Origin of the sequence: Veillonella parvula DSM 2008 (assembly GCF_000024945.1) — a bacterium.
In the GTDB taxonomy this organism is placed as follows: Bacteria; Bacillota; Negativicutes; order Veillonellales; family Veillonellaceae; genus Veillonella; species Veillonella parvula.
This window is the reverse complement of the sequence record NC_013520.1, coordinates 456030-513700: the sequence shown is the minus strand read 5'-3', so window position 1 is coordinate 513700 and position 57671 is coordinate 456030. Positions and strand designations below refer to the sequence as shown.

The window sequence follows — 57671 nt, the reverse complement described above, 5'->3', positions numbered from 1 at the left end:
ACGTATCACCAAGTTCGACATCCTTTGTAAAATACAATGTCACGGTGCCTACAGTATCTTGATGATTGAAAAGATTTTTACTCTCTAATCTGTGACGAACCAATTCACTTGTTTCAAAAGCAGGATCAATGAACTGAATACGACACGATGTTAGTTCCTCTAGTAAAGGTTGTACAAATGGAAAATGAGTACAACCCAAAACAACAACCTCAATTTCTCGAGATAATAAAGGTTCTAAATAATCCTTGCATACTTCACGAACAAAGTAATCATCTAAATGACCTTGTTCAATAAGCCCCGCCAACTCTGGACAAGGTTGTTCCCAAACAAAAACCTCGTGATCAACTTCTAAAGCCACATGCTTATGAATATGACTATTTACAGTGGCCACGGTCGCCATAATACCGATAGTCTTGCTTTTACTTTTATTAATAGCTGTTTTTACACCTTGTGATACACCAATAACTGGCACAGATACAAGTTCACGTACCGCATCAAGAGCCACAACGGTGAAGGTGTTACAAGCAATCACCATCAACTTAACAGGCTGCTTTTCTAGCGTCTCCGCAATACGGCACGCTAAATAAGTGATTTCATCATCACTGCGATTACCTACAGGATTATTCGCATTATCACCGATATAGATAAAATCTTCGTTAGGAAATTGTTCTTGTAATACCTTTAACACAGATAGTCCGCCTACACCAGAGTCAAATACACCGATAGGCAATTGTTGTACATTACTCATGCGGCATCTCCTCAACAGCTGCTAACATAGGCAGATAGAAAGTATCGTCTAATCGCACAATTTTTCCTGTTAATTTTGACATAAAGGCGTTCTTAGTTTCCCCCGTAGCAAGTATTGCACCATCACTAGCACGGCGCATGCGATAGCGAAACACCATTTGAGCCCTCGTCATCTTAACCAAATACGTTTCGATGTGAAGTTCATCATCGAAATTCGCAGGTTCTTTATAATTGCAAGATACATTCATGATGGGAAATACAATATCCTCATTCATCATATCCCACAAAGTGACACCGATCTTACGAAGGAATTCAATGCGCGCCATTTCAAACCATCTAAAATGATTACTATGGTGAGCAATCCCCATCATATCAGTTTCATAAAATCGTACATTTACTGAAGCAATATGCATAAATTCTGTCCTTTTTAAATAGTATACAATTTTTATTCTATATCTATTACTTTAGTGTGTCAAATAAATAAAGGCAGTTCAATCACTGTGGATCAAACTGCCTAAAATGGTAAAAGTTAGCGACTGCTACCAAATGGAAAGAATTTTTTTGCCTCTTCTTGATGACTCGTTTTGATATAACGATTCGCAATCTTAAAGGCTAATCCGAGTACTGCCACATCATCTACCCAACCTAATACAGCAATCGTATCCGGTACAATATCAATAGGTAATACCAAATATCCTAAGGCACCTGCAATGACCGCTTTTACATATTTGGGAGTGTCCTTGTCGCGAAAACAAAGGAACAAGGTTACTGCTTGTTGTACAAAGGCAAGTTTCTTACCATATCGACCAAGAAACCCTAAAAATCTTGATTCGCTAAAATACTTACCATATTTAATAATCTTAAATGGATTCATAGTAATAATAATCCTTCAGCGTTTATTTACGCAAACCGCCAATTTTATCTTTCGCTGTGTTAACAGTGTTTGTAGCAACATCTTTTGCTGTCTCTACAGCATCAGAAGCTTTAGTTTTTGCAGTTTCTACTGCTACCTGTGCAGAAGCTTTTGCCACTTCTACACCACCTTTTGCGAATTCTTTAGCTACTTCAATACCTTCTTTAGCAGAATCAAGTTTTTCTTTCGCTGCATCAGAAACCTTTGCTACAACTTCTGCTGCGTTATCATGAATTTGATATTTTGTTTCATTATTCCATTTATTGATGGCAGGTGTTACTTTTTCTTCGTAAACTTGCTTTAAAGATTCTTTAGCAAGACCTGTTTCATTAGCAATCCCAGCCCATACGTCACGTTGACCTTGAGTGAATGGAATACTAGCACTTGCATCACGAACGATTTCAGAAGCAATAGCTTTACCATTTTCAAGGAATTCAGCAACCATCGGTTTGTAACGTTCGATATCAGAAGGCATACCATCTTGAATCCAAATATTTGCAATTTTACCAATAGCATAAGTTAAACCGATAGCTACAGGAACGCGAACAGCTTTAATTGGAATTAGAAGGGATACTGCAGCTGTACCTACAGCTGTGCTAAGACCACCTACTAAACCAACTACAGCACCAGCTTGCAATTCTACGTCATAAAGATGAGCAATACGAGTTACCATGTACGTAGCATTGGCGCACAAAGCGACACTGCTGAATTTAGAGGATAATGCCAATGCTGCCGCACGACCTGCCCCCCAGAAAATAAATTGTTCAACTTGATAGTCACGATCTTGAGATCCATCCATAAGTGGCTCAAGTATTACGCCATTATATTCTGCCATAAGTATTCTCCTTTGTTGTGAACCAACTATAGGTCTTATTATTAGTATTATTATACCATTCTATTGATAGAAGTGAAATGAATTTTTCTAATTATCCATATATAACAGCTTCTAATATTTTCTATATTACCAACTTGTGAGTCCACCATCGATTGTCCATGCTGCACCGGTCACAAAAGAAGCCTTATTACTCAACAAAAATACAATTACTTCGCCAATTTCATGGGGCTTAGCAATGCGACCTAGTGGGTAATGTTGGCCCATTTCAGCCTTTGCAGCTGCCGCATCTTGATTGGCATTAGCAATCTGTTTGTCCACTAATGATGTATCTACATCACCAGGACACACACAGTTTACACGAACACTGTGAGGTGCCATTTCAAGGGATAGAGATTTTGTAAAGCTCACTACAGCCCCCTTTGATGCACCATATACAGAACACGCTACATTACCTTGTAAACCTGCATCACTAGCAATTGTTACAATACTGCCCTTTGATGATCGTAAATAAGGAAGCGCCGCTTGACATAAAAACACAGTACCTTTTACATTAGTCCCAAACATTTCATCAAAAGCTGCCTCTGTAACATCAGCTAGCAACTCTTCTTCATAGTAGCCTGCAGCTGTTACAAGAGCAGACACCCCACTAAACAAATCTACTGTTTCTTTCACAATTCGCTGACAATCCTCAATTTTAGATACATCACCTTGAATATATTGTACCTTAGATGAATAACGACGTAGCTTAGTTTTAGCCTTTTGACCAACTTTTTCATTTCGACCATTGATGACTACACACCAACCTTCTTTGAGTAAAAGCTTTGCCGTAGCAAATCCAATACCCGATGTACCACCACTGATCAATGCCACTTGTACATCACTTTTATGAGGCATACCTTGCCCTCCTATAAAGTTGAAACATAGTCATAGACTAATTTCAACAACATAACTGTCGTTACCGACAAGAATACAACTCGCACCAAAGATGAGCCTTTTACAATGGCGAGGTGCGATCCTACATAAGCGCCAATAATTTGACCCACTCCTGCAGCCAGACCATACATAATATTCACGTGCCCTAAATATAAAAATACCAATAAAGACGCCAAATTACTAGTAAAATTTAATATTTTTGCGTTAGCAGAAGCATGCAAGAAATCAAAACCTGTAAAGATAAAACCCATAATCAAAAACGTACCTGTACCAGGTCCTATAAAGCCATCATATATACCGATACCAAGAGCAAAAGCCATGCAAATATATAGCGCTTTTCCTGCTACCTGAGATGTACGATTGATTTCACCCCAGTCTTTTTTGAACACCACAAAAAGTGTTACACAAACAAGTAATATGATGATAATAGGCTTTACATACAACGGAGGTAAAGAAACAACCGCCAATGTACCAAGCATAGACCCCACAAAGGTAAAAGGCAATAATTTACGAACTAGAGAGAAATCAACCATGTAATTTCTCAAAAATGTAATGGATGCGCTACCAGCTCCAAAGATACTAGATAATTTATTACTGCCCAGAGCCACACTAGGTGGAAGATTTGTTAATAACATGGCAGGTACAGAGATAAGGCCTCCACCGCCCACAATGGAGTCTACAAAGCCAGCAAATGCACCAGCTACGGCAAGTAAAATGAGTATAAGGATATCGAATGGTAAACCTGTTACCGCAATGAGCCACTCCATAATAAACCTCCTACAGATAGCACATCAACGGTCGCCAAAGGCCACCGTTGTCATGCTAGTTTATTTTATTTTGCGCCTAGACGATCGAGAGCCAATGTATAACCATCCGCACCATATACTAAACAGCGCTTTACACGACTAATCGTCGCAGTACTCGCACCTGTTTCTTCTACAATTTTCTCATAGCTATCCCCTGCACGAAGCATTTTTGCTACCTGCAAACGTTGAGATAATGCTTTTAATTCGTTAATCGTACAGATATCTTCGAAAAATGCATAGCATTCCTCTGTATTTTCAAGCGTTAAAATGGCGGTGAACAATTCGTCATTTTGTTGACTTCTCAATTTTTCATTGATACTCATAGGATCCTCCTACTTCTTATTCATCGCTTTAGACCAAGCATCACCAATCATTTGTACAACTTGTACCAATACAATCAAGATGATGATTGTAGCGATCATGATATCGGCTTGGAAACGTTGGTAACCATATCGGATAGCAATATCCCCAAGGCCACCGCCGCCGATAGCACCTGCCATCGCAGAGTAACCGATGAGGTTGACGATAAGAACCGTTACATTGTCAATAATTGTTGGCAATGCTTCTGGTAATAATACTTTCCAAATGATTTGTAATGGGCTTGCCCCCATGGATTGAGCCGCCTCGATAACGCCAAAATTGATGTCCTTAATAGACGTTTCTACTAGGCGTGCCAAAAACGGAATTGCAGCAATGGTCAACGGCACACATGCTGCAGTTGTACCGATGGATGTACCTACCACCATGCGAGTAAATGGAATGATGGCAACCATCAAGATGATGAAAGGTACGGAACGAGTGGCATTCACAATTGCACCTAACACTTTATTTAGTGCTACGTTTTCCAAGATATGCCCTTTAGAAGTAACAACCAAAACAACACCAAGAGGAATACCTAATAACATTGCCATTACCGTAGAAATTATCGTCATTTGCAATGTATCAAGGGTACCAGTTATGAGTAGATTAATGATTTGCTCTGACATAACCGATCACCTCGCTTTCAATTGGTAACGTTTTGATGTAGTCCAAACCTTCTTGTGCATTTTCTGGGTCACCATTCAAGATAACGATGAGGCGACCAACGCTCGTATTTTGGATGTAATCAATGCCACCAAAAAGGATGCTTACATCTAAATTAAAGCGTCTTACAAGACCTGCTACTACAGGCTCATCTGTTGCTTGTCCTGTAAATTTGAGACGAACTAATGGCGCGGTTCCTGCAATCCATTGATCATGCAACTCTAGATGTTCCAATGCTTCTGGAGGTAAGTTTTCACTCACTACAGAGCTAATAAACTCTTTTGTCGTATTTTCGCGAGGATGTGTGAATACTTCAACCGTGCTACCTTCTTCGAGTATTACACCGCCTTCAATAACTGCCACGCGATCACAGATTTCACGAATAACATGCATCTCATGTGTAATGAGCACAATAGTGAGCCCCATCTTTTCGTTAATATCTTTCAACAATTTCAAAATAGAATCTGTTGTTTGAGGATCAAGGGCAGATGTGGCTTCATCACAAAGGAGAACCTTTGGATTTGAGGCCAATGCACGAGCGATACCAACACGTTGCTTTTGACCACCAGATAATTGAGATGGATAGTTGTTCATACGCTCTGTAAGACCTACAATATCAAGGATCGGCTCGATGCGCTCCTTGATTTCAGCCTTGCTCATACCTTGTAATTCCAACGGAAATGCTACATTGTCATACACTGTGCGAGAGGACAAGAGGTTAAAATGTTGGAAAATCATACCGATATCTTTGCGTGCTTTGCGCAAAGCTGATTTACTAAGTGTGGTTAAGTCTGTACCATTTACGATAACAGAGCCAGATGTAGGTGCTTCGAGCATATTGATGCAACGAATCAAGGTGGATTTACCGGCACCGGATTGGCCGATAATGCCAAAGATTTCGCCTTCTTTCACATTTAGGCTAATATCTTTCAACGCTTCCACACGAGTAGCACCTTCATAAACTTTACTAATGTGTTCTAATTGTATCAAAATAATTTCCTTTCTTAAGGTAAATGTGTATCATTTGATGAAAGCAACTTATCTATCAAGGTAGCCCTTCTTCCATCAATTTTTCTAGTGCTTCGCGTAGACGAAGTGTAATGGCACCTGGTTTACCACCAGATACTAAATTTCTGTCTAGCTTAGTAATTGGGATGACACCACCAATTGTATCGGTAAAGAATAATTCATCCGCATCATCTACAAAATTACGATCGAATTCTTTCTCAATAATGGTAATACCTAAAGATGGTGCTACACGCGTTAAGATCATTTGGCGCGTAATACCTTTTAAGATATGATTATCCGCTGGATGCGTGTACAAGATACCATCCTTAACAGCAAACACATTAGATGTGGCGCCTTCTGTACAAATGCCATCACGGAACAAGATTGCTGTATAAGCAAATTTCTTTTCTGCTTTTGTTTGTGCCAAGATATTCGGGATCAAGTTTGTAGTCTTAATATCTACATGATCCCAACGTTCATCAGGTAAAGCTATCGCTTTTACACCTTCACCCAATTTATTGACTTCATCTAAATCCAAGGTACGGATAGACATAAGCATTTGTGGTTCTAATTTGGAGCGATCATAAGCATGGTGACGTGGTGCTACACCACGAGAGATTTGTAAATAAATATAGCCCTCTTTGATTTCACTTTGCTCGATCAAAATTTCGTGCAATTCTGTCAAATCATCAGGGGTCATTTTTACAGGGATATCCATTTCACGCATAGAGCGATACAAACGATCTTGGTGGTAAGACAAAGCGAAGCAACGGCCTTTTACGACGCGAACAACTTCATATACAGAGTCACCAAACAAATAGCCACGGTCATCAATACTGATAACTTTGGCACCTGGTTCAACGAATTCACCGTTAAAATATGTTAATTCTTGCATAGGAGCACCTCTTTTTCTTTTCGTTACTCTATCAAGTGATAATCATCATGGACTTATTATAACACAATTACTTTCAAATTTTCACACTTTACTTTGTGAAAGATATTAATTAGATATACAAAAATCCGCTAGGATACCATAGTTAAAAACTATATCCTAGCGGATGAATTGTATTTATATTATTGTAACTCTAAATTAAGGATGCAGAACTAGCTAGCACTATGAACGGCATGAAAGTACTAATACCAATTAAGACTCTCCAAAAACAATAGTTTTCATCCTATACTAGTGCCCCAGTACAAATTTACGAATAGACTTAGGTAAGTAATTGAAACCTACTGTAGTCAAATAGGATAATGCCAACGCCATGGCATACATAACGAGAACATTGGCCACCGTGTACAAGAAATTGTATTTAACCATCACAGCAGATATGATTAACAGCCAGAACGGATGTGTTAAATAAATGCCATAGGACTTATCCCCTATCTCAGACCAAATGGATTCCATAGTCACATTCATAGGTAGTGTTTGGAATAGGAATAAACTAAACATCGTTCCCAAACCAGTATAAAGAACACCCATCGGACTCATTTGATGTACCGTATAAATTGCTTCTAGCACCGAGTAATGCCATACGTCCATGACATAGTAATAGGATCCAAGCATCAATAATACAGATCCTACCGCACTAGCACCTAAAAGATAACGATAGCGCCACATGTATTCGCAGACGGTTTCATATCGTTCAGCACATACGGCACCTAAAAGGAAAATCCACACATAATGAATAACCCAATAGTTGAGTCGCATATCAAAAAGATATTTAAGAACTGGCTGATTGCTTAGATTTTCTGTTACCCAACGGCCAAGCATGTAAGACGAAACATAATCGATACCAACTTGGATGACAAATAGTAACACCAGCCAAAATATAGGCCGTTTTAAGATAACTTTCACCATGGCCCGCCATAATGGCATCATCACGTAGAACCATAGCAAAATTACCATAAAGTATAGATGATACATAGAGGTACCAAAGAGTAGATTTATCGCCAACGGCCCTGGATGTAAATTGCCAAGGTTATGAGCTGTCACCCCTGTATATAGCAGGTAAAAGATGGACCACGTAATATATGGAAATAGCACCACCTGAATGCGGCGGTGCATAAATTCCTTATATGAGAATGGTCCCTCTACCGAGGTATGATAAAACAATCCAAATGCAGAGAGAAAGAAAAACGCAGGCACTCCAAAGCGAGAAAGAATTTCTAACACGCTGATGAGTTCTAAATTTACAAAAGGATTTTGCAATGCGTAAGATCCTACATGAATGCCGATAACACCGAGCATACAGAGGCCTCGCATATAAGTAATTTCCGGTAAAAACGCTTTTTTCATAGCCATTGCCTATTCACTATTGACCAGGTGCCACTGCAGGTGTCGGTACCACACGTGGACCTTGAGACTCTGTAGCTGGTTGTTTAACTACAGGAGGGGTAGATGTAGGTGTTTGAGGCGTTGCAGCTTTTTCAGGTTGTGCGGCTTGTGCTGGTACAGCCTGACCATTTGCTTTAGCAGCCGCTTCTGCCTTAGCCTTAGCTTCTGCTTCAGCCTTAGCTTTTGCTTCAGCTTCTCGTTTCAAGCGTAATTCTTTTTCAAGTGGTACCACTGGTTTGTCATAAACAGTGATATCCGTTTCAAATAGACGTCCCCATGGGAATGTAGCTTTTACTGTACGAGGATTGATTTTAAGGTATTTTTCAGCGAAATCTTGAATGCGTTCACCTAAGTAACTTTCAAGACGTTCATTTAATTCACCAGAGTAACGAACATTGTCTGTTCTGATAGAATCTTGCATACGATAAATATCTTTACGAATATTTGCTTGATATGCCCAGTTATCCAAATATTGTTGCGTCAACATATCACGATGACCTTCTGGACTCATAGATTTAAGCAATAATCCTTGAGCAATAGCGTAACCTACTGTGTTACTTGCTGTATTCCAACCATTATACGCACCGATTTTGTACAACAAATCTCGTTTATACATAGCGGATACCAATGTATTATCTGCACCATTATTGAAAGCAATATCTGCAACGCTTACGTTCACACCAGAGTCAACAGCTTGTTGAATGCGATCTACGAAAGCATTTGTAGAGTTGGAGATCATTGGGAAGTTTTCGAAGTTTTCAGACTCGCCTGTACTCGTAGTAAGAGGTGTATTAACAGCCAATAATACAGTTGGTTTACCTTGTGTCACCATCGTGCCACCTACAGCCTCAACGTGTTGAGCAATTGTTTTATCAATCGTTTGATCTTCGTAACCTGGCAATGTTTTACCTCCGCCACCGAGTGGATAAATTACGGAGAATGTAGGTTTTTCTGTGCTCACATCGGTACGGGAACGCGCCATCAACAAGAGACCAAGTTGGTCAGCACCAGGAAAGCTACCGTATTTTTCAACAGAAATATCCTTGGAATATTTGTTGAGGTAACGACCTTCTAGAGCGGATTGAGATAATTGAGATGTATCATCATGACCTAATGCAAAGTAGTCGAATACACCACTGCGAGTTTCATCAATCAACTCTTTGTTGATTTTCATATTTTTTTGACGGCGGTCAAACCAGTCTTGCAAGTATTCCACAGGAACAGAGGCTTGTAAGCTCATCAATTTTTGAGTTTCTTCTTGCGTTAAAGAGCCAGAATCTAATTTATCTTGTAATGCAGCAATTTGAAAGATTGTTGGGCCATATTCCGCATAGTAGGCCGGTTCAGTACCGCCACCACTCGCACGTGGGGAACGCATTACGGTGCCAAAGCCATAGATGCGTACATTTTTATTACGCGCTTTTAAACCTTCAATACGTTTCAAGCGATTTTGCAATGTGCTAAGTGGAATATTATGTTTACGAGAATCTACAAGACCTCCATAAATAAGAGTATCTGTACTTAATACCATAACATCAGCACGACCTGCATTTTGCTCTACCCAAGCCATAATTTGATCAGCTTGACCTTGGTACGTCTTACCAGAAATCAAGTGTTGAGGTGGTGTCAACACAGTCATACCCGCCTCACGAGCTGTATCGACTGTATATTGCAAACTTACAGGACGATCATCTTGAGGTACATATAATACGGTTTCTGCATCAATTTTGATGGATGTACCTGTAGCAATGGCTGTAACCATTAATGCTACTTTCAACCATTTATTTGTCATAAAGCAAATCTCCTTCTGTGTACACGAGTACTCTCGACTCGAAAATTAACTCTTATATAATACTCTTTTTTTCTGACACTTTTATGAAATACTTAATAGTATAATTATATCATTTACCTGTTATTTCTCAAATGCAGTGCCTTTAGCTTTAGCGCACTTTGGGTAAGCTCCAATTATATTTAATAGCTAGTAAACGGATAACTAGTACAACGGTAAACGCACCATATACAGCCTCTCCAACCCAGTTAGAAATAACCATTAAGTAATAAACGATGCCCCCAATAACACTAGGTAGAGCATACACATCTTCTTTCAAAACAGACGGAATCCGTTGAGCCAGCATATCTCGGATAATACCACCTCCAACGGCAGTAATAGTTCCTAATAAAACAATGAAAATTGGCAGCTCAGGATATAGTTTAAACCCTGCAGATGCTCCAGTTACTGTAAACGATGCTAGCCCCACAGCGTCGGCTAATAAATAGCTTGCTCGGCTACGAGGGCCCATAGCATGCTTGCGATAACGGCTGTTATAGATAATAAATACGATAATTGTTACGGAAATAACCACAGTTACATATACAATATTGCGTAACGAATTCGGCGGAAAATACCCCAAGAGAACATCACGCACAATTCCACCACCGATTGCCGTAGCCAGTGCCAATACAGCCATACCAAATATATCCATTCTCCGCGCCACCCCAACAAGTGCTCCGGAGATAGCAAAGGCAATAGTGCCAATCATATCAAATATATACCAAATAATATCCATAATACCCTCACACAATCTATTCGCATAACTTCGCACACTATGATAGACTTTATGTAAGATATTATACATTAAGAGGTATGAGAATGACAAAGAACATTACACCTATAGAGATTAAAAATATGGATGAGCGTAGCCGTGATGAATATTTTATGGGTTTTGCCCTAGAGGAGGCCCACAAAGCTTATGCTCTAGGAGAAATTCCTATCGGCGCCATTTTAGTTCAAAACAATACAATCATTTCACGCCACCATAATCGCCGCGAATTAGATCACGATGCAACGGCTCATGCAGAGGTGCTCGTCATCCGCGAAGCATGCGATGTACTCAAGCGCTGGCGGTTGACTGGTTGTACCCTGTATGTTACGATAGAGCCGTGTCCGATGTGCGCTGGAGCCATCATCAACAGTCGTATTGACCGTGTTGTATATGGTGCAAGTGATTACAAAGGAGGCGCTGTAGAGTCTCTTTTCAATGTACTCTCTCACCCTGGTTTAAATCATGAACCCGAATTAGCATCGGGGGTCCTTGGTGATGAATGTAGTCAAATCATGAAAGACTTTTTTAAAGAGCGCCGTAAAACACGGAGGAGTACCCAAGAGGCTGAAGGGTCCGCACTCGAAATGCGGTAGGTCGGGCAACCGGCGCGGGGGTTCAAATCCCTCCTCCTCTGCCATATAAAATATATAAAGCGCTAACCATGGTTAGCGCTTTTTTGCGAAGGGACCACTACTATGAAAAAATATTACCCTTATCTCATTACGGTGAGTCATATGATTAACGACTCCTGTCAAAGTGTATTACCTGCCCTCTTGCCATTATTTATCTACACTTATGGACTTAGTTTAGAGCAAGCAGGCTTTCTCATATTAGCCAATACAGCATTATCTTCATTGTTACAGCCATTATTAGGTTATGTCTCTGACAAGATCAATCAGCCACGGCTCATCGCCTTAGGTGTTCTGCTCTCTGCTTGTAGCACAGGTGCCATGGGTTTTGTAACCTCCTATGAAAGCTTACTTGTTTGTGCTACCTTAGCTGGTGTAGGCTCCTCTATCTTCCACCCTGAAGGAGCGAAAATCATGAATCGCCTCGGAGGTGGTAAAAAAGGTAAAGCCATGGGTACCTTCGCCATCGGTGGTAGCTCTGGTTTTGCCATCGGCCCACTCTTTGCGGGCTCTATTGCCTATACAGTAGGTCCTCATGGACTGGCAGCTTTCACCATAGTGGGTCTTATCATCTCAACAGTTTTATTCGTCCTCATGCCGCGCATAGTCACTCAAGCACGCACTATCGACCAAGCGGTAGCTATGGAAAACCCTACACTAGTGGCAAAGCCGCTAAAAAATTACTGGAAATACTTTGGTATCTTGTTTATTATCATCCTAAGCCAATCAGTAAACTTCCGCGTTATCAATGCATTTATTCCTATCTTCTGGACTCGTGAACTCGGCACTAGCCCAGAGCAAGGTAGCTTTGCATTAACCATATTCTTTAGTATCGGTATCTTCATGACATATATTGGCGGTCTATTAGGTGACAAATATGGTCCCATCAAAATCATTAGACTATCCCTATTGATTTGGTTGCCAGCTATGTTCCTATTAACAGAAGTGCCTACCTTCTCCCCTGTTATCATGATGCCTATAGCCTATATGTTACTACTCATGATTGGCGCTGCTAAAGCTCTTAGCTACAGCCCCGTTATCGTACTAGGCCAAACCTACCTTGCTAAAAGCATCGGCTTTGCGTCCGGTATTACCCTCGGGGTGAGCCAAACTATCGGCGGTATCATCGCACCTGTAGTAGGTAACCTTGCGGATACCTATTCTTTACCTGCCGCTATGATGACACTCGTACCATTCCTAGTAGTGGGTCTTGGGGCTTCATTGATACTTAAAGATCCTAAAAAATTACAATAAACAAAAAAAGAACCCTTCACGTGAACTGTACCCCAAAAATTGGACACAATTTTTGAAGGTACAGACCAACGAAGGGTTCTTTTTATATTCAGCTAACCACGTCACTTGCAGTTTAGTGTTTTAGCATTTCATTCAATATAACTACGTCCGTTTCTTTCATACCTTGTGCCACAGCACCAATACTGCGGATAGTTTCATCAACGGAGTATGCTACAAGGCCATCGCCTTTTTGGTAGTTTTTGTCAAGGCGAGCTTGTTTATATCCCATAAAGGCGCCATCAAGGGAAATTGCAATTTTACCTGCACAGGATGGTTTCGCACCATCACATACGATACCAGATAGACTTGCAAGACCATTTACAAGGGTATTCTCAATGATATCTTTACTATCACCTTTCAAAAAGGCTATGCCTGCTACGCTTACCACACCGGCAGATACAACGCCACAGTATGCAGACAATTTACCAATACCAGATTTAACGTAAAGAGTTAGCAAGTTAGCAAAGACGAGAGCGCGATACAATTCATCTTCACTTTTACCAAGTTCCTCGGCAGTCGTAATGATTGGTACAGACACGGTTAAACCTTGATTACCAGAGCCAGAGCAGATAACGACAGGCAATGGACAACCACTCATACGCGCATCAGAGCCAGCTGCGGCACGAGCCTTACATTTCGTTTCGAGAGATGGATTTTCTTCATCTAACAATAACAATTGTCCAATATTAGATCCATAATCATTGGATAGACCTTCCTTAGAAATTGCAGTATTATACTCAACTTGCTGTTTAATTTGAGGTAGGATACCAGAAATATCACCTGTTAAAGCAAATTCGTAAATGCTATCGAAGGTCATGGCATATTCTGTTTTAGCCGCTTTCTTGATTTCATTGACTGTTTCAGAGACAATCTCGCCATCTACTGATACATAGGTTACATTCGTATGGTCATTTTCAATGCGAACAACCGCTGTATGTTCATCTGTTTCTGCAGTGATTTCTATATATAGATTATCTACGCCTTCAGCAAGTGAAACGGTACAGAAGTTAGCATCAAGCAATGTACCAAGCCATTTGCGATCTTCGTCTGTAGCAGATTCCAACACCTCAAGTTCACGCTCTGGATGACCTACAATAGCACCCAGTGTAGCGGCCGCCGTTAGTCCTTTTCGCCCCCCAGAATTTGGAATGACTACAGATTTTACATTTTTAATAATATTCGCGCTGCATCTTGCGTGAATGCGGTTAGGAAATTCATCTAAAACAGAGACTGCCTTCGCAGCCGCATAAGCCAATGCAATTGGCTCAGTACAACCGAAGGCAGGACGCATCTCTGACTGTAACAAAGAAATATAATTCATCTTATACTTCCGCAATAATTTCCACTTCCACCAAAGCACCTAATGGAAGGTCTTTTACGGCTACGCAAGAACGAGCTGGTTTAGAAGTGAAATATTTAGCATACACTTCGTTGAATGCTTTGAAGTCAGCGATATCAGCCAAGAAGCAAGTTGTTTTAATAACTTCGGAGAAGTCTGAACCTGCTTCAGCCAATACAGCATCAATGTTTTTACATACTTGTTCAGTTTGCTCTACGATGCCACCATCAACAATAGAACCAGTTGCAGGATTGAGTGGAATTTGACCAGAAGCGAATAACAAACCGCCTACTACTTTAGCTTGAGAGTAAGGACCTACTGCTGCTGGTGCTTTTTCTGTGAAAATTGTTTTCATGATAATTCTCCTTTTATAAATAAATATAAATTAATATGACTATGTTTAAGGCGCAAAACTCATTTTATTTCCTCGATATATATGACTTACCTCAATATATCACATATTACATAAAAATACGTATATAACCTATTATTTAATTGATTTAAATGCATTATCAAATATTGGTTTGAAATAATCACGTTGTACATCAGTTGTTATACCTACATACAACACCGGTTTTCCTGGCTTCAACACAAATGCAGCATTTGCATAGAGTGGAGTTTGTACATTTCCATCTGCATATAACAAGCGAGAGCTTGCAGCATACGTTTGATATTTTGTGCCAGCCACCGGATGTACTTGTTCTGCATTTTCTACGGTTAGAGTTCTAAGTGTCTTAGGCATAATCGTTGCTTTTTGGGGATCACGACTAGACACATTAATAGGTCCATTCAAAGGAACTACTGTTGTGCTAGTAGGAATCTGTTTATTTATTGTTCCTAATAAAAGTTGCTCTGTTACAGGATCAATTTGACCTTTATCAAGAGCGGTCATAGCAGCTATAAACATAGGGTCATTAGCCTTTTCTTTAGCCACTTGTTGCGCTATTTGTTTAACATCTACAGCTACTACGAATGCATCTTTTTGACCAGTTTTATCTGCCCCTTGTAATTGGTATACATCAAAATTAGTACCAAAATTTTGGAAAAATTCTTTAGCCATCATATTGGTCATCGTAGATTTTGAAGGATTCTGTTGCATTTGTTTCTCTACAAAATCACGAGTATTTGTTTTAGACGCAGAAACAATATTTACATTATTAGGTACTACCATAGAGCCCCCAATAGTTTGTACATCCTTGGCAAAACTAATACTTGATACAGTTCCTAATAAGCATGCAGTACAAGCCAATACTTTCAAAGATTTCATATTATTTACCTCCCTTGAGAGATTGTGTTTGATACATATGATTCAATTCATTAGTCCAATAATCATGACTAGAGTCGTCAGACATTAAAAGCTGTAAAGATACACCCTTATCTGTAGGAACAGCATATCCAATTAAGGAGTAAGTGTTTCTAAAGCCATCATAGCTAAGACCACCTCGCAAATCACCAGTCACAGCCGTACCATAGCGCGTTTGAACAGGTTTATACGCTACATGAGTTGCATCGACACGCAATTGTTTCGTCATAAACTCTACATAGGAAATGAACTCTTGTTTATCCTTTGTAGATGTTTTCTTATCTGTAGCAAGCATTTTATCAACAGCACCCATAATTTGAGCAGGTATTTTATCATTTATCGTCTTCAAATCTTTTGATAACTTAGCACCTTCAACCGTGTTGCTTTTTAAGCCTTGTAATTGTTGTTGAGCCGTTTCTTTAGAGTAAGATTCCACATGTTTAGAGATGGAGTGCTTTAATGCAGCCTTTTCCGCATCTGATCCCTTCTCTAAAATAGTTTTATTCATACCTATAACTTGATCAATAGCATTTTTAGAATAGTTAATAACAATTAAACTACCTGTATGATGACCTTGTTTATCAGTACCTTGCAATTGATAGAAGGAGTAACCATCAAGAAAATCCCCCTTCACTGGTTCAACAGCTACACCAGTCTGTGCTTTCACAACATTATTAATAGTATCAACAGCAGATTTATTTGCTACTTTGAGAAATTTATCTTGTTCTTGATTACGCAATCTTGCATCAGTAGAAATGTGCATAACTTCTACAGCTTTCACAGTTGGGGAGGTACTGCCGTACATACCATAACCTAAATCAACCGTATCAGCACATGCCACTGCCCCCATACCCACAGTTAAACAGGTAGCACAAGCCAATGTCATCATCTTTTTATTGAGAGTTCTCATAAGACACCTCACCTTTTTAACAATACACTATGTATAGATTGTTAGATAATCTGTGCAGTATATATTAAGAGTTTAAAAGATAATCTATACTGCATATATAAATTATTATACTATAACGACATATATAACTGTATAGTATAATTTACAAGCTTATCTTTCTGCTATACAATACATAAATAGACATGTAAAGATGATATATGTATGAGAAATGGAAAGGAGTGCACACTCGGTGTGCTTTTAATATGATACAAGAATTAATTTTCCTCACCAGGCCTCGCACATTAGCTGCTGCATTAGGGCCTACCATTTTAGGTGCTGCTTTTAGTTATTATGCATTTGGCGCTACTCAGGGTACAGGTCTTGCCATTTTCCATACAGTGCTCATATTTTTAGCTGTTGTAACAGCCCAAATTGTAGCAAATTTATGGAATGAATATAAAGACTTTAAATCTGGACTCGATGCTGGTCAAAAGGTAGGTAATGCTGGTTCTATCACGCGTGGCGCTATAACACCAGAACTCATTATAACAATGATTAAAGTACTCATGTTTGTACCCATTATCATTGGTCTTTATTTATCTGCTACTATAACTTGGTATTACATCCCTATAGGCTTCTTATGTATTCTAATTAGTTTCCTTTACTCTGGCGGTCCAAAACCAATTTCTCGAACACCCTTTGGAGAAATTTCCTCTGGTATCGCTATGGGTTTTGCCATCGTACTCATTACAGGCTATGCCTGGACACGAGAATTATCCTTAGCTCTGTTAATTCCTGCAATTCCATCTACATTGTTAGTTGGTTCCATCATGTTGACGAATAATATCCGAGATATTAGAAATGATGAAAACCATGGACGTCACACATTGCCAATCGTGCTTGGTCGTGAAAGAGCGCTCAGCTTAATGAGTATCTCATATATTTTCAATTTTATTTGGATCATTGCTTGGATTATAATAGGCCATATGACATGGTTCGCCTTATTAGCATTCCTTGCGGCACCACTAGCTTTCAAAACAATTCATACATTATCTACCAATACAGATGAGTTCCAATTAGATAAGGCTATGGGCACTACCGCTGGGGCAGCCATGATTTATCAACTAATGTGGGCGATTGGACTTATTATGGGGAAATTATTTTAAAAAATGAACATACTTATATTATAGGTTCTCCATAGTTTTTAGTTATGGAGAACCTATAATAATTCCTTCTTGATAGATAGGAAATTATTTAGTACTATAGATTTAATATTTTATATGTAATTATTGTATAAGGAGTGTGTGTAATGAGAAAATTTTTAGCATTAGCAGCTACTGTAATCCTTGGCGGTGCTTTATTAATCGCAGGCTGCGGTAACGACAACAAACAAGCTACTAGCGATGGTAAACAAGTATTAAAAATTGGTGCAACAGCAGTACCTCACGCAGAAATTTTGGAACAAGTTAAACCGATTTTAGCAAAAGATGGTATCGAATTAAAAATCACAGAATTCACTGATTACAACACACCTAACTTGGCTTTAGGGGACAAAGAAATTGATGCCAACTTCTTCCAACACGTACCTTACATGGAGGAATTCGCAAAAGCTCACAAACTTGACTTAGTATCTGTTGGTGGTGTTCACCTTGAGCCAATGGGTTTATACTCCCGTAAAATCAAAGATTTGAAAGATCTTCCAAAAGGCGCTAAAATCGCTATTCCTAATGACCCTACAAACGGTGGTCGTGCATTATTGTTGTTACAAAAGCAAGGTCTAATTACATTAAAAGACTCTACAAACATCTTATCTACCGTACAAGATATTACTGCGAACCCTAACGAATATCAATTCGTAGAATTAGAAGCAGCACAAGTACCTCGTTCCCTTGACGATGTAGCTTTAGCAGCTATCAACACTAACTTTGCATTAAACGCAGGTCTTAACCCTGGCAAAGATGCATTGGCGATTGAAACTAACGATTCCCCTTACGTTAATATCGTAACTGTACTTAAAGGTAATGAAAATGACCCTCGCATCAAAAAATTGATGGCTGCACTTCATAGCCCTGAAATTATCAAATTCATCCAAGAAAAATACCAAGGTGCTATTGTTCCTGCATTTTAAGGTATACTAAAAAGAGACCACATAGGTGGTCTCTTTTTTACATATTATCGGCCCTAAATCTAAAAGGTAATAGTCCTTCTAAATCAACAACTGTATAGTCCCCTCTTAAATTCGCCATTATAATACGAGGTATTTCAAATTCAGAAATCACCTGACGGCAAGCACCACATGGGGCACAGGGTCCTTCCGTATCAGCAACTACAGCAAGGGCTTTAAATTTTGTTTGCCCTTCTGATACGGCCTTAAATATAGCAGTTCGCTCCGCACAATTAGTTAATCCATAAGAAGCATTCTCTATATTACACCCCTCATAGATGCTCCCATCCTCGCAAAGAAGGGCTGCGCCCACGCCAAAATGTGAATAAGGACTATAGGTTTTATCGCGAGCCACAACAGCACGATTGATGAGCTTTTGAATATCCTTTTCTTTCATATTGCACTCCTCACTCTACAATATCAAGTATAGTATCCATTACTTTAGATGCAGTATCACCAATAGTAATAGCCGCCAAATAGGTCTGAGCCGCATTAGTGAATAAGCTTTCATCAGAAGCATATAGTGTGGCTATCCTTTCACCCATGCTAACGGCGTCCCCAGTTTTTTTGTGCATTACAATACCTGCACTATAATCGATAGGACCATCTTTAACCGTGCGACCTGCCCCTAGCATAACGGATGCAATGCCACATCGTTCTGTATTCATACGGGTAATATAACCATCTTGAGGCGATGTTACATCATAGGTAAACTTACCTATTGTTAATACACGGTCATCATCGATAACTCTGCTGTCTCCACCTTGGGCTTCAATCATTAAACGTAATCGCTCTAGGGCTGCGCCAGAATCTAGTGCTTGTTGCACACGATTAAGAGCAGTTTCGTAATCACACATATGGCTCAATACGAGCATATGAGCTGCCATGATAATACATTCATGCGTTAAATCCTCTGGACCATGACCTTTCAACGTATCAATAACCTCGCGAATCTCCAAAGCATTTCCAATAGCATGGCCTAACGGTCGATCCATATCCGTCAAAATAGCCTTAACTGAACGGCCATTTTCCTTTCCAATATCTACCATTGCTTTAGCCAATTCACGAGCATCCTCTATGTTTTTCATAAAGGCGCCACTACCAACCTTTACATCTAACAAAATTGCTTGTGCACCAGAAGCCAGTTTTTTGCTCATAACAGAGGATGCAATAAGAGGGATGCTATCAACAGTTCCCGTCACATCACGCAAAGCATATAGCTTTTTATCAGCAGGTGCAAGCCCTTCCGACTGACCTATAACAGCAAGACCGATTTTATTAACTTGATCGATAAAAGCATCTTGCTCTAAAGATACCTTTAAATTTGGAATAGATTCCATCTTATCAATAGTGCCGCCTGTATGACCAAGTCCACGTCCAGACATCTTAGCCACCTTGCCGCCACAAGCGGCTACGAGAGGCGCAATAATAAGTGTTGTCTTATCCCCTACACCACCTGTACTATGTTTATCTACGGTAATCCCATCAATATTCGACAAATCTACCATATTACCTGATTGAGCCATAGCCAAGGTCAAGGTTCCTAGTTCGCGAGCGTTCATACCATTAAAAACTATGGTCATCAAGAGCGCACTCACTTGGTAATCAGGGATTTCCCCCTTTACATAGCCATCTATGACAAAGCGGATTTCCTTATCTGATAACGGCAAGTTCGCCCTTTTCTTCAGAATAATATCATACATACGCATAGTTACACCGCCATTCTAAGAAACCACCTAAGCATAGCCTAGGTGGTTTTCTATTATACTTCTTCGTTCAAGTGATTCTTTAGCAACTCTACAGCTGCACTGGCTCCAATTCGGCTACAACCTTCTGCAATATAGGCTTTCATATCCGTAATAGAGCGAATACCACCAGCGGCCTTGATCTGTACATTAGGACCAATATGCTTTTTAAAGAGTCTAATATCTTCAAGGCTTGCACCGCCGCTACCAAATCCAGTAGATGTTTTAATATAGTCTGCACCACCATTTATAATACATTTGCAAAGCGCTACCTTTTCAGAATCTGTAAGATAACAAGTTTCGATAATAACTTTTAAAATCTTATCACTACAAGCTTTCTTAAGCGCCTCAATTTCGCTAGTTACTGCTTCAAAATCACCTTGCTTTACATCTCCAAGATTAATTACCATATCAATTTCAGAAGCGCCCTCTTCAATAGCCTGTTTCGTTTCGGCTACCTTTACCTCTGTTGTTTCATATCCTAAAGGAAAGCCGATAACGGTACATATGTTAAGTTCTGGATATGCTTCATGGGCGGATGCTACAAAGTCTGGAGGAATACAAACAGATGCAGTTTTATACCTTAAACCAGCTTCACAGACTTCTTTTATATCATCCCATGTAGCTGTAGGACGCAATAATGTATGATCTACATAAGCTAATAATTCTTTACCCAACATAGTACCTCTCCTTACTAAAAGAACGACATTTGCTCTGGTTCTGGCTCTTTATGTAATGCATCTTGAGCAGAGCGATTTTTATCATCAATGAATGGTTCTAACGGTACGCCTGTAATCTTTAATAAATCTGGTAAGCTATTAACGCCTTTCAACTTAGCAGCTTCTAATACAACCTTTGCACAAGTCTCCGCATCATCCAGTGCATAATGATGTTTAAACTCAACTCCAATGTATGCGGCCATTGTATTCAACTTATGATTAACTAAATCAGGCCATACAGCACGTGAAAGTTTAACTGTACATGCATAATCTAGTTCTGGCCAAGGGATTTTATAATAATCTAAAGTAGCACGCAATACGTTCATATCGAATTTCGCATTGTGAGCCACCATAATATTCCCTTTTAAATGGTTTTCATAAATGGCATTCCACAACTGATCAAAGGTCTTTTCATGAAGAACATCCTTCGGTTGGATACCATGAATTTCAATACATTCATCATCAAAACTCATAAATGGTGGTTTGATGAGACTATATGCCTTTTTAGTAATTTGTCCATCCTTTACGGTAATAACCGCCAAGGAGCACGCACTATTTTTAAATTTATTTGCTGTTTCAAAGTCTAATGCAACAAAATCTAACATAGGACTCCTTTCAAAATCTATATATAAGAATTATATTCATTTACTCTACTTATTATAGCATGAAATAGACTATAATCTACTGTTCAAAGGTGAACAATAATCACCTCATTCACACCGATTTTAATTGACAGATAGGCCCTCAGTATGTGAAAATTATTTAGATATGTATGTAGTATGGAGGTTGCAACATGGCAGATGACAGATTAATCGTTGCCCTTGACGTATCCACGATGGATGCAGTGAAAGAAATCGTATTATCCCTCGGTGATTCGGTTAGCTTTTACAAGGTCGGTATGGAGCTATTCTATGCCGAAGGAGCAAAAACAATTCATTTTTTACAGGAGCAAAACAAACAGGTATTTCTTGATTTAAAATTGCACGACATTCCAAATACCGTAGCCCATGGCGTTTCTTCTTTAACACGTCTCGGTGCTAGTTTAATTACTCTACATGGTCAAGGTGGTCCTGTCATGATGAAAGCTGCTGTTGAGGCAGCTCGTGAGAGTGGGGAGAAACTAGGCGTTGAGCGACCAAAATTATTAGCCATCACTGCTTTAACTAGTTTCGACGATGAATCTTGGACTGCTATCGGTGGTCAGCTACCGATTTCCGACCAAGTCATTCGCCTTGCAAAACTCGCTAAAGACTGTGGTATGGATGGTGTTGTATGTTCCGCATTAGAAGCTAAAATGATTCGAGAAGCATGTGGCGATGACTTCCTCATCGTTACCCCTGGTATTCGCCCTTCCTTTGCAACAACAGACGACCAAAAACGGGTTGCTACACCAGCTAGTGCTTTACAAGATGGAGCATCTCGCCTTGTTATTGGTCGACCTATTACACAAGCTGAAAACCCTCGTGAAGCGGTTCGTTTAATTATTGAAGAAATGGAGAAAGTATCCAAATGATGACAGAACAAGAAGTAAAACAATTACTGATCGATACTCAAGCTATTTTAGAAGGCCACTTCCTTTTGACATCTGGTCTCCACAGTCCAATGTACGTTGAAAAATTTAATGTGTTACAACATCCAAAATATACTGAAAAACTTTGTAAAGAATTAGCTGAACGCTTCCGCGATCAAAATGTGGAACTTGTTATTGGACCTATGACCGGCGGCATCTTACTTGCTCACGAAGTAGGTAAAGCTCTTGGCACTCGTGCTATCTTCACAGAACGCGAAAAAGGCGTTATGACATTACGTCGTGGCTTTAAAATCGAACCAGGCACAAGGGTACTTATCGTTGAAGATATCGTAACTACTGGTGGTTCTGTACAAGAAGTAGTAAATGTGGTAAACCAATCCGGTGGTGAAATCGTAGGTGTAGGACTTCTTGTTAACCGTTCTGGGGGCAAAGCAGAATTCGGTGTACCTCACGAAAAGGTACAAGCATTACTTAATCTTGAAGTTCCAACTTATAAACCTGAAGAATGCCCTCTTTGCAAAGATGGCATAGCTATGACAGAACGCGGTTCTAAACACATCAAATAAATTTTTAACGACCTATATGCATAGGTCGTTTTTCATTAGGAAGTTAATAAAATATTCCCAGCCCATCAAGTACTATCTAATATTTATAAATAGATACAAAAAGAGCTCCTTCGCTAAGGAGCTCTTTTTGTTTGTGTGTAGTTATTGTGTGTAAGAGAGAGATTCTGATACGAATGTATCACGTAGAGTGTATGGCTCTACGGTGGCCATGAATGCACTTTCATGACCACGGTCTCTATTATTTTATGAAAGAAAAGGACTCATAAAATATGGTTAGTTTTGTGTAGTTTGTGGTGCACCTTGACTAGTTTGTTGTTGTGGTGCATTACCATTATGTCGATCACCATGAGGAGGCTGACCTTGTGGTGGCACTTGATGATTATTACATTGTTGTCTCATTCGATGGTTTTGACCTTCTGGTCTCATAGATTGATCGTTATCTTTTCGATGCATATTATCAACTTGATGATTCATTGTCATATGCTCCATTCGATCTTGTCTATGCATTTGGTTATTTTGATTTTCTAGTAGCATATCACATTTTTTATCTTGGAAATTGTTTGCATCATCATGATTTCGTTCTACTAAGAAGTTCATCTTGATTGGCTCATTATTATTTTGTACGTCATTAGTAGAAGCAAATGTTACACCGCCAATCCCATATACTGCGGTTAATACTGTAGCAATTAAAAGTTTTTTCATATTTTCACCTTTACCTAATATTCAAATACGATTAAAACAACTATATCCTCAGATAGATCTAACTCTATATCTATTAATATCTTAAAACATACGGCCCAATCTATATTACCAATCTATATTAATAGTTTTATATATTAATTAAGCTTGTGTATCACCATTAGGTGCCTGTTCTGAAGCATTACCATTAGGTTGCTAACCTTGAGATGGTTGGCCTTGTGGAGGCATTTGACCATTTTGATGCATATACTGACCATTATTTCGTCCCATACCATCTTGAGGCATCATTTGGTTTTGACAATTTTGGTACATATGTTGACCATTATTTGGCCCCATACCATTTTGAGGCATCATTTGATTATTTCCATCCATCATATGTTGGTCCATATGCATATTAGAACCATCATGTCTATGTGGTTTTCTAAACTGTTGTTCATTGGTTTTCATCCATTCACCAAAATTTGGTAGATCATTTACAGCAAAGGATGTACCTACCCCTACAGCACTGATTACAGTTAGAATGGCAGCAATTATAATTCGTCTCATAGGTCCTCCTTAATCTACATTGCTGAAATAACGTTCGCGTACACCACGAAGTTCAATACCAATAAAGATACATGTAAGGCCCCCAAAGAGACCTACACCACCAAGTGCAACTAAAGTTACCAATGATAATGCAGGAAATGCCGTTACATTCTCGAATGGTTGCCAAGAGCTACCTAATAAATACAGGATTGCCGGCGTAATAATAAATATAAGAACCCCCACAATATATGATAAACCACTACCTATGGATAATAAGGTTTTAGATGCTTTTTTAGCCATTCCTGGTAACTGCGGCAATAAACGCTCTTTGTAGTCATCAAATCTAGCATAAATTTCTTGCATATTAACAGATTTACTTTCACCACCATCTTGACTCAATGTATCTGTAATAATACCTGCATCTACATAGGATGCATAGATTTCCTCTGGAGTACCTAACGATTTAATGATTTCACTATCCGTAAGGCCTTTTTCATAACCTACGGCAAAGTGTTCCTCATAAACCTCTATAATACTCTCTACATCGGCAACGCGCGCTTTTTTGAAAATATTGCGCAATGCCTCTAAAAAGCTATTTTTGTCCATTATAGTCGACTCCTTTCAACAGGATATTGATGACACCAGAAAATTCATCCCATTCTTGGCGCATCTGATTGTATGCTGCACGGCCATCTGCCGTGATGTGATAATATTTTCGAGATGGTCCTGTGGAGGACTCCTTCAAATAGGTCTCAACATACTTTTCTTTCTTTAATCTATTAAATAATGGATATATCGTTCCTTCGGAAATCTCAATATACTCCGAAATAGTGCTAACAATTTCATATCCATAGCGATCGTCTTGTGTTAATAATGCTAGTACTAGCATATCCATAACACCTTTTTTTAATTGAACTTGCATAGTTCCTCCCTTTAGGCTGTGCCTACTGGCCAATGTGAAAGCTCTCTTACGGTCACTATCATGTACTGACAAATACATAATAACACAAGGTACCTCGGAATACAAGGTACCTTGTTAAAAATATATTTCACAAAATATAAATTCACGCTCTTAACAGCCTAAAAATTCAGATATTATCTGCTTTTATAAGGCAAAAAAATTTTCTTAATTTTTTCTAATTTTACCTATGTTAGCCTATATGTATCGCACATACCTCGGCTACAACATAAAAATCCCCATCCAAGGGATGAGGATTTTCATTGATTTTAAAATAATCTATTTATTCTAACATCAGTAATTTATTTTGAAGTTGCTTGGCCTAATTTAATCTGTGTGCTCTTCATTTTGCCATTGTGAGTATAAGATACCAAAACTGTATCACCAGGGCTCTTAGCGTCAATTCTCTCTTTTAATTCAAGTAATGTAGTGATATCTTTGCCATCAATTTGAGCAATCGTATCACCTTCTACTAATCCAGCTTGTGCTGCAGGGCCTGTCGAGTCTAATTGTACAATAAGAAGTCCTTCCCCTTCATAACTTACATTATTGCGTGCTGCTGTTTGACGATCTACGGCCCACACACCGATATACGGGCGAATGACCTTACCATTTTTAATAATAGAATCAACGATAGTCATAGCAGAATTAATTGGAATAGCAAAGCCCATACCTTCAATTCCCTCTTTAGAGATTTTAGAGCTATTGATACCAATTAACTCTCCATCTGCATTAATGAGAGCACCGCCTGAGTTACCTGGATTAATGGCTGCATCAGTTTGAATCAATGGGAATCGTTGACCTTGATCATCAATTGTACGTGCTAAGGCACTAATAACACCAGAAGTAACTGAACCTTTAAACTCAAGACCTAAAGGATTGCCAATAGCAATAGCTGGCTCCCCTACTTGTAAGGAGTCAGAGTCCCCAATTTTTATAGGTTTAATATCTTTTGGAGGTTTAATTTTTACAACTGCTAAATCCGTCTGTGAATCTGAACCTATAACGGTCCCCGTCACCGTACTGCCATCAGATAATGATACTGTAACCTCCCCATTTTTAGCCCCCGCCACAACATGTTTATTTGTTACAATATGTCCATCATTATCGATAAGCACACCGGACCCAACACCTTCTCCAGCATAGATAGTACGGTTAAAAATATCCTTTTGAAATACTTGTGTCGTAATCCCTACTACAGCAGGCCCAGATTCTTTAGCCGCTTGTACTACATAGGTATTACGCGTTTCAGTAATAGGCTTAGTCTGTTTAGTTTGTTCTCTCACGTTTGTTGGTTGCGTATTAACAGGGCTGCCAAAGAAATAGTATCCTCCGCCTACCCCAATACCCAAAGCAAGAATACACGCAATTACTGTTTTCTTATATTTTGAAAATGTCATGTAGATCTCCTTATATTCTTCTTAATATTCTTCTACATCACCCATAACTTCTTAATGATGATTATAAAAGTTAAGATTAGAACCAAATCATAAATCATATAATTATGATGCTTTATAAATACGCCACGTCTCACACTAATTCAAATCATCTCAAAATTAATTTTATAAAATTGATTTTGATGAACCTATTATAGTACGCCTGCTTTTACAATGCAAGATATCAATTTATAACTTTTCTTATAAAAGTATAATTATTATAACCGTATATCCTCCACTAGATAAATACCTAGAATCCTGAAAGATGCTGTATAAAATGTATTCAAATATCTAAAATCTAAAAAACATAAAGGGCATTCACTAGCCGTCGCTAGCAAATGCCCTTTATGCATATAGTTTGAGAGTGTAAGGACTGTTGAGAGAGAGAGTATATGTGATCTAGATAAGCTTTAGAGAGAACTTATTAAGAGAGAGAAGTTAAAATATTACTTATCTAGAGTCATAATCAGCCTTACTTAAATAAGTATACATGGAATATCTAAACTATCAAAGTAACTATATAAACAATTCTTAAACCTTTGATTATATCTCTATAATAAAATCTCTATGAAGTCATATCTAATCAACAGCCACGAATAACGTGAGTATAATGTGAATGCATATTTTCGATACTAAACGAATTTATACCCTACGCCCCATACTGTAATAATATGCTTACTATCAGATGGATTATCCTCAATTTCTTCACGTAAACGATTAATATGAACCGCTACAGTTGCATAATCACCATAGGAGTCAAGTCCCCATACACGAGAATATAATTCTTCTTTGCTAAATACAATATCACGGTTACGCATCAAGAATTCTAACAACTGGAATTCTTTCTTTTTGAGATGAACCTCTTTTTCATTCACCCATACTTTCATCATCTTAGGATCGAGACGAATTTCACCGGATTGAATAGCGTTAGTTTCCATTGCATCGCGCTCTGTTAAACGTTTATATTGCGCCAACATAGCTTTAATCTTCGCAATCAATACAGATGGAGAGAATGGCTTTTCAATATAATCATCAGCGCCTACGCCTAAACCACGGATTTTATCGATATCGTCAAGGCGCGCAGTTACCATAACGATTGGTACACGAACTTTGTCACGAATTTGGCGACAAACTTCAAAACCATCCATTTCTGGCAACATAACATCAAGGATAATAAGGTCTACAGGAGTATTCAATGCTGCTTCAATGCCATCTGTACCATTAGTCATAATAGTTACATCATAGCCCGCCACCATTAAATAATCACGCTCAATATTGGCAATATCCAAATCGTCTTCAATAATTAAGATATGTTCACTCATGATTCTTCTCCTTGCTTAGGAAACTCTAATATAATACGTAGACCATGTGGCCTTACATTTTCAATCATAACTCGGCCTTCAAAGATTTCCATAATTCGACGGATAATCGACAATCCTAGGCCACTACCTTCTTGAGGATTCGTACGAGACGAATCTACACGATAGAATGGGCGCATCAGACGCTCTAGAGATTCTGGCGGTACACCTGGACCATCATCACTGATGACACAATATACAAAATCATCATCACTCGTTACATCTATGACGCAATGACCAATATCGGCCATTTTATACTTAGCACTATTGTTCAACACATTCTGCAAAACTCGTTGTAACAATTGTGGGTTAGCATTGATAAAAGGTGTTTCCGTAGCTATACGGGCCTTAATCTCAAGCCCCTTCGATTGATACGGAGCTAAATGATCTTCTACAAAGTCATGCACAAACTGACCTAATTCAATTCGCTCAGACGGACGAGATTCTTTTTTATAGTTCAATGTTGTTATGAGGAATAGTTCCTCTAACATAGAATCCAAATCATTGGCCCGCTTCAAAATAATCCCCATATATCTTTTTTGTTGCTCTTCCGTTGGTGCAATACCATCACGAACACCTTCAGCATAAGCTTTAATAGCCGTCAACGGAGTTCGTATATCATGAGATATACCAGCGAGTAGCTCTTTCTGTTGTTCTTGTTCCATTTCAATCTGACGATTTGCCATTTCTAACGACTTTGTCATGTTCTTAACGTGAATCATGATAAACCGTGTAACAAATCGGTTAATAGCAAAAAATGTAACAATAAAGAGCAATATGGAAACTACGATAATATAAAAAGATACGGATTCCATTAAGCTATCACTACCATGGGTAGCACGCCTAATCGCAATATGGTATACATAGGAATGACGTCCATCGTACTTTCTCATTTCATAAACGAAAGTATTATTGGATTGATATACGATGCCCTGTAATTCAGGATTAACATCAATAAGACCAACAATGGCAGAAGCACTATAGATTTGTGGATTACCGTAGTTATACACCATACTTCCTTGATCAAGTACTTCAACATATACTTCCTTTGGATCAAGTAGGCTATAGCTAGGCTTAACCAAGCTATTAATTAGATCATTTTCTAACCCATAAAAGGTAATGGTTTCAGTTATTCGACTGACACTTTTAAACTGTTGTTCCTGCTCAATACGCAAATAGTAACCGGCATTGGCCAATATGCGCAAACCTGTAAAATATAGCAAAAATAAGATGATTGCTATTAAAATAGGTACAACAAACAGCACAACATTGGATATCCAAATTCGTATTTGTAAATTCACAGGATTACCTCAATATCATAAATAGTAGATACTCTCTATAGTTTACGCTATTTTTAATACTTAACGCAAGTAAAACACGCAAATATCCAACATATTTTTCACTATTCTTTCATACGTAGTTTATAATTGACTGATTATTCAAAGGTACCTCAACCCTTTTAATATCTAATACTTTTCGTAAAAATTATATTTTCACACGCATCCATGTATCTTATGGCGATATGAAAAATGGTAATATCTGATATTTCATCAGTTTCTTAGTCTCCCCTTTTAATAGGAACTTGTCTATACTATTTATAAAAAAATAAAATATAAAATATAAAACAACTATTGAATCTCTTCATTTAATAAAACAAAATATATACTGGATTATACTATTTCTCTATGAGGATAGTTTAAATATGGTCAAAAAAAAAGAGGATTCCTAAGAATCCTCTTTTAAAGTTTGGATTAACGACGATTTGCATCGAAGAAGTTGATAGCAACTTCTGGGAACATAGCGTAAGTCAATACGTCTTCATCAGTGATACCATTGTAGCCTTTGGAAGCTAAATCTTGACGGTAACCTTCCAATTCAGGTTCAATAAGATCTGCAGGACGGCAAGTGATAGGTTCTTCATCACCAATAATAGTACGACGAATATCATCGGAGATAGTACCAGGTAACGCACCATATTTACCGCGTACAAGGTCTTTAACTTCGTTAGGAACCATTTTGTAACGGTCGCCCATCATAACGTTCATCATAGCCATTGTACCAACGATTTGGGATGTTGGGGTTACCAATGGAGGGTAACCCAAGTCTTCACGAACGCGTGGCATTTCATCCATAACGTCGAAGAAGCGATCGCCCATACCCATTTCGTTCAATTGGTTTTGAGTATTGGACAACATACCGCCAGGAATTTGGTAACGACGAACAGCTGGGATTACATCGCTAGCTGGTTTCAAGTTGAATTCTTCAGCGATTTGTTGTTTTACTTTACGGAAGTGGTCAACTAATGGAATGTATTTATCAAGGTCAAGACCAAGATCCCATTCAGTACCCTTGAACATTTCGATCATAGGTTCAGTAGCTGGTTGGCTAGTTGCATGAGCAAATGGAGAGATAGCAGTATCGATGATATCTACGCCAGCTTTAGCAGCTTCCCAGTATGTAGTACTTGCAAGGCCGCAAGTGAAATGACTGTGCAAGTCGATTGGCAATTCGCCGAAACGTTTTTTGAAAGTAGAAACCAAATCATATGCATCAGCAGGTCCTAACAAACCGGACATATCTTTGATACAAAGGGAATCAGTACCCATTTCTACCAAAGTTTCAGCTACTTTCAAGAAGCTTTCAGTTGTGTGAACTGGAGAAATTGTGTATACCATAGCGGATTGAACGTGTGCACCAGCTTTTTTGGAATACTTAATAGCAGCTTCCATATTGCGTGGGTCATTCAATGCGTCGAAAATACGGATACGGTCGATACCATTTTTTACAGCCGCATTACAAAATGCTTCTACTACGTCGTCGGAGTAGTGTTTATAGCCCAACAAATTTTGACCGCGAAGCAACATTTGCAATGGGGTATTTTTCAAATTAGCTTTCAATTTGCGAAGGCGTTCCCATGGATCTTCATTCAAGAAACGAAGACAGCTGTCATAAGTAGCGCCGCCCCAACATTCAAGAGCTTCATAACCAATATCATCTAAAAGGCCGAGCACTGGTTCCATTTGTTCGTAGCGCATACGTGTTGCCAAAATAGATTGATGACCGTCACGAAGAACGGTTTCGCAAATTCTTAATTTTTTAGCCATGTTAATCCTCCAAATCGAAATAGTCTGTGTATGTAACTTTATACACTCATCAAACAACTATCTCATACCTATTTTTTTTACGATTTTTTCGATGTCTGCTCACACTAGCCAAACGCGCTAAAATCGTAATACATACTTATATTAGACTACTTATAAAATTCTTTGTCAACAACCACATTATGCTATTTACTCATGATTTCATGTATACAAAGATGATTTTTTCGTGATGAACATCACAAAAAACTGCAGAGGAACTAGAGTTTAGCATGTATGTTTAATCAAATTAATTTTTTTGTAATTGCTCATTTTAATGAGAAACTAAAAATTATATCGTAATAATTTTTAGTTATTATTAAATACTTTTCAAAATATATCGGTATTTATAAATGTAGTAATTCGATAAACATCGGTATGCTTATGAGTTCATCAATTTTATTAATAACTTAGTCGATATTTTTAAATGCATAAACATACAAAAGAACCTGTCCATTTACGGACAGGCTCTGACGTAATCTTTAAAATTTAAGAGTTCCCATTATACGCATTACTTCTCAGGCTTAACCTTTTTAGGCGCAGTTTCAAGGACAATATTTTTACCTTCCCGTTTTACTTGAATAGAAAAGGCCCCTTCTCCTTCTTTAAAATACTCCATCTTGATATCAAGGAGCATTTTACCAATTATAGTCTCTACTTTTTCAGTTAAGAACTCACGGTAAAATGCATCTTCTTTTTGCTTTGGACTTTGGTGAACTACTGGCTTCTTAGCATCTCGCTCCATATTGAACATAGTATCTTCAAAATTTTCCGTATCCTTAAAATTTTTCATCATATCCGCATCGGATAAACCTTTTTGGATTTTAAACTTTGCCATGTATATCTCCTATCAATTCAAAAATTGCTTTTTTTACGCGTACTGGTTCAATACCAGACATACAATATTGATCAGGCTTAGGACAACGTCGTTTTCGGCAGCCCAAGCAATCTAATTCATTATTTACGAGCACCTTAAAGGTTCCCGTCAGAGGTCCCCATAATTTAGGGTCCGTAGGGCCAAAAAGTGCTACTACAGGCTTATTTAAAGCTAACGCAATATGCAGAGCTCCCGTATCAGCAGTAACTACTACATCACAACTTTCAATTAAAGCCCCTAATTCTTGAAGCGTCGTTTTCCCTAACATATTCAGTACGATTTTATCAATGCCCTCATCTGTTAGCGAGTCCATCAAGGGTTTGTATTGAGTAGCCTCTTTAGGGCCACCTAAACAAACAAAATTTGCTCTATATTGAAGGGATTTAATGAGGGAGTACCATTTTCCCTGAGGCCATTCTTTCGTTGCCCAAGAGGTGCCTAATACAAGCCCAACTCGTAGAGGTGTATCCACCTCCCCACGATTCAAAGAAATGTCTTTATCAATCAATTTCCATTGCTCTTCTGCCCAACTATGTAAATTTGATGGCGCCTGAAAATCCATGTGGTACAGCGTATTAGCACTAGATTCATTTAGTGGAGAACTGCTTTCAACACCGCATTTAGCTATGTTAAGCGATGTATCTAAATTTGCATGTTCAGTAACAGCCTTTGTTAACAACTGAGCTACCTCTACATAGCGCTTAATCATGTGTTCTGTACTAGGCTTCGTTTTATAGTTAGTAAACAACCAATTCAACTCTTTTGTGCCACCAAGGCCAAGTCTAATGGGGGCTCCTGAAGCTAATAGTACTAACCCTGTTATAAGACGTCCTTGCACATCAATGGCTACATCAAATTTATAAGGTTCTAATTTGGCCTTAAGATCCCACCACATGCGCCACATTGTAGGGATATGTAGTTTTTTAGAATGAGCCTCGTATTCATCCCGTTCCCAGGGAATTATCTCATCTACATAGGGATTGTCCTGTAAAAGCTCTACCATACTAGGCGTTACAATCCAATGCAACTTAGCATCAGGATACTGTTTCTTAATCCACCGCGCAGCAGGTGTAGCATGCAAAATATCACCTATGTAACTAAGGCGTACAAATAATATATTCATAGATATCCTTAGGGTACATACTATTATAGGAATAAAGCCTTTATAATGAAAGAACATTATAAAGGCTTTTTCTTAAGATTTCTTTTTACTACCACTACTATTGGATGATTTAGAAGATGTAGTATCTTCTGTTACCTTAGTAGTTTCTTCACTACCATTCTTAATAATGTTTTTTACATCTGATAATGTCAACTCATTAAATGTAGTAGGGTGGTTGTATTTGTAAACTGGATTGAAGCCTACACCTAGTTTACCAGTGTAAACAGTCAATGCATTATTATCCTCATCAACACGAGCGATATAGATAGTTTTGTCCATATCAACACCGATAAAGCGGAAACGCCCTTCAGGGTTGATAACACGCCAACCACCTTCAATGCCATTAAACATGAAGACATCCCCAGTTCTCACATTATCGTAGAAGAAGTTATCCTCATCGTAGAATACGCCGATATGACCGATATCAGTAGCTTGCATGTAAACACGACGTGTATCGTAATTAGCATCGGTACGATAAATACGATATGTATGTTCTTGAACTTTTACCTTCATATACACCACATTCGTCGCTTCAGAGTACGCAGCATCTACGATTTTACTGCCCCGAGGCAAGTCTTCAAGTTTCGTATCAACTTCATGTTCTGGATCATCCGCATTAAGACGAGCCATGACAACATCTCTGGAGTCATATAAACCCATGACAGCATAGTTACGGTCTGGCATCCAGTTGAAGTAACTAATCGAACGCCCCTTCAAATCAATATTCGTAGGGGTACTTTCATTAGCCTTGTAAATTTTCAAAGAGTTTTCTGTAACAACGGCCATGAATTGATGGTCATAGGATACATATTTAGTGCCTTCCTTCACATCAGGGAAGTTTTTAGTATCATCTTTTGATGCGCCTGCTACATTAAACTCTGTAGTCGGCGCAAACATATATTGATCAAGGTATAGGTATACCCCACCTTGCAGAAGAATACCTACCGCAAAGGCGCTCAGTACACGCGTAAAAGGTTTCATCTGTCCTCCTATTTCACGATAAACGCCGTTGGGATCATGCGTTCCCCTAACAAATCAGCTGGTTTATTTACTACTTTACCGTTGAGGTACAAAGTAGAACTAGAACCGCCATCTAAGTTTGCTGCAATGTAGCAACCTTTTTCAAAAAGAATATCTTGTACGTCACGCAAGGTAGCACCAATGGAATATCCTGGTTGACGACCATCGATTACGAGGAATAGCACTGTACCATCTTTCTTTTGACCAATAGCAGTACGAGGACCTACGCCCCAGCCACCATCACCTTCGGTAATCATCTTCTTACCATCGACGATAAGAGGCGGACCAAAGGTAATACCTTCCATGGCTTTCATATCACCTAGCTGAGTTTTATTATAATTACCTGCAATAAGGTTACCGGCTTTAGAGAAACCGACGAAGTCAACATCTTCATCAGGGCCTACATCCTTGCCGATAACGTACTCACCATCATGTAAAATAAAACCATATGGCAAACGGCCTGTACCAGTACCATTTGGATCATGGAAACCACCGCCATTAATAGCTGCTACAGCATTATTCATTTTTGCAATATTACTAGTAGTATCGCCTTTTTCTTGAATATTAGCCGCTGTACCAACTTGGATACGACGAGGATCAGGAATTTCTAAAATATAGCCTACATAACGAGCAGACTGAATTTTTTCAAGATTTAAAGTCTTATCTTCACGAGCATTAAACTTGAATAAATCTTGGCTTTTAACAACCCCAACAGTCCCCAAAATCGATTGTAATTCTTCATCATTGAACAACCATGTAATGTAATGAGGATGGCGAGATTGTAAAATAGCACCAATAACGGCACGCTTTACATTATTAAATGGTCCAAAGAGCACCACGAAGGGTGATGTAACAACGGTAAATAAGAACACCATGATGATGAACTTTACCCAATTCTTTTTGAACAATGTATTTCTCCTTATAAATCAGTGAAATGTTCAGTGCTAATGCGTTCTTCAAAATGCTTGATATCTACCGCATTGCCTACCCAAACACGCAAAATATTATATGGATTATCACCAGTATGAGCCCAGCCAGACTTCATAGCCATGCCCATCTTGATACCAGCTTTCTTAGATGCCGAATCGGTGAATTCATTTTTATCTCCATACGGATAGCAGAACCAAGGATTATCCTTAATGCCTACTTCTTTAGCAAGTGCCTCTTGGGCCTTTGTGATATTTTCAATTTGTTTCGCTTCAGACAATTGACCCATTTCTATATGTTGGAAACCATGATTGGAAATAGTGATACCATTTTTATGCATTTCACGCACTTGATCCCAAGTTAAACGCGTACCAATATCGCCAGGATTAATAAAAACAGTCGCTGGGAAACCATATTCTTTCATGATTGGATATACGATAGAATATGTATCTGCATAACCATCATCAAAGGTCAAAACAACTGGTTTTTCAGGCACTGCAGCACCATTTACAACATATTCATACAATTGTTCCATCGTCAATGGATTGTAGCCGTTATCCTTGAGGAACTTCATTTGTTCTCTGAATAAATCCTCCCGAATAACCGCATCATTATCTTTGTCGTCGCCGACTTTATGATACATAAGGACAGGAATGCCCGATGGATGTACCATCTTAACTTCTTTTACAGGCGGTACTGAACTAGTAGGTTCTGTTTTTTGTGAAAGCACGCCACAACCTGCCACAACCATTGCCAATACCAAAACTAACAGTGTTACCAACGGAATCCGTTTCATAGGTCCTCCTCTATTAGAACACAATTATATACAGAATATTATAACATTTCCATGAAGAATAGTAAAAAGTAACGCTTTATTAGTACTTCATCAATCGATTTCCGAGGTCTAGGATACATAGTTTCATATGGATGCCTATAACACCTGAAAGCCTAAAGTCATATAAATCTTCAGTATCAAAAATCATTTAAAACTTCTACGATTATTAAGAGCTATATTGTAATCCGTTCAATAATGCTTTAATATTCTAATTATAATACACATTACTAAAATTATGCTCATCCAATAGACAAAGGATTTCTTATGAAAAAACGCTTAAGCCTTATACAAATGGACGTTCATGTAAACGAAGTGGAATACAATTATGCACGCGTCCAAGAATTACTTTCACAAGCCCTATCAGAAAGTCCTGACATTATCGTCTTGCCCGAAACATGGAACACAGGATTTCATCCATCTAAGGATTTAATCAACATTTCTGACAGAAATGGAGAAAGAACAAAAGCTTTATTAAGTACATTCGCAAAAGAACACAATGTAAACATTGTGGGCGGTTCTGTAGCCGTAGCAAAAGAGGATTTAGTATTTAATACATCCTATGCTTACAACCGTAAAGGCACGCTCGTAGGAGAGTATTCCAAAATGCACGGATTTAGTCCTGCTAAAGAGGACCAATACTTTGCTAGCGGTACACATACCACTCATTTCGAATTGGATGGTATTCCTTGTAGTACGGTTATCTGTTACGATATTCGCTTTCCTGAGCTCGTGAGAATGGCTGCATTATCAAATACAGAGTTATTATTTGTACCTGCTCAATGGCCTACTATGCGTTTACGCCACTGGCAAGTATTAAACGAAGTGCGCGCTATTGAAAACCAACTCTTCTTATGTGCTGTCAACGGCTGTGGTACAGTAGGTCGAGTTCAAAGCACTGGTCACTCCGCCGTATACGACCCATGGGGCACCAATCTACTCGAAATGGACACTAGGGAGGGCATCTCATCTATAGATATCGACCTCACCGTAGTAGAGGATATTCGCAATAAAATCAATATTTTTAGAGATCGCAAACCTGAACTCTACAAGCTATAAAATAAAGGCACATTGTTTTTAACTACCAGCTTAAACAATTCATTTATAGATGGTCTGCGCATAAAACAATGTGCCTTTTTATTTTTACTCTACTGTATTAAGAAAATAAATGACTCTAGTTTGCTCTGGATTAACGGCCATGCCTGCAACAGTAAACATATTATATGAATAATCAAATTTAAAGATATAGAATGTGTACTCTGCGTTAAATGGTCGCTTTACTTCTTTATACGAATAGTAACCTAAATATTTTTTCTGTAAAGTCTTATTTTCATCATTGGGCAACACTTTATCAGAACTTAATTTACTAGTATCTTGCTCTAAGTCCAAAACCATTTGATTATTCATTTGGTTAGAGAGCTCACGATCAATCTTTCGCTTAATATTCTCATTGCTTAGCGCCATTTTATATTGATACATATTATTGAATATATTAGTTACTTCAATCCATTCTTCTGGCAATATAGTAGACAAGTATTTTCTATAATTCGTCTTAACATCTTCGTACGGTTTAATAGAAACACGTTCAGCCTCCCCCTTAGTAATAATAACCTTAGCATGATTTTCTGCATCTTGAATATAGGGCTTTAGTTCTGATGGTTTACCCGTAAAAGAAACTTGAATATACCGACCATCTTCAATCGCCTTAGGCGGCTTTAAATGAATATCAACCTGCTTAGCAAAAGAAGGTATTTTCTTTGGAAAACCAGACAAATCATTTATTTTATTTATATCTATATGATTGTAATATTCCTTGTCATTAACAGGGTACTTACTGCTTTCTCTAAAATTAATGGCCTTTACAATTTGTTTTTCAATTTCTTCTCGTGTATAAGGATTTTTAATAAGGTCTCGTTGTGGTACACTTCTTATTGTTCTATTATGTTCCTCAATATGAGCGTGCATACGTGATTCTACCTCTCGATGTAGCAACATTTGTTCATTAAATGTTTTTTTAGCAACGGACATAACAGCATAAGATAATTCTGTTTCGCCCGTAACTTTACTTTCCAAATAAGGCATAACTTCTTGAGGTTGTACTCTATCAAGTTGAGTAGTTTTTGCGCCTAATGGCGTTGATACAGATGGAATGGATATCTGCTCAGCATTTATTATTCCTATATTAGCAAACAATACTATCGCAACTAGTACAATTCCTTTTGAATTCATTCGAGTCTCCATCAAATAATTATATTAAAAACTTGCTATACCTCTCATATAGTAAGTCATATACGTTAAAATTCAATAAGCTTCCACATATCCTCTGGAACCTGTTCTAGAGGTTTATTTTTTGCAATTGCTTCTTTTAGAATATCAATAGTATCTTGCACCTCTTGTTTATCCTTTGTATCAGGATCATGAAGGATGACACGATTTAAAGAACCTTCACCAAATTGCTTTAAATACTCTTTTTCCACTTGATTAAGTTCACGGCGTAAATATTTCATAGATAATAACCTCCCAATATATTTAATCTAATATATTAAGAAGTACTTGTCTATAATTCAAATATTTTCTATACACATCTTCAGCTAATAATAAACAATTTAAATTGTAAATTAATATTTTTATCTCATAAATCATTTACATGAATTCTATAGAAATGGTAGTATTAACAATGCAATAGGATTTAGTTATTAAGAAAGAAAGGTAATAACTATGTTTTCATTTCTACAACCTAAAGAGGCAAAATCATCAGTTCCACAAAACATGATTATGAATCTATATTATAAATATAGATTGCAATCATTAATTGGTATTTTTATAGGTTATGCTGCGTACTATATTGTTCGTAATAACTTTGCCTTATCAACACACTTTTTATCAGATATCCTCCATATGAGCAAAACAGAAATTGGTTTGCTATCTAGTGGTATGCTTATCGCTTATGGTTTAAGTAAAGGCTTTATGAGTAGTCTTGCGGACAAAGCAAGTCCTGCCAAGTTTATGGCTTTCGGTCTCATTTGCTGTGCAATTATCAATATCTTTATGAGCTTTGCCGATAGTCTCGCCTTCTTCTTAGTTTTAGTAGTACTAAATGGCTTTTTCCAAGGATTTGGTGTAGGACCATCCTTTATCACCTTAGCTAAATGGTACCCAAAACAGGAACGTGGCCGTTATGGAGCTATCTGGAATATTTCACACAATCTCGGTGGTGGTATCGTAGCACCAATCGTAGCCGCCGCATTATATTTCACTACTACAGACCACTGGCAATTAGGGAGTTATGGTGTACCAGCGCTTATTGCAGTTATCATAGCAATTGCCATTTCTTTCTTAATCAAAGAAAGCCCTGAACGTGAAGGCTTACCACCAACAAGTGAAATCATCGCCGACACAGCTCATAAGGCGCACAGAAGTTCTGAAGCACCGCATATGAGCACAAGAGAAATCTTTGTAAAATACGTATTGAAAAATAAAAACGCTTGGTATGTATCATTAGTTGACACCTTCGTTTACATGATTCGCTTTGGTATGCTTACTTGGCTTCCAATTTATTTATTACAAGTAAAGGGTTTCTCCAAAGCAGAAATGTCTGTTGCCTTTTTATTCTTTGAATGGGCGGCTATTCCTTCTACTATTTTTGCTGGTTATATTTCCGATAAATTCTTTAAAGGTTATCGCATGCCACCTGCAATCATTGCTATAAGTATTATCTTCTTCTGTATATTTGGTTATTGGCAAAGCGAGTCTCTCTTATGGGTTACTTTCTTCGCTGCTATTGTAGGTTGTTTAATCTACATTCCTCAATTCTTAGCTTCAGTACAAACTATGGATATTGTACCACCATTTGCAGTAGGTTCTGCTGTTGGTCTTCGTGGATTCATGAGTTACATTGTTGGTGCAAACTTAGGTACAACACTATTTGGTGTTTTAGCAGATAAATTTGGTTGGAATGCAGGTTTCTATCTTTTATTAGTAGCATGTGTTCTTTGTATTACATTCTGTGTATTGGCTCATTTTGGCGCCAAAGAATTAGATGCTAAAGAAGCTGAGCTTGAACAACTTCAACCAGCTGAAGCTAATAACTAACCCCTAACAAATAAATCCTATAGTAAAAAGGTCGTAATATGTATTAATACATGTTACGACCTTTTATTTCCCCCACGAAAGGGAGTCCTATATAACCGATGTGTTTTCATCAACGCATAGTTCTCGAAATAATGAAAGCACAAGCCACAATGATACCAAGGACTATACTCCCAGCTACTATATAAGGCCATGTAAGTACATCACGTACATCATTCAATATTTTTATATCAAAGATTGGCATATAAAGTAGTAAGTTCCCCAAAATCCAACCGACTGGTCCTATGAACTTCAGCTTCTTAATCGTATCCATTTTATCTAGAATAGACTCGGTTACCTCTGAATCCTTTTCGACAGATACGTATGCTTTATTAATATAAAAGCCTTTTGAATATTCCGTTTCAAAAGCCCACTCTTGAACAGAAAACGTAGCAGTACCATCAGCATTTTCATACTCTTTATATTTAGCAGTATCAGTAGTACCTACGTCTACCTCACCCCAAGCACCCGTTACCATCTCATAACCACTATCTACGAGTTTCATATCGGCTGGTAATGCTTTTCCACACAACTTGGAAAACTGGTACGCATCTCGCTTCTTATCCCAACTGAGCCAAAATGCCTTGTTATTACTATGTTTGACTAACTTATACTCATACCATATCTTCCCATGAGTATCAATGTAGCGTATCTTGCCTAAAATCGTATATAGATCCCTTCGGATACGTAATGTCCCACCATAATTAAAAACCATAAGCTTCTCTCATACTGAAAACTACACACATAAATGTATATTATTAATTACTATGATTGTACACATAATATGAAAGTATGCCAATACAGATATAAATCAGAACCACCCGTAAAACTGATAGTTTGCTCACGTACTCTAAGCCCGTAGTACTAGACCAGCGTCTAAAAGCGCTGGCTTTCACTACGTTCAAGCCGCATAGTCATTGACTCGTAAGTTGCTCCTCAATAATCATATATTTTTAATTTCATAAATTGATTTATAAGCTTTTATCGATATTCACGAATTATTCATGAATATTTTGTATATTTTTAAAATTATATTTGTATAATCACCTTAGAAGGGAGGTGATTATATGGGCAAAAACCAACATGTCGTACCATCTAAAAACGGTGGTTGGGATGTTAAAGGCGAAGGAAATTCAAGAGCATCAAAACACTTCGACCAAAAGAAACCGGCGATTGATTACGGAAGACAAGCTAGTCTCAATCAAAAAAGTGAATTAGTAATCCACAATAAAGATGGCCGGATAGCTCAAAAGGACAGTCACGGACATGATCCTCATCCACCAAAAGGTTAATTGTAATTAGGAGTACAGACGGCGACATACTCTAGTACAGGTTCTTTATCATCAGTTATAACGGCAACAAGGGTATCGTCGTCTTCTCTCTTTATAACCACCTTTGTGTATTGGTTTGTGTTCAAAATACTATTTGGCTTCATTTTTTCTCTCCTATCCTTCAACTCGTTTGTTTCATTTAATTCGCAACTTATTAGATTGCTTTTTTCGCAAAAAAATAAATAAATGGGCTTCAATTGAAAGATAATCAATCATAACCTTAATTTCATCAGATCCAAATACGCCTTTCTTTAATTTAATAGAAAACGTTTTAGGAGTAATCCCTAATCTTTTAACAACATCTGTTTGAATTTTTTCAGCACTAACAATTGAACCTTTTATCTTATTTATATCAATCAATACATCACCTCTTTTGCAAAAGTAACTTATTAAGTTATTTATGTTAAAATCATTTGTAAAATGTTGCGTATTAAGTTAAAACGGTGTAATATTGACTCATGGAAAAGATTATATTTAGAGCGAGGTAAATTTAATGACTCCCAACAAAGGAGATAAAATCAAAAATCTCAGAATTCAAAATAAAATGACTCTAGAAGAAGTCGGCAATAGGATTGGAGTCTCAAAACAAACGTTATATAAATATGAAAATAATATAATTACAAATATACCTTCAGATAAAATAGAAGGATTAGCCAAAATATTTAATGTATCTCCTGCTCTAATAATGGGCTGGGATGACACGCCTAAAGAGTACTATAAAGACGCTGAAGCAGCTGAATTCACTGAGTACTTGCGCACACGCCCAGGTGCTCGTATGCTATTCTCTGCAGCAAAAGATATTAGTAAGGAGGATATGGAGAAAGCAGTTGAGTATATAGAACTGCTGAAATTAAAACATAAATAGTAAATGATTCGTTATATATAAATAATAGGAGTTGAAGCTTATATGTTTTTCTTTTTTCCTGATGGCATTGCACCACAAGGCGATATCATCATATATCAATCCGACAATAACAATATGACAACAAATGTTTTATTTAAGGATGAAACATTCTGGATGTCACAAAAAGAAATTGCATTGCTATTTGGCGTAGATAGAACAGTAATAAGCAAACATTTAAAAAACGTTTTTGCTAATCAAGAATTAGATGAAAATTCAGTATGTGCAAAAATTGCACATACTGCAGAGGATGGAAAAACCTACCAGGTAATATTCTATAATTTAGATGCCATTATTGCTGTCGGATATAGAGTAAACAGCAAAGAGGCTACTAGATTTAGAATGTGGGCTACAGACACATTAAAAGAATATATTGTCAAAGGGTTTGTGCTTAATGATGACATGCTGAAAAACGGACGTCAATTTGGAAAAGATTATTTTGATGAATTATTAGCCCGTATAAAAGAAATACGTGCATCTGAACGTCGATTTTATCAGAAGATTACAGACATTTTTGCACAATGTAGTTATGACTACGACAAAGATAGTATTGAAGCCAAGCAATTTTATGCTACTGTTCAAAATAAATTGCATTGGGCTATTACCAATAAAACTGCAGCTGAAATTATTGCTGATCGTGCAGACCATAACAAGCCCCATATGGGATTAACTACATGGAAAACTGCGCCTGACGGCAAAATCATAAGTACAGATGTAGTTATAGCTAAAAATTATCTTTTACAAGAAGAAATATCCGAACTCAATAATATCGTCAGCATGTTTCTAGACTATGCGGAAAATCAAGCAAGGCGTAAAAATCTTATGATGATGGATGATTGGTCATACAGGCTAGACAGTTTTTTGCAGTTTAATGAATATGATATCCTGTCTAACGCAGGGAAAATATCAAAGAAAGTGGCGGATAACTTAGCTAAAAAAGAATTTAAAAAATATCGAATTATTCAAGATCGAGAGTTTAAATCTGATTTTGACAAACTTACTGCTTCTACAATGAAAAAGAAATAGAATTAAATATACACAATGGAAAGTGTTATATTGGTTGTAAATTTGATTTACTGCGACTTGCTACATGCCTCAATGCCGTGTCAGAGGAATGTGAAGATGTAAATACCCATAATATCTACATAAATAAATAAGCCACCGCATCCTGTGCGGTGGCATTTATAATCCTCATATAGAAAGGGCAAATATTTATTATTTAAAGGGGGCAGAAAAGGGGCAAATTATCGTTATAATGGGTTACGATTTGTTATTGTTCCTTTTCTAAATTGTTTTATAATTACTGCTTGCGTTACAGTTTGTTACAATGCATTACAATCTGTTAATCAGTAAATAGAAATTGGTGCGGTTGGCGGGACTTGAACCCGCACGAGCGTTAGCTCACCACCCCCTCAAGATGGCGTGTCTGCCATTCCACCACAACCGCATGGAATACAAATGGTGCCTCAGGACAGAATCGAACTGTCGACACACGGATTTTCAGTCCGTTGCTCTACCAACTGAGCTACCGAGGCATGATTTTTTGTAAAAAAAAATGGCGACCCCGATCAGATTTGAACTGACGATCTTCGCCGTGACAGGGCGACATGTTAACCGCTACACCACGGGGCCGCGTATCAACTCGCGTTGACTACTTGTACATAATATCATGGATTTAAGAGCAATGCAACTATTTTTTTAAGAAATATTATTACAAATCTATTAAAATAATTGATTATATTTGATAATCGTTATTTTATAGCTTTTATAAATGTATCTCTATAATATATTACAAGAATCCACCCTTTATCGTCATAATTCGTCAGTTTTCGCAATAGTACAATTTTCTCTATAAGCTATAATAGGTATACCCTTTACTAGAAATCATCCTATTCTTTACTCAATATGCTACAATATGTATATATTCAATATGAAAATGCCGCTATAGAAACATGAAAGGATTCGCTATGAATAAGTTCAATTCAAAAGGTATTATTATCGCTCTTATCATAGCTATTGTAGGAGCGATGGCCGCAGCATGGTACTTCTTATGGTATGTACCACATACACCAGCCTACACATTAAAAATCATTCACCAAGCAGTACAAGATAAAGATGCAGACGAAGCATTACGCCACGTAGATATAAAATCCATTGTAAAAAACATTGTAGAACGAGAAGGCAATAAATATGTCGATACATCTACCCCACTTGGTAAAGCTACAATAGCAGCTACCAAAACATTTGGACCAGCTCTTATCGAAGACGTAATACGGACATATATCGAAGATCCTGACAGTTTTAAATCTGAATCACCTACCAATAATACTACTACAGCAAATGATGATAATAAGTCTATGGTAGATCGTCTTGTAGAAGGTCGCCTATTTAAGGAACATGATGTAGAGGTTAAAAACCTGAAGTCAGAAGATAATGGTGATACGGCTACTGTGACTGTAACGATACAAAATAATAAAAAGAATATGACAAAAGATATAAGAGTTTTGATGCGTCATTTAGGAGATGGAACATGGGTAATTTACGATATTCCTGATATCGAGGACCTATATACTATCACTAGAAAATAAATATCTTTGTCTTTTCTAACATTTTAAATTTCAGATCTTAGAAAACGTAAAAAAGATCTATGTCGTTTTTCTAGACGAGCCATTTACATTGTAAAACCAACAAAGGACAGTATCTACCGAAAGGTATATACTGTCCTTTTATTATCCTATAATCTTAACAATCGTAAGTTCTCATGTAAGACGAAATTATACATAGCTTAATTAGCAAATATAACTAAATCCTTTAAAAATGGGATTTTATCTATCAAAATCTACAATAGCCAAGGTTACAGTCACTTGTGAGATAAGGCGTTGTGCATCATCTATCATATCAAAGCGCCACACATGGGATGTCTTGCCTTTTACTAGTAAAGTTCCTAACGCTGTTAAGGATCCTTCACACTTTACAGGGCGTAGATGGTTAGCAGTTACAGATTGTCCTACACCAAATTTATGAGAACCTACCAGTTCATTACTCATCATACCTGCAATAATTTCTGCAAAAGCTAATGTAGCACCACCGTTTAAATAGCCTTGTGGTTGTTTGTGAAACTCAGTTAAATTCATTTTTGCAATACATGTAGTATCGCTCGTCATACGAGGAGCATCAATTTGTAAGGATTCAATTAAATTCATAGTGTTCGTTTCTCCACACAATACGCCTCTAGTCTATCATCAAAGACTGTTACACCTAGTCCATCTCCATCGGGAACATGCATAACACCATCTTTAAATGTTAAATCTGGGAAAATAAGATCTTGTCCAAAATATCTATTTGAGTCAGATAAATCCCCTGCCATATAGGAATCTCCTAATGCGGATAGCTGAACATGAAGCATTTTAGAAACCCCTGACTCTACCATGCTACCAATCCAATATGGAATATGACGTTCTCTACATAGATTAATAGCCGCTTTTGTTGGGATAAGACCACCCATTCGCCCTACTTTTACATTCAACACATCGATTAAGTCATATTCAATAGCATAGGACAGATCATCATATCCTAAAATGGACTCATCTAAACAAATTGGCGTATAGATTTTCCAATCGTCATCATTAAGACATTCCCACTTCCAATCTCTATAAGATTGAAGGTTTGCCATCGCAAAGGGCTCTTCAATACAAGCTAGACCTAAATCATCATACTGACGCACCTTATCGATTTCTTGATACGAATAGCTTCGATTTGCATCAGCCGCTAAAACTAAATCCGGATAATGTTTGCGAACTAAAGCTACTCGTTCATAACCATCTACAGGATTTACCTTTAATTTAATCCGCTTACAACCACTTGTAACATGGCACTCTACAATATCGAGTAATTTGTCTATTGGTACATCACCGACAACGACACCACTTTCAATAGTATCTTGTAAAGCTTGTCCCATAATATAAGAAACAGAGTTTACACCTATTCGTTCGCAATGAAGATGAATGAGTGCATTTTCTAGAGCCGCAATGGCCATAGGCATATTATCTCGATTGAGCCAAAACTGTAATTGTCGTACATAGGTCATGAGCGGCTTAGGCCGCATCAAGCGCAGATTAAAGATATAATCATCTACTAAGGTTTTCCAACAGGTTTCTACTGTCTCAAATGTATAGAATGGCTCTGTGAAAGCTACGCATTCCCCATACCCTACATAACCTTGTTGATCCTCGATACGGATTACGATGGTTTCCCGCTCTTTTACCTCCCCCTTGGCGGTCTTGAAGTTAAAGTTCAGCGGCAATTTAAGGCGATATGTAGTTATACTTTTAAAGTTTAAAATATCATTCATAAGCGCCTCAGTTTTCTAATTTCAATTCATTGCGCAATATTTTGCCAGTTCCATTTCGAGGCAATGCGGTTAATGCTTTTACATATTTTGGAACCTTATATTTCGCTAAAGAGTTCGACATAAAAGCTAGAATATCCTCTGGTAGCAGACTTTTACCATCATGAAAGGCCACAAAGAGGGCTGGCACTTGTCCCCATTTAGCATCAGGTACAGGCACAACGGCACATTCCTTCACCGATGGCAACGTATAGACCAAATCCTCTAGCTCCTTAGGATAAACATTTTCACCCCCAGAAATGATGAGATCCTTACGACGATTCAAAATATAAATGAAACCGTCCTCATCGATGTAACCAATATCATCTGTATTAAAGTCTCCATCGATAGATTCCTTGTTGATATACCCAGACATAACCATCGGGCCCGTCAAATGAATTTCGCCTACCCCATCCGCATCAGGGTTATCGATGCGAACCTGCATGCCAGGCAATGGCTTACCTACAGATTCTCGTTTATGAGGATACTCCAATATCGAGAAGGTCACGCTTTGACTAAAGGTTTCCGTCATACCGTAGGTCTTATAGATAGGCAAAGATTTCTTTTCACAAGCTTCGATGAGAGCCATGGGAATGAATTCTCCACCGAGCAAGATAACTCGTAAATTATGGTGAGTAATACGCGACTCTAATTGAGTCAGAATGGTGGGCACTAAGGACATCATATTGATTTGCTCAGATTCTATGAGTTTTAGAACTTGAGCTTCATCATATTTAGGTAAAATAGTGACAGCCGTCCCGTTGTAAAGAGACCTCATCAAGATAGATAAACCACTTACATGAAACAGAGGCAGTACCATTAGCCAATTATCCTGCTCCGTTTTTCCTAGTACCTCTTGAGAAGCTTGTACATGAGCTTTAATTTGCCCCCATCGAAGCGGTACAGACTTAAATTGCCCCGTAGTAGCGCTCGTATTCATGATAGCAGCTATGTCTGTGTCCACAAAGACCCAATCAAAGGAGTCCTCGACCGCTAAATCCGATAGAATTCTTTCTAGAGTTTCAAACTCAATTGTAACAATTGGATTAGAAGCCGCCTTCGAATCAACGAAATGAGATAATTGATTTTCAATAGAATCTGATGCTATAGGTTCAACTAAATTTAATACTTGAGTTTCGATAGTATCGGGCAATTGATTACGTCGTTCTTTACTATGTAGTACGGTGGTAACACCTAATTGATCCAATTGGTTTTCTATTTCCTTTGGCTTAAGATGTACATTGAGTAGAAGTACCTCTTTATGAACTAGCATAGCAGCCAACACATACATTGCCATGGTCACAGAGTTATCAGATAAGATAGCCACACGAGGTGCATCTAAAGGCACTAAATTACGAGCTACATGGAGTACACCACGATATATATCGTTATAAGTATATTCATTTATACATTTACGATTAGGGTAGTGCTGTGCACCATAACGTAACCACTCCATTATCTCACCTCGTATCTAAACTTAATCACTAATAAGTAATCACTAATTACCAATTACCAGTAAATAGTAAATAGTAAATAGTAAATAATAACTAAAAAATAATAATTGAAATATGATAAGTAAAGAGATATTACAAGAAAGGCGCCTCATGTAGAGGCGCACTTGTCGTTTTAACCGTTAATATAGTCCGTCATATAGGACTGTATCGACTCCCGATTAAGGGAATTTAGGGAATTGTTTGAAGTTAGGTTTGCGTTTTTCCTTGAACGCGTCGCGACCTTCTTTAGCTTCATCGATTGTGTAGTACATCAATGTAGCGTCTCCTGCGAATTGTTGTAACCCTGCAAGGCCATCTGTATCGGCATTGAAAGCGCCTTTCAACATGCGCAATGCCATTGGAGATAATTCAAGGATTTCGCTACACCATTGAACTGTTTCTTCTTCCAATTTGTCAAATGGTACCACAGTATTAACCATACCCATTTCATACGCTTGAGCTGCTGTGTATTGACGGCACAAGAACCATACTTCGCGAGCGCGTTTGTGACCGATCATACGAGCCAAGTAACCTGCGCCATAACCAGCGTCGAAGGAGCCTACACGAGGACCAGTTTGACCGAACTTAGCATTTTCAGAAGCGATTGTAAGGTCACATACGATGTGTAACACATGACCGCCACCGATAGCATAACCATTAACCATTGCAATAACAGGTTTAGGGATGACGCGAATTAAGCGTTGTAAATCGAGAACGTTCAAGCGAGGCACATGGTCTTCACCTACATAACCACCGTGACCACGTACGCTTTGGTCACCGCCGGAGCAGAATGCCTCTTTATCTTCGCCCTTACCGTGGTTAGCACCAGTCAATACGATTACGCCTACTTCGTTATCTTCACGAGCTACTGTGAAAGCATCAATTAACTCCATTACCGTTTTAGGACGAAACGCGTTGCGCACTTCTGGACGGTTAATAGTAATCTTTGCAATGCCATTATATGTTTCGTAAATTACATCTTCATAATTACGATCCAATACTTTCCAATCAAATTTGCTCATGGACTTAACCTTTCTTCTGTAAAAAATCCAATACCGCTTGTTCAAAAATCTGCGGTTTTTCTATATGTACATTATGCCCCGCCCCTTCGACGATGACATGATTAAAACTTGGCAACTTGCCAAATACATCTCTTCCTATTGTAGTATATTTTGTATCTAATGCGCCACTCACATATAAACCTTTGACAGAGAATTTTTCTAATTTATCCCCTACATAAGGCATTACGCCCTGCCCTGAGCCACGCAATGTACAGGCTAAGGCGTACGTACTATTATTGGATCGACGTAGATAGATTAATTCCTCTACCCCCTCTGAAAGCTGTTTTTGACTCTCAAAAATAGGTACTTCCGCCCATCGTGCAGCAAACCAAGCACCATCATGCTCTTCGATATGAACTGCTAAATCTTCATCTGCCTTGCGGCGTTTTGCTCGCTCAGCATCAGAAGCGATGCCTACCGAGCCACTTTCAAGAATGAGACCTTTGATTTCACTTTCATACTCCAACGCATAGGAAAGTGCAATACGTGCTCCCATGGAATAGCCCATGAGGTAGTAGCTTTCACCAACCATATGATAGATAACTGTATGCAAGTCCTCTATCATTTGAGGAATGGTATAGGCCTTATCCTCATCAGGAATATCTGAATCACCATGTCCGATCAAATCAATTCGTACCACGCGATACCCCGGCAGATTAATAGCATCCCAAGTATAGCTTGATTCAGAGAAGCCGTGGAAACATACAATAGGTTCCCCTTCACCTACCACAGTCAAACCGTAGCGATACTCTCCCAAGTCAAAATACATACGCTGAGCTGGATTACATAAAGCATTATCTACAATACTGCAAAAATACTGACTCATAGTAATGCCTCCATATCAACTGAAACTTTTGTATATTTCTTATGTAACTGTCGACTATATTCCCGGTCTGTAGGTATTTCAATGATATGAACACCAGATTCCGTGCTAACTTTAGCTAATACACGACTCAATTCATCAGGATTAATAATCTTAGTATAACCACAGCCATATAATTTAGCTGCTCCACTATAATCTAAGCCTTGTGACGTAGAGAACAAATAATCAAAATGCTTTGTTCCCTTTTGCGGTAAATATTCAAAAATACCGCCTCCATCGTTATTATGCAAAATAATCGTCAAATTTAGATTTTGCGTTTTAGCGACCGCTAAGCCGTTTAGATCATGGAACAAAGACAAATCTCCCGTTACAAGATATGTAGACTTACCATTTGTGGCAAGACCTAGTGCAGTTGAAACGGTGCCATCGATACCATTAACACCACGATTACCGTAAAGAACGGCATCGGACTCACCAGAGAACCAGAAGTAATCAAAGTCGCGAATGGTCATACTATTTGCCACTAGCACTTGGCTATTATCAGGAATATGCTGTTGCAACTCGCGTATCGTGCGACCTTCAAAAGAACTTGGTTCTTCTATGGCTGTACTTAGTTGAGCTTTACCAGCTACTTCTAAACGTTGCCATCTATTAAGATATGCATTAGATTCGTTCTTTACAGCGAACAAATGCGTAAACATATCTATGCTTGCTTGCATATGCATGGTGGTTTTCCCCGTTGGATTCATAGAGTCCATTGTGGGATTTACCTCAATATACTCCACATTATCCCAACTTGCCACCATCTGTTGCACGCGTTTAGACACAACCATTTGGCCAAACTGAATCACGCAATCCGGCTTTAGTACAGGCCATAACTCTTTATCCGCTAAAAATGCATCATACGTTGAAATCACAACATCAGAGAATTGTTTTTTCTGAGTCATATCTGTATCGTTGCTACGATTGATATTAAATTCATGATTATCATCAATAGCATCAGTCTTATGCCAGCGTCTTACATTGGACAATGGATCCGCCAAGATAGGAGCTTGTAAGTTCTCCGCAAAGGAGTGAATAGATTCAACTTCGTTTACATCGATTTGTGGACCAGCTAAAATAAGAACTTTCTTATATTGCGCAAGCAATCGATTAGAGTTATTAGTGTTATTATCAGTAGTATTTTTAGTATAGCTTACGTTACTTGCTTTACTTACGTTACTTGGATTACTTGTGTTATTACTTCTCTTCTGATAGCTAAATACATCACCGTAATTAGGTTTAAATACTTTGTAAGGGCTACGTCCCGCTTCAAAGTGCTTACGATCTAGTTCAGGCACTAATGGCTCAAAGAGGGGTACATTGATATGCACTGGCCCCTTTTTGATGTCCATAGCTTTCATATACGCCTTGCGAGCTACTTGGCGTGGATATGTGTAGTAATGGTCCTCTTGCGGCACCGCTAATTCTTCGTAATAGTTTACGGCTGTACCAAAAATCTTTTGTTGATCTACTGTCTGTGGAGCCCCTACATGCAACAAGGTATGAGGTCGATCAGCAGACAATACGATAAGAGGTACCCCACTATATTGAGCCTCTAAAATAGCGGGCAAATAATGAGCCACTGCCGAACCAGATGTACAAACTAACACAGTTGGTTCTTTATAAGCCTTTGCAATGCCAAGTGCCATAAAGCTAGCAGAGCGCTCATCTATATTCATATATGTTTCAAAGCCTTCATACTCCGTGAAAAGCATAGCCATCGTCGTAGAACGAGAACCAGGGCTAAACACAGCATGCCGGACGCCGAGTTGGTAAAACTCATCTACCAAGGCAGCAATATATTCGTTCATTATATTCCCTTTCAACAACTCCTAAGGGTTTGGAAATTTATTATAACGCATCCAAAATGGTGCGCATTTTATTATTAGTTTCTGCGTACTCTTCATCCGCATCAGAATCGGCTACGACGCCACATCCTGCATAGGCATAAAGAACATTATCCATAATGAGGGCAGATCGAATAGCAACGATGACGATGCCGTCCCCCATATCTTTCATAAAGCCAAAAGGTGCTGCATACATGCCGCGCTCATGAGCTTCGTACTTTTGTAGCAATGCCAACGCCTTTTCTCGCGGTTCACCACCGAGAGCCGGTGTAGGATGGAGCAACTTTGCCCATTCCACGAGGGATTTTGTGCTATCCTTTGCAGTAATAATGGTGCGCAAATGATAGAGATGCGCCAGCTCCATGATACCCGTTTCACCTATTATAACCTCCGGAGTAATAGATTTCATGATATCCACAATACGGTCACGGACAATATTATGTTCAAAGAGATTTTTCTTATCTGTTAACAGTTGTTCCTTAGTCCACGCATTTGGTCCATGTTTAGGTGCTGTCCCCGCCAAAGCATAGCTGAGAATTTCACTACCTCGATGGCGAACTAGAATCTCTGGCGATGCACCCACAAAGGTGCGTCCATCCTTTTCGTAACCAAAGATAAAGCAATTTGGATTATTATCTACTAAATTTGCCAAAACACTTGCTACATTGTATGGTGTTTCACTAGTAAACTGTACCTCTCGAGAAGAAACGACCTTCGTCATTTCACCACTACTAATACCATCAGCGATAGCGTTCATCAAACTATCCCAAGCCGCCTTATCATCACTGGTTTCCTTGTAGTTATGGCGAACTCGAGGCACCTCGAAATCTGTAATAGGGACGCTTTCACCAGCATGCAAGTAGAAAGACTCCCCATTTTCTACGATGTAGTAATGGGTGAAAGCAATCATTTCATGGCCTATGCCAGCCCATTTGGCGTCCTTGGAGTTCTCAAAAAAAGTATCCCCATAAAACACGTACGCGTAATTATGGCGGTCCTCATCATCTTTAACCGTCGCCAGACGTTTAGCGCCTACAACGATGCGGTCACTTTGACGATCCACCCAAAATACGCGTTCTTCGTTTGGAAAATTCAACCAAAAGGCTATCGGACTATTCAGTTCTAACGGTTCTTTATTATATATCATAGTTATATATCGCTATTAAGAAATAAAATAGACTATAGTAAAAACACCTAACGTGTAGAAGATTTGCTTCTACACGTCAGGCGTCATCAATAAGTTTCCAAATTTTTGAGATGAGCCTAACGCCATCACACGTCGATGGGCCCTCTTTATCTCTAATTTATTATATCATAGGTAACAGTTAAAAGGTAGAAAATAAAACCTCTACACCGCATGCGTCGTGCATGAATGTAGAGGTTTTCATTATATTCAAAATGTTGTTATTTTATTTAAAAGCCTTAGCCCCAATATCTGTACGATATTGCATGCCTTCAAAGTCGATATGCTCTATACGTCCATAGGCTCTATCAAGTGCCGTTCTAAGGTCTTTGCCAAGACCGACAACACCGAGCACACGACCGCCATTAGTGACATAGTTTTCACCAACAAGCTTTGTACCAGAGTGGAATACGATGGTTGTATCATATTGTTTAATATCCCCACTGATGACATCGCCCTTTGATGAAGTTTCAGGATAGCCTTTAGAAGCAAGGATAACGCACGCCGCCGAGGAATCTTTCCATTTCACCATATCAGCTGTTAATGTGCCCGTAGCACAGGCCATCATGATCTCACCTAAATCACTATCAAGTAGCGGCAATACGACTTGTGTTTCAGGATCACCAAAGCGCGCATTGAATTCTACCACCTTAGGACCTTCGTCAGTAATCATAAGCCCAGCGTAGAGGCAGCCTACATACGGCATACCTTCCTTTTCCATAGCTGCTACCATAGGTTCTAAGATGGTTTTCATCGCTTCGTCCCGCAATGCATCCGTAAGAACTGGTGCCGGTGCATAAGTCCCCATGCCACCAGTATTAGCCCCTTTATCCCCATCAAAGATGCGTTTATGATCTTGAGAGGCAATCATGGGAACAACGGTCTTGCCATCTACAAAGGCTAATAAACTAGCCTCTTCACCTTCCATAAACTCTTCAATAACAACGGTGCTGCCTGCATCTCCGAATCGATTACCGCTGAGCATATCTTCCACAGCCGCATTCGCTTCGTCAACGGTCATAGCTACTACAACACCCTTCCCTGCCGCCAAGCCGTCAGCTTTAACAACAATAGGAGCTTCTGTTTGAGCAATAAAAGCTTTCGCTTCATCTATCTTATGAAATACACCATACGCAGCAGTTGGAATGTTGTATTTTTTCATGAGATCCTTGGCAAACACCTTTGAGCCCTCTAGTTGGGCGGCGGCTTTGGATGGACCAAAAACTGGAATTCCCGCCTTATTGAGTACATCCGCTAAGCCTGCTACCAAAGGAGCTTCAGGCCCAACAACAACTAAATCAACTTCATTTTCTTTCAAAAAGCTAATCAAATGATCACTTTGTTGCCAATCGATGCCAACTAGCTCTGCACAATCTGACATGGCTGCGCTACCAGGAATAGCATATACCTTTGTTACGCTAGGGCTGATGGACAATCGCCACGCCAATGCATGTTCACGGCCGCCGCTACCGATTACACATACTTTCATAAGTCCTCCATCGGCGCCTAAACGCCATCAAATTCATAATAATATAAACACATAACGGGCTTACTCCAAACATCAATAATTGTTGACCATACAATAGATATTTTACCCTGATAATGATTAACAATCCGCTAATAGTTCTTAACCAATTAATGTTTAAAGTGACGGATGCTTGTAAATACCATGGCAATGCCCACTTCGTCAGCCGCTTTGATGGACTCTTCATCACGAATAGAGCCACCTGGTTGAATAATAGCTGCAATGCCATGCTTTGCCGCTATTTCTACGGTATCCCCAAAGGGGAAGAATGCATCAGATGCCAAAACAGCACCTTTTGCGGCTTCCCCGGCTTGTTCAAGGGCAATTTTTGCAGAGCCTACGCGATTCATCTGACCGGCCCCAACTCCAAGGGTACGCTTTTCATTAGAAATCAAAATAGCATTGGACTTTACATGTTTTACGAGTTTCCATGCAAATTCAAGGGCTTTCCATTGTTCCTCTGTCGGTTGTACCTTCGTAACAACTTTATAATTGGCGCGGTCTTCTACGAGATCGTCTTCTGTTTGCACTAATAAACCACCAGACACCTTTTTCACTGTCACTTGGCCAGATTCCGGCTTAGATAGCTCGATGAGGCGAATATTTTTCTTTGCTTCAAGGATTTCTAATGCTTCTTTTGTGAAAGCTGGCGCCATAATAACTTCTAAGAAAATTTTGCTCATTTCCTCCGCTGTACTTACATCTACTTCACGATTTAAGGCTACGATGCCACCAAAGGCAGATACGGCATCAGCTTCGTACGCATTTACATAGGCATCATGTAATGTAGATGCAGTAGCGGCACCACATGGGTTCGTATGCTTAATTATACATGCAGCTGGATTAGTAAACTCCCATACCATATTCCATGCCGCTTCCATGTCTACAATATTGTTATAGGAAAGCTCTTTGCCATGTAGTTGTTTCAAAGCCCCCATGCCATGAGCTGTACCAATTTCTTTGTAGAACGCTGCTTGTTGATGCGGATTTTCGCCATATCTAAGATTTGTTACCTTTTCATAAGCGCTCAAATACTCAGGAGGTGTAGGACCTTCATTCAAGATTCCACTCATATAATTAGCGATGGCCACATCGTAAGCCGCCGTATGAGCAAAGGCTTCTTTAGCAAGACCAAAGCGATATTCCTTAGTCAATTCTCCTTGGTCTTTGAGCATCTTCAAGATTTCATCATAATGATTTGGATTTACTACGATGCCTACGTACGCATGATTTTTTGCTGCAGAACGAACCATCGTAGGACCACCAATATCGATATTTTCAATGGCCTCTTCTAGAGACACATTAGGTTTTGCAATGGTTTCACGGAACGGGTAAAGATTCACCACAACAAGGTCGATTGGTTCGATACCATGTTCTGCCATAGCTTGTTTATGCTCCGCATTATCACGGATAGCCAAAATACCACCATGCACCTTAGGATGTAAAGTTTTCACTCGGCCATCCATCATTTCTGGAAACCCTGTCAAAGACTCTACAGCTTTTGCAGAAATGCCTGCATCGGTAATCGCCTTAAGCGTACCACCTGTAGAATAAATGGTTACACCTAAGTCAACTAAACCTTTTGCAAAATCTACAATACCCGTTTTATCAGAAACACTAAGCAGTGCATTTTTAATCATGTAACCTCTCCATTTGCTTACACATATCAATCTTCAAAATAAACCGTACGACCTTTTATAGTGAGCTTATCCTCACAAAATAGTCGCAACGCCTCTTTATATGTTTTATGTTCAATAGGCAATAATCTATCACTCAGGGTATCCTCTGTATCCTCCGGTAATAAAGGAACCGTATTCTGCATAATGATAGGCCCCGTATCCATTCCGGCATCAACAAAGTGTACCGTACAACCGGTTACCTTTACGCCCGCATCAATAGCTTGTTGATGTCCATGTAGTCCCGGAAAGGATGGCAACAAGGCAGGATGGATATTTAAAATTCTATGCTCATAGTGCTCAATCAATGGAGCCCCTACAATGCGCATATATCCAGCCAAAACGATACCATCTACCTTATAGGGCTCTAACGCATCTAACTGGGCTTGTTCAAAGCTAGCTTTAGAATCATAGTCGCTACGCTCGATGACAATGAGTGGAATATTCCAAGGTTTAGAACGTTCAACAATCCCTGCATCACCGTGATCTGTAATGATAACTACAAACTCACCATTAATATATCCTTCTTGCATGGCTTTATAAAGGGCTTCCCCATTGGAGCCTCTACCACTTGCGAATAGAGCTAGACGCTTTTTAGCTACGGAACTAGTCATTAAATACCGCCCCTTTTACAACAACTGGACCTTCACCGCTAACGATATGACCAATTTCATATACCGCTTCATTACGACTTTCAAGATTTGCCTTTACTCGATCCACATCCGCAGCATCCACTATAAGAATCATGCCGATACCCATGTTAAAAGTACGGTACATTTCATACCAATCTACATTGCCCCATTCTTGTAGTTTTTCGAATACAGGAAGGCGAGGCCATGTGTCACAATCGACCTCTGCCGTTACTCCCGTCGGTAAGACGCGAGGAATATTTTCATAGAAGCCCCCTCCCGTAATATGAACCATACCTTTAATTAGATTTTCTTTAATCAAAGGCAAAACAG

At 38.6% G+C, this 57671-nt stretch carries 61 protein-coding genes and 4 tRNA genes (2 of these 65 cut by a window edge); 13 read left to right on the top strand and 52 right to left on the bottom strand.

Going from position 1 to position 57671, the window contains the following annotated elements:
• The 13 genes from murI to VPAR_RS02095 form a co-directional block, all read right to left on the bottom strand.
• Nucleotides 1-748, bottom strand: partial view of a glutamate racemase gene (gene murI, locus VPAR_RS02155; RefSeq protein ID WP_012863984.1) — the 5' portion only. The gene continues 56 nt to the left of window position 1, outside the view; only the first 748 of its 804 coding nucleotides appear in the window; it begins with the start codon at nucleotides 746-748; the stop codon falls past the left edge of the window.
• Complete coding sequence (locus VPAR_RS02150; RefSeq protein WP_012863983.1) at nucleotides 741-1160, bottom strand: acyl-CoA thioesterase; 420 nt, start codon at nucleotides 1158-1160, stop codon at nucleotides 741-743. The genes murI and VPAR_RS02150 overlap by 8 nt, the downstream gene beginning before the upstream one ends.
• Before the next feature lie 116 nt (nucleotides 1161-1276).
• Complete coding sequence (locus VPAR_RS02145) at nucleotides 1277-1621, bottom strand: YkvA family protein (protein ID WP_012863982.1); 345 nt, start codon at nucleotides 1619-1621, stop codon at nucleotides 1277-1279.
• A gap of 22 nt (nucleotides 1622-1643) precedes the next feature.
• On the bottom strand, nucleotides 1644-2495 hold the full coding sequence (locus tag VPAR_RS02140; RefSeq protein ID WP_012863981.1) for a hypothetical protein: 852 nt from the start codon (nucleotides 2493-2495) through the stop codon (nucleotides 1644-1646).
• A 126-nt stretch (nucleotides 2496-2621) separates the two neighbouring features.
• Nucleotides 2622-3389, bottom strand: coding sequence for an SDR family NAD(P)-dependent oxidoreductase (locus VPAR_RS02135; RefSeq protein ID WP_012863980.1), 768 nt, complete (start codon nucleotides 3387-3389; stop codon nucleotides 2622-2624).
• Nucleotides 3390-3400: 11 nt separating this feature from the next.
• A complete protein-coding gene (locus VPAR_RS02130) occupies nucleotides 3401-4195 on the bottom strand; it encodes a TSUP family transporter (protein ID WP_012863979.1) in 795 nt (264 codons plus the stop codon).
• Between the two features lie 65 nt (nucleotides 4196-4260).
• A complete protein-coding gene (locus tag VPAR_RS02125) occupies nucleotides 4261-4557 on the bottom strand; it encodes a YerC/YecD family TrpR-related protein (protein ID WP_004693609.1) in 297 nt (98 codons plus the stop codon).
• Between the two features lie 9 nt (nucleotides 4558-4566).
• Entirely contained in the window at nucleotides 4567-5220 is a 654-nt protein-coding gene (locus VPAR_RS02120; protein ID WP_004693611.1) for a methionine ABC transporter permease, read from the bottom strand.
• On the bottom strand, nucleotides 5201-6247 hold the full coding sequence (locus VPAR_RS02115) for a methionine ABC transporter ATP-binding protein (protein WP_012863978.1): 1047 nt from the start codon (nucleotides 6245-6247) through the stop codon (nucleotides 5201-5203). Before VPAR_RS02115 ends, VPAR_RS02120 begins: the two co-directional genes overlap by 20 nt.
• 55 nt (nucleotides 6248-6302) lie before the next feature.
• Nucleotides 6303-7160 carry an aminotransferase class IV gene (locus tag VPAR_RS02110; RefSeq protein WP_012863977.1) on the bottom strand — a complete coding sequence of 286 codons (858 nt, stop codon included), beginning with the start codon at nucleotides 7158-7160 and terminating at the stop codon, nucleotides 6303-6305.
• A gap of 285 nt (nucleotides 7161-7445) precedes the next feature.
• Complete coding sequence (locus VPAR_RS02105; RefSeq protein WP_042466692.1) at nucleotides 7446-8567, bottom strand: acyltransferase; 1122 nt, start codon at nucleotides 8565-8567, stop codon at nucleotides 7446-7448.
• 10 nt (nucleotides 8568-8577) lie between these two features.
• A complete protein-coding gene (locus VPAR_RS02100) occupies nucleotides 8578-10392 on the bottom strand; it encodes a DUF4127 family protein (RefSeq protein WP_004693619.1) in 1815 nt (604 codons plus the stop codon).
• Nucleotides 10393-10540: 148 nt separating this feature from the next.
• Nucleotides 10541-11167, bottom strand: coding sequence for a trimeric intracellular cation channel family protein (locus VPAR_RS02095; RefSeq protein WP_004693621.1), 627 nt, complete (start codon nucleotides 11165-11167; stop codon nucleotides 10541-10543).
• A gap of 83 nt (nucleotides 11168-11250) precedes the next feature.
• Here VPAR_RS02095 and tadA point away from each other — a divergent pair, with 83 nt between their 5' ends.
• The 3 genes from tadA to VPAR_RS02085 all read left to right on the top strand — a co-directional run bounded on the left by tadA (nucleotide 11251) and on the right by VPAR_RS02085 (nucleotide 13086).
• The gene (gene tadA, locus VPAR_RS09520; protein WP_004693623.1) at nucleotides 11251-11796 is read left to right on the top strand and encodes a tRNA adenosine(34) deaminase TadA; all 546 of its coding nucleotides are present in this window, start codon (nucleotides 11251-11253) and stop codon (nucleotides 11794-11796) included.
• Nucleotides 11750-11840: transfer RNA gene (locus VPAR_RS02090), tRNA-Ser, on the top strand. Before tadA ends, VPAR_RS02090 begins: the two co-directional genes overlap by 47 nt.
• A 58-nt stretch (nucleotides 11841-11898) precedes the next feature.
• Entirely contained in the window at nucleotides 11899-13086 is a 1188-nt protein-coding gene (locus VPAR_RS02085) for an MFS transporter (RefSeq protein WP_012863974.1), read from the top strand.
• A 112-nt stretch (nucleotides 13087-13198) separates the two neighbouring features.
• Here the strand turns inward: VPAR_RS02085 and VPAR_RS02080 are convergent, their stop codons facing one another.
• The 4 genes from VPAR_RS02080 to VPAR_RS02065 form a co-directional block, all read right to left on the bottom strand.
• On the bottom strand, nucleotides 13199-14446 hold the full coding sequence (locus VPAR_RS02080; RefSeq protein WP_012863973.1) for an L-cysteine desulfidase family protein: 1248 nt from the start codon (nucleotides 14444-14446) through the stop codon (nucleotides 13199-13201).
• A 1-nt stretch (nucleotide 14447) separates the two neighbouring features.
• Nucleotides 14448-14819, bottom strand: coding sequence for a RidA family protein (locus VPAR_RS02075; protein ID WP_012863972.1), 372 nt, complete (start codon nucleotides 14817-14819; stop codon nucleotides 14448-14450).
• A 132-nt stretch (nucleotides 14820-14951) separates the two neighbouring features.
• Nucleotides 14952-15731: a hypothetical protein gene (locus VPAR_RS02070; RefSeq protein WP_012863971.1), complete on the bottom strand. Its 780-nt coding sequence runs from the start codon at nucleotides 15729-15731 to the stop codon at nucleotides 14952-14954.
• 1 nt (nucleotide 15732) lies between these two features.
• Nucleotides 15733-16677, bottom strand: a complete 945-nt coding sequence (locus VPAR_RS02065) for a hypothetical protein (RefSeq protein WP_012863970.1) — start codon at nucleotides 16675-16677, stop codon at nucleotides 15733-15735.
• A gap of 242 nt (nucleotides 16678-16919) precedes the next feature.
• Here VPAR_RS02065 and menA point away from each other — a divergent pair, with 242 nt between their 5' ends.
• Both menA and VPAR_RS02055 read left to right on the top strand, forming a co-directional pair.
• Nucleotides 16920-17822, top strand: a complete 903-nt coding sequence (gene menA, locus VPAR_RS02060) for a 1,4-dihydroxy-2-naphthoate octaprenyltransferase (protein WP_042466689.1) — start codon at nucleotides 16920-16922, stop codon at nucleotides 17820-17822.
• A gap of 143 nt (nucleotides 17823-17965) precedes the next feature.
• Nucleotides 17966-18784, top strand: coding sequence for a MetQ/NlpA family ABC transporter substrate-binding protein (locus VPAR_RS02055; protein WP_012863968.1), 819 nt, complete (start codon nucleotides 17966-17968; stop codon nucleotides 18782-18784).
• A gap of 37 nt (nucleotides 18785-18821) precedes the next feature.
• On the opposite strand, the gene VPAR_RS02050 is transcribed toward VPAR_RS02055, so the two are convergent.
• From VPAR_RS02050 to VPAR_RS02035, 4 genes are read right to left on the bottom strand one after another with little or no spacing between them, the layout of a single operon-like run.
• Nucleotides 18822-19217, bottom strand: a complete 396-nt coding sequence (locus VPAR_RS02050) for a cytidine deaminase (protein WP_012863967.1) — start codon at nucleotides 19215-19217, stop codon at nucleotides 18822-18824.
• A 10-nt stretch (nucleotides 19218-19227) separates the two neighbouring features.
• Entirely contained in the window at nucleotides 19228-20529 is a 1302-nt protein-coding gene (locus VPAR_RS02045; RefSeq protein WP_012863966.1) for a pyrimidine-nucleoside phosphorylase, read from the bottom strand.
• Between the two features lie 53 nt (nucleotides 20530-20582).
• Nucleotides 20583-21245, bottom strand: a complete 663-nt coding sequence (gene deoC / locus VPAR_RS02040) for a deoxyribose-phosphate aldolase (protein WP_012863965.1) — start codon at nucleotides 21243-21245, stop codon at nucleotides 20583-20585.
• A 14-nt stretch (nucleotides 21246-21259) separates the two neighbouring features.
• Nucleotides 21260-21889, bottom strand: a complete 630-nt coding sequence (locus VPAR_RS02035; protein WP_012863964.1) for a 3'-5' exonuclease — start codon at nucleotides 21887-21889, stop codon at nucleotides 21260-21262.
• Nucleotides 21890-22077: 188 nt separating this feature from the next.
• Between VPAR_RS02035 and pyrF the strand changes: the two genes are divergently transcribed.
• Both pyrF and pyrE read left to right on the top strand, forming a co-directional pair.
• Nucleotides 22078-22797 carry an orotidine-5'-phosphate decarboxylase gene (gene pyrF, locus VPAR_RS02030; RefSeq protein ID WP_012863963.1) on the top strand — a complete coding sequence of 240 codons (720 nt, stop codon included), beginning with the start codon at nucleotides 22078-22080 and terminating at the stop codon, nucleotides 22795-22797.
• On the top strand, nucleotides 22794-23381 hold the full coding sequence (pyrE, locus tag VPAR_RS02025; RefSeq protein WP_004693651.1) for an orotate phosphoribosyltransferase: 588 nt from the start codon (nucleotides 22794-22796) through the stop codon (nucleotides 23379-23381). Before pyrF ends, pyrE begins: the two co-directional genes overlap by 4 nt.
• A gap of 273 nt (nucleotides 23382-23654) precedes the next feature.
• On the opposite strand, the gene VPAR_RS02020 is transcribed toward pyrE, so the two are convergent.
• From VPAR_RS02020 to VPAR_RS01960, 13 genes are all read right to left on the bottom strand, one after another.
• Nucleotides 23655-24083 carry a hypothetical protein gene (locus tag VPAR_RS02020; protein WP_012863962.1) on the bottom strand — a complete coding sequence of 143 codons (429 nt, stop codon included), beginning with the start codon at nucleotides 24081-24083 and terminating at the stop codon, nucleotides 23655-23657.
• Between the two features lie 192 nt (nucleotides 24084-24275).
• Nucleotides 24276-24626: a hypothetical protein gene (locus VPAR_RS02015; protein ID WP_012863961.1), complete on the bottom strand. Its 351-nt coding sequence runs from the start codon at nucleotides 24624-24626 to the stop codon at nucleotides 24276-24278.
• A 9-nt stretch (nucleotides 24627-24635) separates the two neighbouring features.
• A complete protein-coding gene (locus VPAR_RS02010; RefSeq protein WP_012863960.1) occupies nucleotides 24636-25211 on the bottom strand; it encodes a DUF1700 domain-containing protein in 576 nt (191 codons plus the stop codon).
• Nucleotides 25198-25527, bottom strand: coding sequence for a PadR family transcriptional regulator (locus tag VPAR_RS02005; protein WP_012863959.1), 330 nt, complete (start codon nucleotides 25525-25527; stop codon nucleotides 25198-25200). Before VPAR_RS02005 ends, VPAR_RS02010 begins: the two co-directional genes overlap by 14 nt.
• 338 nt (nucleotides 25528-25865) lie before the next feature.
• The gene (locus tag VPAR_RS02000) at nucleotides 25866-26963 is read right to left on the bottom strand and encodes a S1C family serine protease (protein ID WP_012863958.1); all 1098 of its coding nucleotides are present in this window, start codon (nucleotides 26961-26963) and stop codon (nucleotides 25866-25868) included.
• 668 nt (nucleotides 26964-27631) lie between these two features.
• Nucleotides 27632-28321, bottom strand: coding sequence for a response regulator transcription factor (locus VPAR_RS01995; protein WP_004693664.1), 690 nt, complete (start codon nucleotides 28319-28321; stop codon nucleotides 27632-27634).
• Nucleotides 28318-29580, bottom strand: coding sequence for a sensor histidine kinase (locus VPAR_RS01990; RefSeq protein WP_231968145.1), 1263 nt, complete (start codon nucleotides 29578-29580; stop codon nucleotides 28318-28320). The genes VPAR_RS01995 and VPAR_RS01990 overlap by 4 nt, the downstream gene beginning before the upstream one ends.
• 528 nt (nucleotides 29581-30108) lie before the next feature.
• Nucleotides 30109-31461: a pyruvate carboxylase subunit B gene (locus VPAR_RS01985; RefSeq protein ID WP_012863956.1), complete on the bottom strand. Its 1353-nt coding sequence runs from the start codon at nucleotides 31459-31461 to the stop codon at nucleotides 30109-30111.
• A gap of 544 nt (nucleotides 31462-32005) precedes the next feature.
• On the bottom strand, nucleotides 32006-32332 hold the full coding sequence (locus tag VPAR_RS01980) for a hypothetical protein (RefSeq protein ID WP_012863955.1): 327 nt from the start codon (nucleotides 32330-32332) through the stop codon (nucleotides 32006-32008).
• On the bottom strand, nucleotides 32319-33494 hold the full coding sequence (locus VPAR_RS01975; RefSeq protein WP_012863954.1) for a glycosyltransferase family 9 protein: 1176 nt from the start codon (nucleotides 33492-33494) through the stop codon (nucleotides 32319-32321). Before VPAR_RS01975 ends, VPAR_RS01980 begins: the two co-directional genes overlap by 14 nt.
• 72 nt (nucleotides 33495-33566) lie before the next feature.
• The gene (locus tag VPAR_RS01970; RefSeq protein WP_012863953.1) at nucleotides 33567-34514 is read right to left on the bottom strand and encodes a hypothetical protein; all 948 of its coding nucleotides are present in this window, start codon (nucleotides 34512-34514) and stop codon (nucleotides 33567-33569) included.
• 8 nt (nucleotides 34515-34522) lie between these two features.
• Nucleotides 34523-35461: a phosphodiester glycosidase family protein gene (locus tag VPAR_RS01965; RefSeq protein ID WP_012863952.1), complete on the bottom strand. Its 939-nt coding sequence runs from the start codon at nucleotides 35459-35461 to the stop codon at nucleotides 34523-34525.
• 11 nt (nucleotides 35462-35472) lie between these two features.
• Nucleotides 35473-36276 (bottom strand): polysaccharide deacetylase family protein, encoded by an 804-nt coding sequence (locus tag VPAR_RS01960; protein ID WP_012863951.1) that lies wholly within the window; start codon nucleotides 36274-36276, stop codon nucleotides 35473-35475.
• A 303-nt stretch (nucleotides 36277-36579) separates the two neighbouring features.
• Between VPAR_RS01960 and VPAR_RS01955 the strand changes: the two genes are divergently transcribed.
• Entirely contained in the window at nucleotides 36580-37371 is a 792-nt protein-coding gene (locus VPAR_RS01955) for a carbon-nitrogen family hydrolase (RefSeq protein ID WP_012863950.1), read from the top strand.
• Between the two features lie 84 nt (nucleotides 37372-37455).
• Here the strand turns inward: VPAR_RS01955 and VPAR_RS01950 are convergent, their stop codons facing one another.
• On the bottom strand, nucleotides 37456-38541 hold the full coding sequence (locus VPAR_RS01950) for a hypothetical protein (protein WP_012863949.1): 1086 nt from the start codon (nucleotides 38539-38541) through the stop codon (nucleotides 37456-37458).
• Nucleotides 38542-38606: 65 nt separating this feature from the next.
• Entirely contained in the window at nucleotides 38607-38819 is a 213-nt protein-coding gene (locus VPAR_RS01945; protein ID WP_012863948.1) for a hypothetical protein, read from the bottom strand.
• A gap of 211 nt (nucleotides 38820-39030) precedes the next feature.
• Between VPAR_RS01945 and pgtP the strand changes: the two genes are divergently transcribed.
• Nucleotides 39031-40404 (top strand): phosphoglycerate transporter PgtP, encoded by a 1374-nt coding sequence (gene pgtP / locus VPAR_RS01940; RefSeq protein WP_012863947.1) that lies wholly within the window; start codon nucleotides 39031-39033, stop codon nucleotides 40402-40404.
• A gap of 109 nt (nucleotides 40405-40513) precedes the next feature.
• Here the strand turns inward: pgtP and VPAR_RS01935 are convergent, their stop codons facing one another.
• Complete coding sequence (locus VPAR_RS01935) at nucleotides 40514-41155, bottom strand: DUF4178 domain-containing protein (RefSeq protein WP_012863946.1); 642 nt, start codon at nucleotides 41153-41155, stop codon at nucleotides 40514-40516.
• 352 nt (nucleotides 41156-41507) lie between these two features.
• Here VPAR_RS01935 and VPAR_RS01930 point away from each other — a divergent pair, with 352 nt between their 5' ends.
• Nucleotides 41508-41732, top strand: coding sequence for a DUF2188 domain-containing protein (locus VPAR_RS01930; RefSeq protein WP_004698366.1), 225 nt, complete (start codon nucleotides 41508-41510; stop codon nucleotides 41730-41732).
• Between the two features lie 174 nt (nucleotides 41733-41906).
• Here VPAR_RS01930 and VPAR_RS01925 read toward each other — a convergent pair whose 3' ends face one another.
• A complete protein-coding gene (locus tag VPAR_RS01925) occupies nucleotides 41907-42131 on the bottom strand; it encodes a hypothetical protein (RefSeq protein WP_012863944.1) in 225 nt (74 codons plus the stop codon).
• Between the two features lie 133 nt (nucleotides 42132-42264).
• Here VPAR_RS01925 and VPAR_RS01920 point away from each other — a divergent pair, with 133 nt between their 5' ends.
• Together VPAR_RS01920 and VPAR_RS01915 are read left to right on the top strand one after the other, a co-directional pair.
• Nucleotides 42265-42636: a helix-turn-helix domain-containing protein gene (locus tag VPAR_RS01920; protein ID WP_012863943.1), complete on the top strand. Its 372-nt coding sequence runs from the start codon at nucleotides 42265-42267 to the stop codon at nucleotides 42634-42636.
• 42 nt (nucleotides 42637-42678) lie between these two features.
• Nucleotides 42679-43698, top strand: a complete 1020-nt coding sequence (locus VPAR_RS01915) for a virulence RhuM family protein (protein ID WP_012863942.1) — start codon at nucleotides 42679-42681, stop codon at nucleotides 43696-43698.
• A 335-nt stretch (nucleotides 43699-44033) separates the two neighbouring features.
• Here the strand turns inward: VPAR_RS01915 and VPAR_RS01910 are convergent.
• The 3 genes from VPAR_RS01910 to VPAR_RS01900 all read right to left on the bottom strand — a co-directional run bounded on the left by VPAR_RS01910 (nucleotide 44034) and on the right by VPAR_RS01900 (nucleotide 44304).
• Nucleotides 44034-44119, bottom strand: a tRNA-Leu gene (locus tag VPAR_RS01910).
• Between the two features lie 12 nt (nucleotides 44120-44131).
• Nucleotides 44132-44207 (bottom strand) — tRNA-Phe (locus VPAR_RS01905).
• Nucleotides 44208-44228: 21 nt separating this feature from the next.
• Nucleotides 44229-44304, bottom strand: a tRNA-Asp gene (locus tag VPAR_RS01900).
• Nucleotides 44305-44639: 335 nt separating this feature from the next.
• On the opposite strand from VPAR_RS01900, the gene VPAR_RS01895 reads away from it, so the two are divergent.
• The gene (locus VPAR_RS01895) at nucleotides 44640-45260 is read left to right on the top strand and encodes a DUF2939 domain-containing protein (protein ID WP_004697968.1); all 621 of its coding nucleotides are present in this window, start codon (nucleotides 44640-44642) and stop codon (nucleotides 45258-45260) included.
• Nucleotides 45261-45497: 237 nt separating this feature from the next.
• Here VPAR_RS01895 and VPAR_RS01890 read toward each other — a convergent pair whose 3' ends face one another.
• The 11 genes from VPAR_RS01890 to purM all read right to left on the bottom strand — a co-directional run.
• Nucleotides 45498-45875 (bottom strand): PaaI family thioesterase, encoded by a 378-nt coding sequence (locus tag VPAR_RS01890; RefSeq protein WP_012863941.1) that lies wholly within the window; start codon nucleotides 45873-45875, stop codon nucleotides 45498-45500.
• Complete coding sequence (menC, locus tag VPAR_RS01885) at nucleotides 45872-47023, bottom strand: o-succinylbenzoate synthase (RefSeq protein ID WP_012863940.1); 1152 nt, start codon at nucleotides 47021-47023, stop codon at nucleotides 45872-45874. Before menC ends, VPAR_RS01890 begins: the two co-directional genes overlap by 4 nt.
• A 7-nt stretch (nucleotides 47024-47030) precedes the next feature.
• Nucleotides 47031-48515: an o-succinylbenzoate--CoA ligase gene (menE, locus tag VPAR_RS01880; protein WP_012863939.1), complete on the bottom strand. Its 1485-nt coding sequence runs from the start codon at nucleotides 48513-48515 to the stop codon at nucleotides 47031-47033.
• Between the two features lie 216 nt (nucleotides 48516-48731).
• On the bottom strand, nucleotides 48732-49574 hold the full coding sequence (menB, locus tag VPAR_RS01875) for a 1,4-dihydroxy-2-naphthoyl-CoA synthase (protein ID WP_012863938.1): 843 nt from the start codon (nucleotides 49572-49574) through the stop codon (nucleotides 48732-48734).
• 4 nt (nucleotides 49575-49578) lie between these two features.
• Nucleotides 49579-50439 (bottom strand): 2-succinyl-6-hydroxy-2,4-cyclohexadiene-1-carboxylate synthase, encoded by an 861-nt coding sequence (menH, locus tag VPAR_RS01870; RefSeq protein WP_012863937.1) that lies wholly within the window; start codon nucleotides 50437-50439, stop codon nucleotides 49579-49581.
• Nucleotides 50436-52289 carry a 2-succinyl-5-enolpyruvyl-6-hydroxy-3-cyclohexene-1-carboxylic-acid synthase gene (gene menD / locus VPAR_RS01865; protein ID WP_012863936.1) on the bottom strand — a complete coding sequence of 618 codons (1854 nt, stop codon included), beginning with the start codon at nucleotides 52287-52289 and terminating at the stop codon, nucleotides 50436-50438. The genes menH and menD overlap by 4 nt, the downstream gene beginning before the upstream one ends.
• 40 nt (nucleotides 52290-52329) lie before the next feature.
• On the bottom strand, nucleotides 52330-53472 hold the full coding sequence (locus tag VPAR_RS01860; protein WP_012863935.1) for an isochorismate synthase: 1143 nt from the start codon (nucleotides 53470-53472) through the stop codon (nucleotides 52330-52332).
• Between the two features lie 262 nt (nucleotides 53473-53734).
• The gene (gene purD, locus VPAR_RS01855) at nucleotides 53735-54997 is read right to left on the bottom strand and encodes a phosphoribosylamine--glycine ligase (protein ID WP_012863934.1); all 1263 of its coding nucleotides are present in this window, start codon (nucleotides 54995-54997) and stop codon (nucleotides 53735-53737) included.
• Nucleotides 54998-55143: 146 nt separating this feature from the next.
• Nucleotides 55144-56673, bottom strand: a complete 1530-nt coding sequence (purH, locus tag VPAR_RS01850; protein WP_012863933.1) for a bifunctional phosphoribosylaminoimidazolecarboxamide formyltransferase/IMP cyclohydrolase — start codon at nucleotides 56671-56673, stop codon at nucleotides 55144-55146.
• 26 nt (nucleotides 56674-56699) lie between these two features.
• Nucleotides 56700-57323, bottom strand: coding sequence for a phosphoribosylglycinamide formyltransferase (gene purN, locus VPAR_RS01845; RefSeq protein WP_012863932.1), 624 nt, complete (start codon nucleotides 57321-57323; stop codon nucleotides 56700-56702).
• Nucleotides 57316-57671 carry the end of a phosphoribosylformylglycinamidine cyclo-ligase gene (gene purM / locus VPAR_RS01840; protein WP_012863931.1) on the bottom strand. It continues 706 nt past the right edge of the window, so 356 of the gene's 1062 nt are visible here — the last part of the coding sequence; its start codon lies off the right edge, out of view — the gene reads right to left on this strand; the stop codon is at nucleotides 57316-57318. Before purM ends, purN begins: the two co-directional genes overlap by 8 nt.

Bases quoted from the DNA above. Each gene is read 5' to 3' on its own strand.
- VPAR_RS02095 (WP_004693621.1), bottom strand. From the start codon at position 11,167: ATGGATATTATTTGGTATATATTTGATATGATTGGCACTATTGCCTTT.
- menA (WP_042466689.1), top strand. From the start codon at position 16,920: ATGATACAAGAATTAATTTTCCTCACCAGGCCTCGCACATTAGCTGCT.
- VPAR_RS02100 (WP_004693619.1), bottom strand. From the start codon at position 10,392: ATGACAAATAAATGGTTGAAAGTAGCATTAATGGTTACAGCCATTGCT.
- VPAR_RS02125 (WP_004693609.1), bottom strand. From the start codon at position 4,557: ATGAGTATCAATGAAAAATTGAGAAGTCAACAAAATGACGAATTGTTC.
- menH (WP_012863937.1), bottom strand. From the start codon at position 50,439: ATGAGTCAGTATTTTTGCAGTATTGTAGATAATGCTTTATGTAATCCA.
- VPAR_RS01970 (WP_012863953.1), bottom strand. From the start codon at position 34,514: ATGAAACCTTTTACGCGTGTACTGAGCGCCTTTGCGGTAGGTATTCTT.
- pyrE (WP_004693651.1), top strand. From the start codon at position 22,794: ATGATGACAGAACAAGAAGTAAAACAATTACTGATCGATACTCAAGCT.
- VPAR_RS02130 (WP_012863979.1), bottom strand. From the start codon at position 4,195: ATGGAGTGGCTCATTGCGGTAACAGGTTTACCATTCGATATCCTTATA.
- VPAR_RS02070 (WP_012863971.1), bottom strand. From the start codon at position 15,731: ATGAAATCTTTGAAAGTATTGGCTTGTACTGCATGCTTATTAGGAACT.
- VPAR_RS02120 (WP_004693611.1), bottom strand. From the start codon at position 5,220: ATGTCAGAGCAAATCATTAATCTACTCATAACTGGTACCCTTGATACA.
- VPAR_RS01980 (WP_012863955.1), bottom strand. From the start codon at position 32,332: ATGGCAAAGTTTAAAATCCAAAAAGGTTTATCCGATGCGGATATGATG.
- VPAR_RS01890 (WP_012863941.1), bottom strand. From the start codon at position 45,875: ATGAATTTAATTGAATCCTTACAAATTGATGCTCCTCGTATGACGAGC.
- VPAR_RS01895 (WP_004697968.1), top strand. From the start codon at position 44,640: ATGAATAAGTTCAATTCAAAAGGTATTATTATCGCTCTTATCATAGCT.
- purD (WP_012863934.1), bottom strand. From the start codon at position 54,997: ATGAAAGTATGTGTAATCGGTAGCGGCGGCCGTGAACATGCATTGGCG.
- VPAR_RS02145 (WP_012863982.1), bottom strand. From the start codon at position 1,621: ATGAATCCATTTAAGATTATTAAATATGGTAAGTATTTTAGCGAATCA.
- VPAR_RS02135 (WP_012863980.1), bottom strand. From the start codon at position 3,389: ATGCCTCATAAAAGTGATGTACAAGTGGCATTGATCAGTGGTGGTACA.
- VPAR_RS02075 (WP_012863972.1), bottom strand. From the start codon at position 14,819: ATGAAAACAATTTTCACAGAAAAAGCACCAGCAGCAGTAGGTCCTTAC.
- pgtP (WP_012863947.1), top strand. From the start codon at position 39,031: ATGTTTTCATTTCTACAACCTAAAGAGGCAAAATCATCAGTTCCACAA.
- VPAR_RS02110 (WP_012863977.1), bottom strand. From the start codon at position 7,160: ATGCAAGAATTAACATATTTTAACGGTGAATTCGTTGAACCAGGTGCC.
- VPAR_RS01935 (WP_012863946.1), bottom strand. From the start codon at position 41,155: ATGGTTTTTAATTATGGTGGGACATTACGTATCCGAAGGGATCTATAT.
- VPAR_RS02055 (WP_012863968.1), top strand. From the start codon at position 17,966: ATGAGAAAATTTTTAGCATTAGCAGCTACTGTAATCCTTGGCGGTGCT.
- VPAR_RS02005 (WP_012863959.1), bottom strand. From the start codon at position 25,527: ATGCAAGTTCAATTAAAAAAAGGTGTTATGGATATGCTAGTACTAGCA.
- menB (WP_012863938.1), bottom strand. From the start codon at position 49,574: ATGAGCAAATTTGATTGGAAAGTATTGGATCGTAATTATGAAGATGTA.
- menE (WP_012863939.1), bottom strand. From the start codon at position 48,515: ATGGAGTGGTTACGTTATGGTGCACAGCACTACCCTAATCGTAAATGT.
- tadA (WP_004693623.1), top strand. From the start codon at position 11,251: ATGACAAAGAACATTACACCTATAGAGATTAAAAATATGGATGAGCGT.
- VPAR_RS01950 (WP_012863949.1), bottom strand. From the start codon at position 38,541: ATGAATTCAAAAGGAATTGTACTAGTTGCGATAGTATTGTTTGCTAAT.
- VPAR_RS02000 (WP_012863958.1), bottom strand. From the start codon at position 26,963: ATGACATTTTCAAAATATAAGAAAACAGTAATTGCGTGTATTCTTGCT.
- VPAR_RS01955 (WP_012863950.1), top strand. From the start codon at position 36,580: ATGAAAAAACGCTTAAGCCTTATACAAATGGACGTTCATGTAAACGAA.
- VPAR_RS01920 (WP_012863943.1), top strand. From the start codon at position 42,265: ATGACTCCCAACAAAGGAGATAAAATCAAAAATCTCAGAATTCAAAAT.
- VPAR_RS01915 (WP_012863942.1), top strand. From the start codon at position 42,679: ATGTTTTTCTTTTTTCCTGATGGCATTGCACCACAAGGCGATATCATC.
- VPAR_RS01930 (WP_004698366.1), top strand. From the start codon at position 41,508: ATGGGCAAAAACCAACATGTCGTACCATCTAAAAACGGTGGTTGGGAT.
- VPAR_RS01945 (WP_012863948.1), bottom strand. From the start codon at position 38,819: ATGAAATATTTACGCCGTGAACTTAATCAAGTGGAAAAAGAGTATTTA.
- VPAR_RS01975 (WP_012863954.1), bottom strand. From the start codon at position 33,494: ATGAATATATTATTTGTACGCCTTAGTTACATAGGTGATATTTTGCAT.
- VPAR_RS02045 (WP_012863966.1), bottom strand. From the start codon at position 20,529: ATGCGTATGTATGATATTATTCTGAAGAAAAGGGCGAACTTGCCGTTA.
- purN (WP_012863932.1), bottom strand. From the start codon at position 57,323: ATGACTAGTTCCGTAGCTAAAAAGCGTCTAGCTCTATTCGCAAGTGGT.
- VPAR_RS02105 (WP_042466692.1), bottom strand. From the start codon at position 8,567: ATGGCTATGAAAAAAGCGTTTTTACCGGAAATTACTTATATGCGAGGC.
- VPAR_RS02080 (WP_012863973.1), bottom strand. From the start codon at position 14,446: ATGAATTATATTTCTTTGTTACAGTCAGAGATGCGTCCTGCCTTCGGT.
- deoC (WP_012863965.1), bottom strand. From the start codon at position 21,245: ATGTTGGGTAAAGAATTATTAGCTTATGTAGATCATACATTATTGCGT.
- menD (WP_012863936.1), bottom strand. From the start codon at position 52,289: ATGAACGAATATATTGCTGCCTTGGTAGATGAGTTTTACCAACTCGGC.
- VPAR_RS01995 (WP_004693664.1), bottom strand. From the start codon at position 28,321: ATGAGTGAACATATCTTAATTATTGAAGACGATTTGGATATTGCCAAT.
- VPAR_RS02065 (WP_012863970.1), bottom strand. From the start codon at position 16,677: ATGAGAACTCTCAATAAAAAGATGATGACATTGGCTTGTGCTACCTGT.
- VPAR_RS02020 (WP_012863962.1), bottom strand. From the start codon at position 24,083: ATGAAAAAACTTTTAATTGCTACAGTATTAACCGCAGTATATGGGATT.
- VPAR_RS01860 (WP_012863935.1), bottom strand. From the start codon at position 53,472: ATGATATATAATAAAGAACCGTTAGAACTGAATAGTCCGATAGCCTTT.
- VPAR_RS02015 (WP_012863961.1), bottom strand. From the start codon at position 24,626: ATGAGACGAATTATAATTGCTGCCATTCTAACTGTAATCAGTGCTGTA.
- VPAR_RS02150 (WP_012863983.1), bottom strand. From the start codon at position 1,160: ATGCATATTGCTTCAGTAAATGTACGATTTTATGAAACTGATATGATG.
- VPAR_RS02140 (WP_012863981.1), bottom strand. From the start codon at position 2,495: ATGGCAGAATATAATGGCGTAATACTTGAGCCACTTATGGATGGATCT.
- menC (WP_012863940.1), bottom strand. From the start codon at position 47,023: ATGAATGATATTTTAAACTTTAAAAGTATAACTACATATCGCCTTAAA.
- VPAR_RS02035 (WP_012863964.1), bottom strand. From the start codon at position 21,889: ATGTTAGATTTTGTTGCATTAGACTTTGAAACAGCAAATAAATTTAAA.
- VPAR_RS01960 (WP_012863951.1), bottom strand. From the start codon at position 36,276: ATGAAACGGATTCCGTTGGTAACACTGTTAGTTTTGGTATTGGCAATG.
- VPAR_RS02010 (WP_012863960.1), bottom strand. From the start codon at position 25,211: ATGGACAAAAATAGCTTTTTAGAGGCATTGCGCAATATTTTCAAAAAA.
- purH (WP_012863933.1), bottom strand. From the start codon at position 56,673: ATGATTAAAAATGCACTGCTTAGTGTTTCTGATAAAACGGGTATTGTA.
- pyrF (WP_012863963.1), top strand. From the start codon at position 22,078: ATGGCAGATGACAGATTAATCGTTGCCCTTGACGTATCCACGATGGAT.
- VPAR_RS02050 (WP_012863967.1), bottom strand. From the start codon at position 19,217: ATGAAAGAAAAGGATATTCAAAAGCTCATCAATCGTGCTGTTGTGGCT.
- VPAR_RS02085 (WP_012863974.1), top strand. From the start codon at position 11,899: ATGAAAAAATATTACCCTTATCTCATTACGGTGAGTCATATGATTAAC.
- VPAR_RS01985 (WP_012863956.1), bottom strand. From the start codon at position 31,461: ATGGCTAAAAAATTAAGAATTTGCGAAACCGTTCTTCGTGACGGTCAT.